Below are 57,671 nucleotides of genomic sequence, written 5' to 3'. Positions count from 1 at the left end.
TTGGGCAGCATGAAAAGTCTCAATGTTCTGTTTTGCAATGCGAATAGCCGCTTTCAATTCTTCTGGCACCAAACCTACCGCGGCATCGATCTCAGCCGAAGACACTTCGAAATTGGTGATTTCCACTCCGTCAAACTTCTTGGTGAAGTCAATTAGAGCCTGGTCTCCATCGGCTTTTACCGCTTCCATTACTGGCTTCACAATGGCCTCTATGGTCTCCAATTCCATCGTAGGTCGCTTCAATAAAGCTTCCCACTCTTCTCTTTTTGGGTTAATCGCGACAATCATAGAATCATTTTTTCAATTGGCACTACTAAAATTCCTTGCGCACCCGCATTCCGAAGCTCTTCAATTATCTCCCAAAAATCATCCTCCTGTATTACCGAGTGAACAGAGCTCCAGCCTTCAGTCGCCAAAGGCAAAACTGTTGGACTTTTCATTCCAGGAAGGATACTGATGATGTTATCCAAAGCATCGTTTGGTGCGTTTAATAAAATGTATTTATTGTTTTTTGCTGCCTGTACAGAATCAATTCTAAAAATAAGTTGATCGAGTATTTCCTTTTTCTCCGCTGAAAGATTCTTATTGGCCAGCATAACAGCTTCCGACTTGAAAATTACTTCTACCTCTTTTAGGCCATTACTCATTAAGGTTGAACCAGAACTAACGATGTCGCAGATTCCATACGCCAAACCAATGCTCGGGGCAATCTCTACTGAACCACTAATTTCATGAATGTCGGCATTGATGTTATTCGCTTTTAGGTAATCCCCTAAAATTTTCGGGTACGAAGTGGCCAAACTCTTGCCTTCAAAGTCTTGAATTCCATTGTAAGTTTCTGCTTTATCGATGGCCAAAGAAAGACGGCATTTTGAAAAGCCGAGTTTCTTTACCCAATCTACTTGCTTATCCTTTTCTTCAGCTTCGTTAGCGCCAACAATTCCTATATCAGCAATTCCATCTTGGACATAGCCCGGAATATCGTCATCTCTTAAGAATAAAAACTCCATAGGAAAATTTGAAGCTTCGGCCTTGAGTTTACCCATGCCGTTATTCACTTTAATGCCACATTCTTTGATTAATGCGAGCGAGTCATCACTCAATCTGCCACTTTTCTGTACTGCTATGCGCAAGGTATTTTTCATCTGTAAGTTATTGTAGAGTTCAGGTAAACCTAAGTTTAAGGCATACCTAACCCTAAATGTTTAGAAATTGATTTGAGTTTTTCAGAAAAGAGAACATGGGTATGAACTGCTAAACTGAAATGGGTAATTAATTGAATCGAATGTGCCGACAGAACCTGCCGGGTAGGGTGTTATATATATCTCTCTTACGAGAGATGGTGGAAATGATGCACGTGATGTGCAGTAGTAGAAGCGATATGTATGTTTTTCAACATCGAGGGCAAAGGTAACTAAGCAAATGGTTTAGGCAAAAGTTATTTTAAAAAAGATGATATTGATGTTGATGGTAAACCCAAGACCAATCAACAATTGAGTTCTATCTTAATTTTATTTAATCCTTAGAATGAATTACCATAACAAGATTGTATTAAATTGCTCTCATCAATCCTTTTAAAAACCTAAATTCAATTAATCTTAACATGAAGCCACTTTTTTCATTACTGTTTACTTTTTTTATTCTTAGTACTACTGCTCAAGAAGTTACGATTTATAAAAACCAAGAAGGAGAAAGCCATTTGGCAGGGAAATTTCCAGTTGAGTATTTACAACAGGACAGTACCTATCGACAATGGTTTAATAAAAACTATGCTGAATTCACAGTAGAAAAGGGCAATGACAAATGGAAGAAAGCTTTAAAAAATACCCAGGTCGATATATACTTAGGCACATGGTGTGGCGACAGTCAAAAATGGGTACCGAGTTTCTTGAAGTTATGGGATGAACTTGGTTTAGACCGAAAACAGCTCAGCTTCACTGCTCTTTACGATGGTGAAGAGAAATACAAACAAGGACCAAATGAAGAAGAAAAAGGAAAGAAAATACACAGAGTGCCAACTTTCATTTTCAATAATAATGGAGAAGAATATGCCAGAATTGTAGAAACTCCACGCAATGATTTAAAAACCGACTTGGCCCAAATTGCCTTGGGTTACCCTTCAGAACCTAATTACAGAGCAGCTACTTATTTACTCGATTTATTCGAAGAAAACTCCATGACAGACATATATAAAGATGCGAATACTCATCTTAACGAAGTCTACCATTTGGTTGGAAAAAGCGGTGAATTACACACTTTAGGACGGGTTTTAATGAGTTCTAACAGGGTTGATCAAGGGTTGCTGGTATTACAATTCAACACGATCATTAATCCATATACTCCTAGTGTGCTCAATCGTTATGGAAATGCTTTGGCTGAAAAGGGTCAAAAAGAAACGGCCATTTCAACTTTTGAAAAGGTACTTCAAATAGAGCCAGAGGATGAAAATGCTTTGGCACAACTAAAGAAATTAAAAGAAAACTAAAGTGCGGACTATGGCTTAATCCATCTTCAAAAATTCTTCTTTGACCTTCTTTGGTAAGCTCTCCACTACGAGGTTGTAAGAAAGGTCGATCAGTTCTTTCATTAGGTTTTCAGAAACTGTACCATCCGTTTTTACTGAATTCCAATGTGTTTTGTTCATGTGCCAACCGGGGGTAATTCCAGGCTCTCTTTCCCTGAGTTCGGCAGCATACTCAGGGTCGCATTTCAGATTGATGAATTCGTAAACATCGAGGCCTGTAAGTGCAAACATTTTGCCCATTACTTTTAACACCAAGGTATCTGGACCAAATGGAGTGTCTTCCGTTACCCCCTTTTTGGCGATACAATATTCTCTGAATTCATCAATGTACATAGTTTAAAAAGTTAAAGTGAGGCTATACTTACATCCGTCCAATCATTCTGCTAATGATTACGATCACCGCGATTAAAAACATAATGATCGAAATTTTATTAATAGTGTGCATGGCCTTGATATTGAAATTGGTAGGCCGAGAAGGATCCTTCTTTCTGAAAAAATACCCCAAAACAGGACCGAAACTAAAGGCTTCTTTGGCTGTTAGCTTTGAATCCTTCTGCTCTTCATTTTTAACTTCTTCGCTCATCACATCTCAATTTTAAAATTCAGCATTTGCCAACTCAGGTTCTAACCATCTGCCGTCTTCGCGTATGATATCAATCAATTCGTCCACAGCTTTTTCAGAAGCTACTCCCCTTTTCATTACTTCCTGACCTTTGTACAGGGTAATCTTTCCTTTGCCCGAACCCACATAACCGTAGTCCGCATCAGCCATTTCTCCTGGGCCGTTTACGATACAACCCATGATTCCAATTTTCACTCCTTTCAAGTGATCGGTGCGCTTTCGGATCATGGCCGTGGTTTCTTGTAGGTCGAACAGTGTTCTTCCACAAGACGGACAAGAAATATATTCGGTTTTGGTCATTCGCGTACGAGCCGCTTGTAAAATCCCAAAGCCTGTCTCGTTCTTCAACTTTAAATCAGCCAGTTGAGTTTCTTTATCAACCTGATTATCTACTTGAAGCATTAGGCCATCGCCAAATCCGTCAACCAACAAACCACCAAAATCAGTAGAAGCATGAATCAAAAACTCCTCGGCATCAGTAACGGTGTAGTTTCTAGACACGATGACCGGAACCGATAATTTCCTTTTCACTAGTTCGAAAAAGAAGCGCCTCAAAGCAGGCATGGCATGTTCATTCCCAGTTTCGAGGATTATAACCAAGTTAGAAGCCTCTAGCACCAACATTACATCTTCCGACAATTCATCGGCTTTTAGCTTTATGAAATTGAGTTGATCATCAGCATTTTCTGCTTCGGCCAATTGATCGAAAGTAAAAACGGGGTAACGATTCGCTTTATCTTCCAAAGCATTCCATTGCGGGTAATCGACCAGCTCTTTCAAGCCATTCGGCAGCATAAAATCGATCGCCTTATTGCCTGAATAAACGTAGTCTGCACCTTGGTCATTCATTCGCCATTTATCGGGTTCTGGCAAATAGAAATGTCCAACGTTCTTTAAGTCTTTGATGGTAATTTCTTCAAACCGACTCAAGTCGGCAATGACGCGTGGCACATTGGAAGCACCAATATTCACCACTTCTCTCGACTGACGTTTATGATACAAGAACGGATCAATCGGGTTTTCGTCAATCTCAGCTATCGTTTTGTGCTCATGTCGGTTATGATAACGATCGACAAGTTTTTGCGCCACAGGAGCTTCAAACTCTGGTTCCTCTGTCAAAGAAACACGCACAGTATCTCCTAATCCATCCTCCAGCAAAGTACCTATCCCCACTGCGGATTTGATTCGGCCGTCTTCGGCTTCACCTGCTTCGGTCACACCTAAATGCAATGGATAAGGCTTTAAACCTTCTTCATCTAATTTCTGTACCAACAAACGATAAGCCTCTACCATCACTTGCGTGTTGCTGGACTTCATGGACAGCACGATATTATAGTACTCCAAGTCTTCGCAAATGCGTAAAAACTCCAATGCTGACTCCACCATCCCCAAAGCGGTATCGCCATAGCGGCTCATGATTCTATCTGAAAGCGAACCGTGATTCGTACCAATTCTCATGGCAGTTCCATGCGCTTTACAAATCTCTACTAAAGGCGTAAAGCGTTCACGAATTCTGTCCAACTCCGCCTGATAAGTTTCGTCAGTGTATTCTATATTTTCGAATTTCTTTTTATCGGCATAGTTGCCTGGGTTTACCCTTACCTTTTCTACAATTTTGGCCGCCAGTTCTGCAGCGTTTGGGGTAAAATGAATGTCGGCTACAAGCGGAACATTACAACCGCGCTTTTTCAGTTCTTCCTTAATAGCGCGAAGGTTTTCGGCCTCTTTTAAGCTTGGGGCTGTAATACGCACCAGTTCGCAACCTGAAGCCACCATGCGCAAAGTTTGCTCCACCGACCCCATGGTGTCCATGGTATCAATCGTGGTCATCGACTGCACCACAATGGGGTGATTGCCTCCAATGGTTACACTGCCCACCTGAACGGGAATGGTTTTTCTGCGACTGTATTTTACTAGGCTATTGCAGTATTTCTTTACTGCGCTTACTGCTGAATCCATGCGTTTTATGCTTGCTCCAAAGTTAACTTGAAATGAATTAAAATGTTAGACGAAATAGGGAAAGGTTGGGTGATACCCAAACAGTATTGGCTTTATGGCAACAAACGTTTACTTCGCTTCATAGACTTGCCACTATTAAAACAAATGCTCCGCCCCTACAGGGCTTAAAAAATTAGACAGTGTTAAAGGGATGGGCGATGCCCATCCTTATGATATCTTGCCCTTTCAGGGCAAAAATGGGTGAATAGGATGTGAAAACGTGACTCTAAGATCCTTTCAAACACAGAGAATGATTTCGTAATACTCACAATTAATGCCCTATAAGGGCTATATAACCCAACGGAGGACGAAGTCCTTCGATACTATGATACACCACATAGGCCCCTCAGCCCTGAAGGGGCGAAACATCAATCCCAAACATACCTTTCATCAAAATCTACTCTGTACTTAATAAGAAATGCTCTGTACTCCCCTTGAAAAGTCTTCCTTCTATGATGTTCATGCTGGTTCTGAATATATGTAATCACCCTATCAACTTCAGAAGGATTTACTGAAAAAGCTCCGTAACGATTCTGCCAATAAAAGCTACTTAAGGTTTCATGCCTCGTTTTCATCCATTTGGAAGAGTTCATTTTGAGTTCCTTTACTAAAAGGAATAAGGCAATATTCTTAGAAAGTTTACATAACACATGAACATGATCAGTATAACCACCAACCCTTAGAGCTGGACAATCGAGTTCTTTACAAATGCCTGCTAAATATTGATGTAGCTCTTCTTCATAAGGCGGGTGTATAAGATGCTGACGATATTTCGTGCTGAATACAATGTGTATGTAGTTCTGAACTAATGATTGATCCATTATTAATTTACTCTAATATTCATAATTAGAATAATTTAAAGAAAATTTAAATAGAATACATAATTAGTTAAACTTAAAGTATTGCGCCCCTACAGGGCTTAAAAGATTTGGCTGTATTAAGGATGGGCGATGCCCATCCTTATGGTATCTCGCCCTTTCAGGGCTTGATATCCGCAGACCCCAACAGCATTAAAGTTAATGCCCTAAAAGGGCTAAATAACAGAGGACGAAATCCTGCATAAATAACTAAGCTTAAAACAGCTTTAACCCAGAAGGAGCAAAATAAAATCATCTAACAATTAAGTCTCTCAGAGAAACCACAGCAAATAAGAGCTCTATAAAGAATGAGGTATTCCAATAATGCCAAGAAGCAAAGTCCTGAAAGGACGACATAACATAACGTAGGACTAAGTCCTTCGAAAATAGATAACCTTATTAAAACGACTTAGCCCTGAAGGGGCTAGAAAAGGCTAACGAACGCATAATTCCTCTATAAGAACCCACAGTAAATCCTTCATGAAAAGAGAATAATCTTAATAAATTCAGAAGATAAGTCCTGAAAGGACGGCATAACATAACGTAGGACGAAGTCCTTCGGGAATAGTAACTGTATGAAGACTTTAGCCCTGAAGGGGCGAGATACTCATCGTCTTCAACCTCATAAAACCTCCTTCAGCTTTTCCCAAGCTAGGTTGGCGCAGGTTAGGCGTTCTGGGAATTCGCGGGCGGAAGCGAAGGCCAAAAGTTCTTCGTCAGAAGTTATCGATTCGGGTGATTCATTGTTTTCAGGATCAATAACCTTCAAAAACAGCTCAATCAATGCTTTTGCTTCGCTTTTGGTTTTCCCTAACAAGTGTTTTGTCAATACGGAAGTTGAGGCCTTTGAAATAGCACACCCATAGCCTTTGAAGGAAGTATTCTGAATAATATCGTCTTCGAACTTTAAGTACAGGTCAAATTGATCGCCACACACTGGATTATAGGCTTGTAATTTATGCGTGAAATCCTCCAAAACGCCTTCATTAAAAGGACTTTTGGCATGGACCAGTATTTGAGTTTTGTAAAGTGCTTTTAGACGGTCGTTCATAAAAAGAAGCTTTTGATTTCGTCTAGGGTATTTTTGAGCAAATCCACTTCTTCTGTAGAATTATAAATATTGAATGAAACCCTGACAGTTCCGCCAATATCAAGTTTGTGCATTAAAGGGTGTGTGCAATGGTGGCCTGCACGAACTGCAATGCCTTTTTCGGCTAAAAATGCTGCAATGTCATGCGGATGAATGCCTTTCATGGTAAAAGAAAGTATGGCAGTACTTTTAGCGTCTTTTGCGAAGAGTGTTAAGCCTTCTATTTCTGATAGACGCTTCACCGCGTATTTTCTTAACTCAGCACTGTGCCTACCGATTTCCTCCACTCCGACTGAATTGATAAAGTTAATTGCAGCTGCTAGTCCAATTGCTCCAGCAATATTGGGTGTTCCTGCTTCGTGTTTAGATGGCAAATCGGCCATGATCGTTTTATCGATATTCACTTTCTGCACCATTCCTCCACCATAAGCCAAGGGAGATATGTTTTGCAGTAAGGCCTGCTTTCCATACAATACACCTATTCCTGTTGGTCCAAAAACCTTGTGCCCAGAAAAAGCCAGAAAGTCACAGTTCATGTTCTGCACATCAATCTTTTCTGAGAGCGGCAATTGTGCAGCATCTACAAAAACCTTGATATTATGCTGATGGGCTAAATTGATGATGCTCTTTAAATCATTCTTTACTCCTAGCGTATTGGAAATTGCCGTAACGGCCAACACTTTCACCTTGTCCGTTAGCATTGAGGTGAGCTTACTAAGATCTAAATTAAGCTCAGCATCTAGCGGAATCACTTTCAGTTGCGCGCCCTTCAATTCACAAGCTTGCTGCCAAGGAACAAAATTACTGTGGTGCTCCATTTCTGAAACCAACACTTCATCGCCCTCCTCTAACTGTGGCAACAGAAATGAGTTGACTACTTTATTAACAGCATCCGTGGTTCCAGAAGTAAAAATTACCTCTTTTTTAGACGAAGCACCGATGAATGATCTCACCTTTTCACGTGCATGATCATAACTAGAAGAAGCCGCGGTAGCTGGCCAGTATAATCCTCGGCCTACATTTGCATAATAACCAGCATAGAATCCAGAAATGGCATCAATTACGCATTGAGGCTTTTGAGTGGTTGAAGCATTGTCTAAAAAAATGAGTGGTCTACCCTCTTTTCTTGCGGTCTCAAAAATCGGAAATTCAGACTTTCTCGATGGCATAGTTAAAGGATAGAAGATTTACCTAAATGGTTAATTGGAAGAGGTAGTAACAGTAGTCACAACAATTGCCGACATCATTGCGACCATTATGGCTGCCTGAATTTCGCGAATACTCTTATTTACGCTCTGGCTAATTTTTATGTCTTGGGTCACTTCTTTGATTTTCTTTTTTACCACTTTGTACTCTTCTTTATTGCGAAAAGCTTCTTTGGTAAGATCAGACACATCAATTAAGCTAAGGAGCATTATATCTCGTGTTTCTGACTTTGCTCCACGTAGCATTACATCGCTCAAGTGCTGTCTCACTTTATTCTCAGGTGTAATATCGTTGGTAGGGTATTTATTGTTCGGAATAATCCAGAGAATTTTATGCTCTTCCTTCCGTAGAATACCTTTATTCTGAAGTCCTAAAAGTGTGTCCTCTTTAAGTTCTTTGGCTTGTTTTGACAAAACTTCAATCCACTTTTTTAGCTTAAGTGGTTTTGAACTTTTGATCTGATCAATCACTTTATTAATCACCATCTCCACTTCATATTCATCGTGAATAAGCTTGAGCTTGTCTCCTGACACATCGATCTTTTCGCGAAGTGCCATTTCCAACAGAATGGCTCCTGCAAAACCAAAGTACAAATGAGTAGAATCGATAACGAATTGACCTTTTTCGTCATCAAGAGCGATTAGTAAAAATTCTTCAATGAGATTGAGTTGCATGTTGTTTGTTTTGCCTTATTCTTGAAATTTCGGTTTAGACCGTTTTTAAAGATCGTATTTTTTTGTTCTGGTTCAAAGCTTAAATCGTCTACTTCAACTTTGCCAACTCTGCATTAATATCTATCAGTAAGCTATTACACTTTTCGGAAGTTAAGCGGTAAATCACCTCTCTTTCTTTGAGTAGGTTGGTATAACTTCCTATCATGTTTCTTACCTTATTATTCTTTAATGGTTTGTCATCTAGTATTTCATTCTGGCCAAATTGCACACTCCCAAATTGAATGTTTTCTATCATATAAGGATAGATTTGCCCATTGACCAAATCATGAATAAAGTCATCTGCTTTAGAGATTTCGTCATAATAAAAATTGTATAAATCTGTAATGGATGCCCTTAGCTCATAGTTACTAATCATATCTAAGGAGCCAGAATTGACGAGGGAATGATATGTTCCATCTTTTGCATTAAAATAGGGTGCTGAATAAGTACTGGTTATATGACGGTACTTTAAATCCTTTAATGGTGCATTCGCAAAAACATAGCGCATCAAGAAGTCTATATTGCCATTCAATACATTGGAGGAGTCTAAAATATGGTTCAACTCAGTATTATCATTGGTAATATCATCTCTTAATGAAGTTAAGTAGTTGACCTGGGTTTCTCTGTCGCGCCTTTTCTCGGCCCAATTTTCCATTCCAAAGGCAATCGTTATGCCGATTACCACCACTAAGAGTTCTATAAAATGATTTCTCCAGTTGATTTTACTTTTAGCCATACTCACCTATTTATAACTGAAAGTAGCTAAAAACAAAAGAACCACAAAGCGCTGGCCTTGTGGCTCTTCAATCAGAATATCTTTGATTCTTATTCTATTACTGAGCCCATGTCAGAGAACTTCTCAATACGGGAATCGATGCGCTCGTTGACATCCATAGCGCTTAACGCTTTCAGTTCATCTAGAATATTCTTTTTAAGTTCGTTACACATCCATGGAATATTTCTGTGTGCTCCTCCAAGCGGTTCTTTGATTATTCCGTCTATTAGACCAAAGCCCTTCATATCTTGAGCTGTAAGTTTCAACGCTTCGGCAGCTTGCTCCTTATAATCCCAACTTCTCCATAAAATGGAAGAACATGATTCAGGAGAAATAACAGAGTACCAAGTGTTCTCCAACATCAAAACTCTATCGCCAATTGCAATACCCAAAGCTCCACCTGAGGCGCCTTCACCAATAATGATACAGATTACAGGTACTTTAAGCATAAACATATCACGAATATTTCTGGCAATGGCTTCGCCTTGACCTCTCTCCTCTGCTTCGAAGCCCGGATATGCTCCTGGAGTATCTATCAAAGTAACAATGGGAATGTTAAATTTCTCGGCCATCTTCATTAAACGAAGTGCCTTTCTATAACCTTCTGGGTTGGCCATACCGAAATTTCGCATTTGGCGCTGCTTGGTATTTCTCCCTTTTTGTTGGCCAATAAACATTACTGTTTGGCCATCAAGGGTACCCAAACCACCTACCATTGCTTTATCATCTTTCACCGTTCGGTCTCCAAACAGTTCGATAAAATCATCGGTAATGCTATATATATAATCCAGTGTATAAGGTCTATCTGGATGACGTGAAAGTTGTACTCTCTGCCATCTGGTTAGGTTCTTATAGGTTTCCTCCTTGAGGGTTTGGATTTTCTTTTCTAGAGATTTTATGTCCTCGCTAACATTCACTTTGCTGTTTTCAGCAAGCTCCTTCATTTCAGCAAGTTTCTCTTCAAGTCTGACAATTGGTTGTTCGAATTCCAAAAGCATTAATTTAGTTGATTCAATTTACAAATTTAATATATAAACCCATGCCCTTCCTTATATGGGAATGAAAATTTCGAGGAAGGAGGGGCAATTCTTCATTTTTCCGTACTTTTCGATAAATCCCAACATATGCTTCCTGATAACAATATTGTAACGATCAAAAACATACTGCTACTCTTTATGGGCATTGTGATAGTGCTCGTAATCAAAGAATTATCTGCACTCTTAATTCCATTGACTTTTGCCATTTTCATCGGTATTCTGTTGCAACCAGTGATTGCATACCTAGACAGAAAAGGGTGGCCTTATATGCTCAGTATTACGGTAATCACGGTGCTTACTTTAGGTTTTGTGTTTCTGGTCGGCTTAATCGTGTTCGATACAGGGCTTCAAATTGTAGATCAAAAGGACAAACTTTTAACGCAGATTGGGAATAAGTTAAACAGTTTAGTGATTCAGTTTGAAAGTATTCCGGGCTTTTCTGCCCTGAAGGAACGTGATTTTACCGAAACACTATACCAAATTCTTTCTCCTGAAATGATGCTAAACACCTCTGGCATGGTGGCTTCTGAAGTGGGTAACTTTGTCTTCAACCTTGTACTTTCTGCCATTTACTTGGTGGCTGTTTTAGGCAGTATTGTAAAGTATGAAAAGTACATTAGTTATTTGGAAGGGGACGATGACATTGGGAAACAACGTTTATTAAAGGCTTTTATAGAAATTAAAGATGCCGTTGCGAGTTATATGAAAGTAAAATTTTTCACCAGTTTGAGCACAGGTGCTTTCTTTGGACTTATTTGTTGGGGCTTTGGGGTAGATTTTGCGCTATTCTGGGGTTTCTTAGCTTTTATGCTAAACTTCATTCCTACGGTTGGGTCAATTATGGCCACCATCCCTCCTGTTCTATTAGGCCTTATTCAGATTGACAATGGTTCCAGCTATCTGTTTTTCATTTTGCTTCTGATTGCCACGCAGTTTGTTTGGGGTAATGTAGTGGAACCACTTATGATGGGCTCAAAGGTGGCATTAAATACGGTAGCCGTTATTTTAGGGCTTGTAATCTGGGGGTATATTTGGGGAATTGCAGGAATGCTCCTGTCTGTGCCTTTAATTGTATTGGCCAGAGTAATATTGGCTCAGATTCCAGATGCCGACCTTATTGTAAAACTGATGGGGCGAAGTCAGCTCGATGCTGACGAGACGGATTAATTTTTTTCAGCTTACAATTAATGTCAACCTATATAAAAATAGATTAGAATTCATTTATCTGGAATACTAAGTTCAAAACAATAATTATGAAAAGTCATTTACTCATTCTTACTGTAGTTTCAGTTCTTTTTCCTTCCTGCAATCAAGAAGGCACAATACGCAAAATTGATTTCACAACGGAATATAAATTTAACTCAGAAATCGAAAATGAGCTAAATGCAAGTTCTGAGCCTTGGAAGTATCAAGTTTCGGCATCAGACTATGCAACTAAGGGAGATTATAAAAATGCTCTGAAGCAATGGGATTTGGCAATGGGAGCCAGAGAAAGAAACTTTTCTCAAAACCAAATAGACTCCATAAATGCTAAGTATAGGAAGGTAAATGCGATAGACTTCATCGTTCAACAATCAAAACAAACCCAAGTAGTAATAATCAACGAAGCCCATCATAATTCTCACCATAGGGTTTTCACAAAGTCCCTACTGAGGAAGTTATTTGATCAAGGCTATTCAAATCTAGGGCTTGAAGCATTGTCTTATAAAGACAACCTAGATTCATTACATCATATTAGAAAATACCCAATCCAAAAAACTGGCTACTATATAAAAGACCCGCAATTTGGCAACCTGATAAGAGAAGCGATTGAAATTGGTTTTACAGTTTTCCCTTATGAGACCATAAATAGTGAAGCAGATGGTAAACCTCGGGAAATTGATCAAGCAAGGAATATTCAAGAAGTAATAAATTTAAAACCCAATGAAAAGTTTCTGATTCATTGTGGGTTTGATCATGCACTAGAAGGAACTCATAATTCTTGGGAAAAAGCCATGGCTGCTCGTCTATCAGAGTATACAGGAATCAACCCATTAACTATTAATCAAGTTGCATACTCAGAAAAAGGTGTTCCGGAATATAATGACCCGTTTTTAAAAGCTCTAGCTGTAAAGGAATCTTCTGTAATTCTTGACCAAAACGATAAACCTTACAAATATGAGCGTAGGGAGGCATATACAGACATAGCTGTTTTTCACCCGAACACTCAGTACATCAATAATAGACCAAGTTGGTTGTTTGAAAATGAGAATCAAAATGTAACAATAGTACTAAAGGATCTTGAAATGAAGTTCCCTGTAATGGTTTTGGCATTTAAAAATGGGGAAGATATTAATAACGCAGTACCAATTGATATAACTGAAATCGAAAGCAAAACTGATACTTGTACATTAGGACTCAAAAAAGGAGATTATTCGATAGTGATTACAAATGGCACAGAGTCTATTCAAATTGAAAAACAAGTGAATTAAACTTTAAAGGAACAGTCCTTCTAAATCAGAATCAACAAATGAAAAAGAAATCACCTATACTCATTGTAGCAGGCATCTTAGTTATTGTGGCTAGTCAAATGATAAAGCAGTTCGCTACTACATCAGACTTTCTGGGTGGAGCTATTTTAGGAATTGGCATTGGCCTACTAATTATGGCAGTAGCTATAAACCGACCTAAATCGGCCAATTAAAAAAAGAGGTCACATTCTCAGTGACCTCCAAAACCAACCATTCTGGTCTTCTTATTTTTTGGCTTTCAGATCCACGCCTTTATAAAGCCTGTAAATCAACACGGCTGCTCTTTTAGATTGCTTTGGCAGAGCGCGTAAATCTCCAGTTTCATTGATAGTATGATCATCAGCGCCTGACATTCCCATGGCATCTATTCCCATTTCTATATGACCTGCAGTAAAGGAAATATCGGCTGCACCAGCATCGGCAGGATTAACTGCTGTCACTTCCCCAAAACCCAAATCTTGACTCACTTTGCTGAACAAGTTCATGAGTTGATAATTTCCTTCGGTTGGTGCAAAAGGCGGATAACCTTCAGCAAAAGTGATCGTAGCATTAGTGCCCGGAAGATGATTAGCAACAATCCGCTTCATCGTTTCTTGGGTTCTGGCGATCTGCTCTGGGGTTAAGGCACGAATATCGCCTGTTACCGTTACATCCTTCGACACTACATTGTTCTTCCCGAAAGCCGTTCCAGTATTTTCTGACTTGTTATGATTCACTTCGGTTCCGCCTGCAATCATTCCAGGGTTGAAGGTTAAATATTCTTCTCCTGCTAACTCATCGTAAAACTGATAGAGAATTCTAGAAGCTTCGTATATGGCGCCTGCCCCTACTTTTGGCTTGAAGATTTGAGAGGAATGTGAAGCATTACCCGTTACAGTTAATGTCCAACCAGAAGAGCTTCTTCTGGCTACGTTTACAGTAGCAGGATTTCCGTCTCCGTTTTCAAAACCCAAAGCAACATCAGCCCATTTAGCGGCTTCGATCAATGCCTTTTTAGATTCAGAAAGCGGACTTCCTGAAAGTTCTTCATCACCTGTCATCACTACGGTAATGTTCATCTCCTTCAACAAGCCAGCGCTATGCAAAGCTGCCAACGATTGAAGTATAATTACATCGCCACCTTTCATGTCGGCAATACCGGGGCCTTTGATGGTGTTTTCATCTACTTGAGACCACTTTTGGTTCGGGCTATCGGGTTCGAAAACGGTATCTAAATGACCGATCATTAAAATTTTCTTTCCCTTTCCACCTTCAATACGCGCTACTAAATGGCCAGCGCGATTGAATGACGATCCATCTACCCATTCTACTTCCATGCCTAAGGCCTTAAACTTCTCCATCAGCACATCACCAACCTGACGCACACCTTCAAAATTCATCGTACCGCTATTGATGTTTATCAACTCTTTCAGCAAACTCAAATATTCATCATTATGAGTATCAACATATTGAATCAATTTCTTTTCAACTTTATCAGTTTGTGCCATTAATGGCGAAGCGATGATAAACGCAACTAAGGCAAACAGAATAGATGTTTTTCGCATTGTATATTTTTTACGATCGTTATTTAAAAGGAACCGACTATCAATTTAAAAGACGAATAGACAATTCCTTCATCTTCAAAAATTGAAATTAAGAAAGATTAAGTGATGAGGCACTAAAAAACCCCAGCTTTTCAACTGGGGTTTAGTTTTAATATTTAATAAAGCATTCTCTTTACTTTTTGATACCTGGCAAGTTTATTGGTTTGGAAGTATGCCAATTGAATGGCCCCGCTTTCTTCTTTCTAGGGTACACCTCATCTAAAGTATCTCCATCATACAGCCTTCCATTTTTCATTACTTGAATAATGGTGTTTGTATTTCGAATGTTCTCTAAAGGGTTTTTATCTAAAATCACCAAATCGGCAAGTTTACCTGCTTCTATTGACCCTAAATCACCTTCTAAACCAAGCGCTGTGGCTCCAAGAATAGTAGCTGTTTTTAGGGCATCAATATTTCTCATTCCGCCAGAAGCAACCGACCATAATTCCCAGTGATAACCCAAACCTTGCAACTGACCGTGACTACCCACACCAGCCAAACCGTCATTTTCAACTACATCTTTCACTCCCACGGCATGCTTTTTAAATACATGCTCTTCATCCATAAACCATCCTGGTCTTCTTCTGGATTTAGCCGCCAATTCATTGTATGGTGTGAAAAAACTCAATTTAGGATCGTTATAAGGATTCTCTCTAGAGTAATAATAGTTTTCGGCCCAAGGCCCACCGTATGACACCAGTAAAGTAGATGTATAAGCCATTTTGGACTGAGCCACCGACTGAATTACATCTTTGTACAATGGTGCAATTGGAAACGAGTGCTCGTGGCCAGGGTAACCGTCAAGCATTTGGGTCATGTTCAGTTTGAAATCCAATCCACCTTCGGTAGTTGGCATCAGTTCTTGTTCTTTCGCGGCCTGAATCACCCATTGACGCTGTTTTCTATTCCCTACCAAATACATCTTAATCGTTTTGGTATTGTAGTACTCTGAATACTGCCTCAATACTTTTTTAGTTTGTTCAAGGCTCTTCAGGTTATACGCCCAGTAACCAACCCCAGGACCTGTAGAGTATACTCTTGGGCCAGGAATCTGACCCGTTTCAACCATGTCTGAATAGGTCAACACATCGGTAGTGGCTGTTTGAGGGTCACGCGTGGCCGTAACGCCATAGACCAAATTAGCTGCGTAAATCCAAACCTCATTTTTCTCTAAACCCCATGCTGGCCACATGTGGGCGTGTGTATCAATAAAACCGGGAACGATCGTTTTACCTGACATATCAATGGTTTCTGTTCCTCTTGGTACCGAAAGTGTACCTGAAGCACCCACTGCTTTGATTCTGGCATTTTCAATTAGAATATCTCCATTCTCGATTACCTGATCACCATTCATGGTAATGATTCGAGCACCTTTTAAAAGCGCAGTCCCTTTCGGAATGTCTTTCTTTACGTTTACTTCTACCTTAAACTCTGTTGGCTTAAAGCTAGCTTCCTCTTTCTTTTCCTCTTTTTTCTCTTCGGCCTCTGCTTTCTTTTCTTCGTCAGTTTTCTCTTTATCCGCTTTTTCTTTTGCTTTTTTGACTGCTGCTACCGAATCGGCATAGGCTTCTCCTTTTTCTAAATCATAAATAAAATGAGAGCTACCCAAACTCCAATGCACCTTCTTAGCATCGGCAGACCACTTGGCAAATTCACCTCCTATTTCGGTGAGTTTTGTAGCTGGAAATTGAGCCGATTCAGGATTGGCTACTGAAATGGTTGGTGTTTGACCTAGCTTCGGAACAGTCACAATGTAAATATCATTGTTAATTACAGCCATGGCCTTATCTCCTTCTGGTGCCATATAGATTTCACTTGCTCGTGCTGGAGGATTGTTTTCGCGCCAGTTGTCAGATTCACTTAACATGGTGTTCTCGGTAGACATTCCCAAGTGGTCATCTACTGGGTTAGAGCCGTAAGTTGTTATACCTGTAATTGCCACAAGGTTCTTTTCATCGGTTCCATCCCATCTTACAGAACTTAAACCTCTTCCGCTGCTCAAGTAAATTCTGTCATCGTTTTTAACGAAATGCGGATTCCCTCGTCCATTGGTTTTCATGATAAAGTTAACCTCACCTCCATTTTCACTGATCCAAGCCAAATCTTCGGTAGCTCTTGGTGCCGAAGGCCCTTCAGCATCTTTCATATTTTGAGCACTCCCCTTGGTAAAAACAATTTTTCCATTCTTGTTCCAAGCGGGTGCAGTATAAATCGCTGACTCTTTGGTTAGTTTCACTGGTTTGGCTCTTCCATCCATCAACAGTTTATAAATGCTTCCACCCTCAGTTTCAGACCAAGTAACAAAAGCAATAGATTTACCATCTGGCGACCATGTAGGCATGGCTTCTGTCATTTCAAGATTCGTGATTCGTTTTGGGCTTCCTGAAGGAATGTCCATTACATACAGTCTGTTCATGGCCGTGAACACCATCGTCTTTCCATCAGGAGAAGGCACGACATCTCGAATTTGAGTGACCAACATGTTTTCATCATCAGAAATTGGGTAGTTAAATTTTAATCTAGGCCCCATTTCTAGTTCAACGTCTACGTTGAATGGAATTTCTGTGGCACCACCACCAGCAACAGGAATTCTCCAGATTTTGCCTCCGTAAGAGGCCAATAACTCTTTGCTATTCGGGGTAAATGTCATGGCTGGCAAAACGCCCAAAGGAGCAATAGACTCTTGATCATCGCGCTGAACTGGGTAAGCCAACCAACGCTCATCACCAGATTTAAGGTCTCGCAAAACCAAACCTGTTTGTTCTTCATAGCGAGAACCATACACCAAATACTTTCCATCTGGCGATAAAGTTGGTGTAAATGCAGAGCCATAACGCGAGGTAATTGTTGATCTTTCTCCGTTGTCTCTATCATACATTCCTACCTGATATTGAGGCAATTGAGCATTGTAATTCCAAGCGCCATTGCGTTGCGAATAGTAGATATATCGGCCATCGGCACTAAAAGCAGGCTCAACAAGCTTTAAACCCGCAGGTTCTTTAATCAACTCAAATCCCCCACCACCATTTTTGTGGTACATGTACAACTTCAAGTTTCTTCTTCCTCTGGCTGTAACTATGTAATCTCCGTCAGGCGACCATTCGGCAGACTGGAAGTTCTCGTTTTCACTTTTAGTGATTTGCTTGGTTTCTTTCGATTCCAATTCCATTGTCCAGATATTATCATTGCCACTTCTATCGGAAGTGAATACAATGCTTTTTCCATCGGGACTAAACTTAGGGTGCGTATCATAAGCCATTCCATCTGTGAGTCGAGTGGCTTTACCTCCTTTAAAAGGCATGGTATAAATATCACCCAGCATGTCAAAAATAATGGTTTGGCCATCGGGGCTAATATCTAGCGAAAGCCAAGTACCTTCAGTAGTATTAAATTCCAAAGTCCGTTCAGCTTTTAGCGGCAATCCTTTAAAAGTGGTTTGACCTGTGGTATCTTGCTCAGCATCTTGCCATATACTATTGGCTTGTAAGGCAAAACTTGAAGACATTAAAACGAGGCATAAAAAGCACCAAGAAAGGTGTTTTAGCCACTTTGTTTGCGGTTTAGTTATAACTTCTTTCATGTATTGTGGTTAATTTGTTTCATAAACAGAAAAGTAATTTAGTGAATTAAAAAAAGTCCGCTCAAGAAAAATATCTTTATCATTGCGGAAAATCAGAATAGGGCATGGCAAAACGGAAGGCAGCAGTTTCAAGTCGGGGTACAACGAAAAGAAAAACCACTTCAGGAAAGAAAGGACAAAAAGGAGGTTTTAGCCTCTGGAGGTTCTCTTTGGCGCTAATTATCCTTGTCGGTTTGGGCTATGGTTATCTGGCAATTAAAGAAGAAAAGCTAATCCCTTCATTCTTTGATGAAGAAGTAAACCCTGTTTTGGCGCCAGAAAAAGTTGACCCTACAGAGGAAGTTCCAAAATCGGGAAAAGAAACCCCACCCAAACAAGAAGAAAGCAAAGTAGATTTTGATACTTACGACCTTTATTTCACTAAAGCGTTCGACTTTGCTTGGCCAGCATATGAAGCATCTCAGGCCATTGTAGAAAGGCCTTATTATACTTTGCGCTATAGCGAAGAGCACGAGCAAGCTTTATGGGTAGCTTACATTTTATATGCCGACAGTTTAAAGCAAACTACTTTTGAGAGGAAGGATGACTTTAGAGAAGACAGTAGAATTAAAACGGGGTCTGCCTCTTTAAGCGACTATAAAGGGAGTGGTTATGACCGTGGACACATAGCTCCTGCGGCAGATTTCTCTTACAGCGAATTTGCCTTGAGCCAATCCTTCTTCATGAGCAACATGAGCCCACAAGATCCTTCTTTTAATCGTGGAGTTTGGAAGAAGCTAGAAGACCAAGTAAGAGCTTGGGCAATGAAAAATGATCAGGTTTATGTAGTTACTGGCCCAGTATTAAACAAAACATACAAAACCATTGGCTCGAATAAAGTATCGGTTCCTGAATACTATTACAAGATTATTCTGGACATGAGAAAACCTGAAATCAAAGCTATTGCCTTTCTAATGAAGAATGAAAAGAGTTCTGCCCCGCTTTCATCATTTGTTGTTACAATCGACAGTGTAGAACAATTAACAGGGTTAGACTTTTTCCCTGGCATTTCAGACGAACTAGAAGATGCCCTAGAAGGAAGTTTAATGACTTCGAAATGGTTTTAACGACAATGCTTTGCTAGCGCCTCAGAGGCCTCAGAAGAACCCAAAGCATTCGATCTAGTAAAATCCTGACAAGCAGATTTAATTTGATTTAAAGCTACTTTAAGCGCTCCTCTGTAAAGAAATGCTTCCGCATTGTCATTGTCAAAGTTGATAGATTGATTGTAGTTCTCCATCGCTTTGTCGAATTCACCTTTTTGATGATAACTTCTTCCTCTAAGCATATAGGCATCAGAACGTACGCCATCCAATTCAATCACCTTGTCAAAAAATATAATGGCCTTGTTGAATTCCCTTTGATTGTACCAGTACTTACCCATACTCAAATTGGCACTGAGGTTATTTCCATCAATATCCAAAACGGCTAAAAAATCAGATTTAGCTTGGTTCAATTGCTTCATCTCTTCATAGGCCCTTCCTCGGTTATAAAGTGATTTAATGTCTTTAGGATTGGTTTTAAGATACTCAGAATAAGCATCTACCGCTTCTTTATAATTTCCCTCATTATAAAGCTGATCTCCTTTTCTGGTAACATCATCGTTACAAGAAAACAAGAAAGTCATGAAGACTAAAACTAAAAGAGATAAGCGATTTTTCATTGATTATGTATAAATGGGTTTAAGAAAGAATCAGTACAAATAGTTTTTAAGATTGATTCAGCCATAAATGGTTTAAAGGCTGCAAAAGTATTTGATTAAACGGAATACAACAATCTTTTTAACAGAAGAAGGGCCCGAAGGCCCTTCCTTAGGTAGCGTGAAAGCACTCTACCCAACCACAATAATGGTCAACTCAAAACAACAACTACAGTATTGCAAAGGTGATACCAAAAAAGAAACCACTGAATATCAGTGGTTTACATATAAAATATCATACTTATCTTCTCAATTTGAGAGATACCTTCTCATTATTAAACAGCTACATTATTTTCACGCAATGCTTCGTTCAATGAAGTTTTTTTATCGGTACTCTCTTTTCTTTTACCAATAATGAGTGCCGCAGGAACATTATAAGAACCCGCTGGGAATTGTTTTACATAAGAACCTGGAATCACAACCGACCTTTCTGGCACATAACCTTTGTACTCAATTGGTGTCTCACCCGTTACATCTATAATTTTAGAACTTCCAGTTAAGGTAACATTTGCACCCAAAACAGCTTCTTTTCCAACCCTTACTCCTTCAACCACGATGCAACGAGAGCCAATAAAGGCACCATCTTCAATAATTACTGGAGCTGCTTGTACGGGTTCTAGCACTCCACCGATTCCAACCCCCCCGCTAAGATGAACATCCTTTCCTATTTGTGCACAGCTACCTACAGTCGCCCATGTATCTACCATAGTACCGGCATCTACATAAGCACCGATGTTCACGTAAGAGGGCATCATTACCACCCCGCTACTAATGTAAGCACCATAACGAGCTATTGCGTGCGGAACAACGCGTATACCTTTGCTGGCATAGCCAGTTTTTAATCGAATTTTATCATGAAACTCAAATGGGCCTACTTCTATAGTTTGCATTTTCTGCAAAGGGAAATACAGAATTACAGCTTTCTTAATCCACTCGTTTACTTGCCATCCGTCTGTAGTAGGTTCTGCTACACGAATATTACCGCAATCAAGGTCTTCGATTACTGTTTTCACAGCCAAAACCGTTTGTTTTTCTTTCAATAATTCTCGGTTGTCCCAAGCCGCCTCAATGATCTTCTTTAATGCCTCCATTAGTAATTAGAAATTTTCAATAAATTCGAATGTTTATGACGAAAACCAAACTCCTTATTACTTCTACCCTGAAGCCCATTGACGATTCTCGCATGTATGAGAAGTTTGGCGTTTCGTTGGCGAAAACAAACGAATATGAGGTTAATATCATAGGCTTTGCCTCAAAAAATACCTTAACCCACAATTCAATTCAGTTTTATCCTCATGGGCCTTTCGGAAGAATGTCCATTGACCGAATCGCAAGCCCACTCAAAATACTTAAAACCTATATTAAAGTAAAGCCTAAAATAATCATATGCAACACACATGAATTACTGATAGTTACATCCTTATACAAAATAATATTTGGCGGCAAAATTATCTACGATATTAGAGAAAACTATGCAAAGAACATTCGGAATACAAATGTATTCAGCCCCCTACTCAGGCCTTTACTAGCCGCATATGTACGTATGAAAGAAATACTCTCAAAACCGTTTTTTGATGGTTTTATTCTAGCAGAAAGAGTTTATTCCAAACAACTATCTTTTGTACCAACACGGAAATTCATCGTGATTGAAAACAAGTTTATGCCTGTTGAAGCAACTGAAAATGCCCCGAGATTGAGTTCAGAAAACACTGTTTTACTGTACTCAGGTACTATTTCAGCCTCAAACGGAGTATTCGATGCCATTGAAGTCACTGATCAGCTTCATCGGGTTGACCCAAGTATAAAGCTGCGTATTATTGGCTACTGTGCGCTTAAAAAGGACCTTAGAGAGCTTCAGGAAGCAATAAAAGAGAAAGACTATATAGAATTGATTGGAGGCGATTTTCTAGTTCCACACCAAGAAATCATCAATGACATCAAAAAAGCAGACTTTGGCTTTGTGCTCAAAAAACCAAACAATGGTATAAATGATGACAAAATACTGACACGCCTATTTGAATACTCCGCCAATAAGCTCCCTATGCTCCTTTTAAACAACCCCACTTGGATCAAATTCTGCAATGAATTCAACGCTGCCATACCAATAAACCCTAAGCATTTCGACCCTAACGAGACACTCACTTTAATGAAGAACACTAGCTTCTATACCCAGGGAGACACCAAGTCTAGTCTATGGGAAAGTGAAGAGTCTAAGCTACTCGATTTCATGGCTCAATTTCGTGATTAAAATATTTAGACTAATCGAAATAATAATTTCAACACAACCAACTCACTGTAAACAAGCGCAAAAAACAAGTTTCAACAAAATTTAGTTTATATATAATATTTTATTAGATGAACCTAAATATTATATTTGCGCTGTAATCAATCATTACCTTTAGCCCGATACACTCCTATGTTAAGCTTTGTTGAAGAGAATTATTTAAAGGCCATTTACCATCTTTCAGAAGCTGGGAAACGTTCCGTGAACACCAACACTTTGGCAGAAGAAATGAAAACCGCCCCTGCTTCGGTAAGTGATATGATCAAGCGACTGTCCGAAAAAAAGATGGTGGACTACCAAAAGTATAGAGGTGTAAATGTTTCGGAAAAAGGTAAAATTCAGGCCCTTCACGTAATTCGACAACATAGAGTATGGAAGGTTTTTCTAGTAGAAAAACTCAACTTTCAATGGGATCAATTAGACGAAGTAGCCGAACAGTTAGAGCACATCAAATCTCCCCTACTCTTTCAGCGACTAGATGAGTTTTTGGGCTTCCCTAAATTCGATCCGCACGGAGACCCGATTCCTGATGAAAATGGTCAACTAACAGAAAAACGAAAAGACCCAATTGCACAACTTCCAGTAGGGACAGCTGGTATCGTGGTAGGAGTCAATGGCTCCAGTGCTTCGTTTTTAAAGTATCTGGACAAAGTAGGCATTTCCATCGGTACAAGACTACAGATTATGGACAGAATGGAATTTGATGGCTCGGTAGATGTAACTATTGACGGTAAGAAAACGATCACAATCTCCCCCACCGTGGCAGAGAACATCTTACTTTCTGAAGCCTAATTAGTCTTTGATTTTTGTGCATTCTATTTTCCAAGTGGGAAAAACTATGGATTCGGTTTTATCAACCCATTCCCCAATCCATTTATAACCTTCAGCAGTCATATCATAGAAGGTCAATCGGAAAAAACCCTCTGCTCCATTAGGCGCCTTTTGCTCTCTGTACAATACCAGCTTATCCTTCTCTACAGCAAGATTTCCTTCCCAAGCAGGTAAAGTAGCCACAGCGGCATTGGAGGTATAATAATGGACGTACCACTTAAGACTATCACTGTTGAACTGTCGAATGCTGCCTGAATGAACTCCATTAGCCTTAAGCGTTTCGTCCTGAACCGCCATCCCATTCATAATGTATTTAAAGCGCCAAGTCATTGCTTCGGATTCAGCCCAAGTTTGGTCTGCATTTCTGCCTTGAGAAACGCAATTACATAAACCAATCATAGGAGCGAAATCTTTGATAGCGGGATTGGCCTCAGGGTTTGGCAAACCAAATGGGTTTTCGGCAGAAGGCTCAAAGGGGAACGACAATTTTTGTGCGTGTAGAGAAAGCCCTATGAGCAACAAAACACTGAACAGAATAGAGATTGATAATTTTTGCATGACCTTTTTTCCTTAATAATGGCCTCAAAACCCAACTGAACAAAGGTTTTTGCAGTGAAGCCTAATACAAATGCAGTAAAGTCAAGGCTTTCCTTAGTTCATTGCCGCCTTTACGGACTTAATCCGCGACTGCGCCAAAGGCAACTCCGGCCCATTCTGCATAGTAACCGAGGCCGAAGCACCCCATTCTATCCGCTCTACAAACTTTAGATTGACGATTGATCTGCGGTGAATCCTTTGAAAGTAATCTGAAGGAAGTTTTTCTTCCAAGCTTTTAAGAGAGTTCCGAAGTGTATAAGCCTTTCCTTTCTGGTCATGAATTTTAACACAATAATCATCCGCTTCAATCCAAACAATATGTTCAAGCGGCACAATCTGCGATCTATTCCCCACCCTCACCTGAATTACCTTGGCAGTATCCATGACATTACTCTCCGTAGATTTTATCTGCTTATACAGCTTAGAATTAGTGTTTTCCAGGTCACCCAGTTCTTGAATGTACACTTCAATTTCGGATTTATACTGAAAAAAATGAACTAGGAGAATGACTACCACTAGAAAAACGAAAACAATGGGTGCCTTATGAAAGAAGTAAAACTGAAACAATTCGGTGAAGACAGACCAGCTCTTTTCATCGGCTCGCATATTGACCAAAGCCGCCAAAGCGATATCCACCAGTAAAATCAAAAGCAGCAGCCCCCCATAAGCCAAAAGCTTCCGAATCAGCTCATACCCCGACCTTATTGGCGATTTACTAACATAGTACACCAAACCCACCGAAGTAGCCAACCAGAGTCCCCAGCGCAGCATGCCGCCTTTGAGCACCTCCGAAAATGTAACATCCATAGGTACTCCATTATTGAAGTTTTCAGCATAAAACAATTGCTGAAACGCCTCAAAAACCACAAAGGCTATAAAACAGCCCAGCGCAATCAAGAGACTCTTGTAATGGGTTTGTATCCAGTTCATTTCTAAATATACTGAAGCTGATCGAATAGAGCTTATTAGAAATGAAGATGCCTAATTATCAAATTCCAACTACCTTTGCCCTATGCGCGCATTAGCTCAAAACGAAGACACCATTATTGCATTGGCTACACCACAAGGCGTGGGGGCCATTGGCGTAATCCGTTTATCTGGAAAAGAAGCCATAAGCATCACCAATGCGGTTTTTAAGGGAAAAGACCTTACGAAACAGGAATCGCATACGATTCATTTTGGTACAATCCGCGATGGTGACAAAATTCTAGACGAAGTGCTTATCTCACTTTTCATTGCACCAAAATCCTTCACCAAAGAGAACGTAATTGAGATTTCATGCCACGGATCGAGTTATATCATACGTCAGATTATTCAGTTGTTAATCCGTAAAGGGGCACGACCAGCCAAACCAGGTGAGTTTACCAAGCGCGCCTTTATGCACGGTCAATTCGATTTGGCACAAGCCGAAGCCGTAGCCGACCTCATCAATGCCGACTCAGAAGCAGCCCACCAAACTGCGCTTAGTCAAATGCGTGGTGGTTTTTCTGATGAAATTAAAAGGTTGCGCGAAGAGCTGATTCACTTTGCTTCCATGATTGAGCTTGAACTCGATTTTGGTGAAGAAGATGTAGAATTCGCCAGCCGCGAGGATTTAAAGAATTTGGTCAACCGACTTTTGAAAGTGATCAATGCACTGATCCAAAGTTTTGATTTGGGCAATGTGATCAAAAACGGTGTACCTACCGTAATTGCAGGCAAACCCAACGCAGGCAAGTCTACCCTACTGAATGCTTTACTGAATGAGGAAAAAGCCATTGTTTCTGACATTGCTGGTACTACCCGCGACTTTATCGAAGACGAAATCATTATTGGCGGCATTGCTTTTCGCTTTATCGATACGGCTGGTTTGAGAGAGACAACCGATGTGATTGAAGCGATGGGCGTACAACGCACCCAAGCCAAAATGAAAACCGCCTCGCTGATTATTTACCTTTTTGATTTGGCAGACACTTCCATCGTTGAAGTGAACAAAGAAATTAACCTTCTTGAAAACGCTGGCGTGCCCTTCTTAAAGCTCGCCAACAAGCTCGACAAAGCTGATCCTGCTTTTATCGAAACACTCCAAGGGCAGCACCCTGATATGCTGTTTCTTTCGGCCAAAGATCCAGAGCAAGTAGAAAAACTGAAAGAACGTATCCTCGAACTCGTCAACCTCGATAAGTTCAAGAAAGGTGATACCGTTGTGACCAACATCCGTCATTACGACTCTCTGCTTCAAACCAAAAACGCTTTAACTGCTGTTATCGAAGGCATAGACAATCAAGTAACTAATGACTTTGTCGCTATGGACATACGCCAAAGCCTCCACTACCTTGGTGAGATCACAGGAGAAATCACAACGGATGATTTATTGGCGAATATTTTTAGTAAGTTTTGTATTGGAAAGTAATTACTTTTCATATAGTACGCTAAACCCTTCTTTTACTTACTTTTAGGCTGTTTTTACTTCCTTTACTTGTTGCTAATTTTCCTATTTTTTCCTATCTTTCGTTTCTAATTTGTTGCTTAACAATCAATATTTGTTGTTAGCAACAGATTTTTAAGATAGAGGCGAGATAATGTTACATACAGATACATCCTGATACAAAGGGGTACACTCTGATACAGAAACAAGCCCAAAAAGGAAACACCATGAGCAGCAACATTCGAGTTCCCAAAATCTGTCAGCATTGCGGTACTGAGTTTATCGCCAAGACTACTGTGACAAAATTTTGTGGTGATAACTGTGCCAAGCGTGCCTACAAGAAACGCAAGAGAGATCAGAAGGTGCAGGAGATTGCCCCTACTGCGGTACAGAAACAAGAATACAATCAGGAGCAAGTCAAAGACAAAGACTTTCTAAGTATTGCCGAAACCTGCAAACTACTTGGAGCAAGTAGAATGACCCTGTACCGTCAAATCAAAAACGGGAAAATACAAGCTGCAAAAATTGGGAGCCGTACCATCATCAAGAGAGAAGAAATCGAAAAACTGTTTCAGGCATGAAAGTAACACTAAGAAAACGCAATCAAGGTGGAAAGACCAGTCTATACCTCGACTACTACCACAAGGGGAAAAGGAAAACCGAATACCTCAAATTATACCTTTCGCCCAATGCAAAGACCAAAGAGGAAAAGGAAGTCAACAAAAAGACCCTTCAATTAGCTGAGACTATTAGAGCACAGCGACAAATCGAAATCCAAAACGGTGTTTATGGATTCCGAGACAATGAGAAATTGAAAGGCAGCTTCCTTGCATACATTGAGCTACTGGCTAACCAGAGACAAGACAGCCCAGGCAATTATGGCAACTGGACAAGTATGCTAAAACACCTAAAGGCTTTCTGTTCCTATGAGGTTTCCTTCTCAGATATTGACCGTCAGTTTATTCAGGATTTCAAATACTACCTTGATAAAAAGGCTATTGCACATGGTGACCAGAAACTATCTCAAAATTCTAAATACTCCTACTTTAACAAGTTGCGAGCAGCTTTAAAGCAAGCAGTGAAAGACGGTATTCTACCCACCAACCCAAGTGAAGGAGTTGACGCCTTTAAACAAGGTGAACCTGAAAGAGAATTTCTGACCTTGGAGGAACTGCAAGCAGCAGCCAATACGGAATGTGAAATACCTCAGATGAAAACGGCATTCATATTTTCATGCCTTACAGGTCTCAGGTGGTCAGACATTAATAAGCTACTCTGGTCAGAGGTGCAGCACTCAAATGATAACGGGTATTACATCCGATTCAGACAAAAGAAAACCAAGGGAGCAGAAACCCTCCCTATTTCAGAACAAGCCTTTGGCTTGCTCGGTGAAAGGCAAGCTCCAGAAGAGCGAGTATTCAAAGGATTAAAATACTCTGCATGGCATAACCTGAAATTGCAACAATGGATGATGAAAGCTGGTATCTCCAAAACCATCACTTTCCATTGTGCCCGTCATACCTATGCCACTTTGCAGCTTACGGCAGGAACTGATATTTACACAGTCTCAAAGCTCTTAGGCCATAAGGAATTGAAGACCACCCAAGTCTATGCGAAAATCATAGATGAGAAGAAACAGGAAGCAGCCAACAAAATCAAACTTGACCTATGAGCAATCAAACCAAATTACTTGACGACATCCTGTACCAAGAGCTTCGCCCTTGGTTAGGGAAAAACAGCCTTGATCAAAAGTATGCTTCCAAACTCAGCAGCGTAAAAGAAGCCTCCACAGATTTTCAATTCAAATATGAAATCAATTTTCACAGGCCATTCGATCACAAAACAAAGTACTATTCCAAACTGATATTGAATAATGTCAAAGCGGAATGTGTCAGGCTTGTGGAGCTGATCAAGGAGGACAACAACGAAAACTTAATCAAGTATTGGCTTGAAGACACACTTAACAAGCGGATTAAAACACGTTTAAAAGACCTTGGAAAGCTCATTAAAGAAAAGGACTATGCACTGACGTACATAGATCCTAAAAAAACATCCTTTGAATTAGACCAAACTCACAAGGCAAACACATTCATCTTACAGCTTCTAAAGCTTGCATACATGCAGCTTTACTTAGAAATCCAAAATGCTTTCAGCACTTGGATAGAAGATCAATTCATACTGGAGGACTTTTACAGCCAACTACTTTTAGAACCTGTCCCGGACAAACATTTCTTGAAACCAGTTCAAGTAATTGAAGTTGAATCCAAACCATTACCAGCAGCCAAAACGGAAACCGCAGCAACGGCAAATTCATTTCATTCATTTACCTACAAGCAGCTAAACACCAACCCAGATAAATTGACCGATTTATGGGATAGTCTAAAGCTGAATCATTTCATTAGCAAATCCACAACCCTACTCAACTTCAAAAAGGTATTCTCAGGAGGTGAAATCAAAACGCCTATAGAATGGACAGGAAATATCAGCGAGCTATTCTATTTCATTAAGCTGATATACTCTGAGCATAAGTTGGTGGAGGATCTAAAGCAAAAGCAATGGGAAGTGACTTGCCTATGCTTCGTTGATACTGATGGGAATTCCTTTGACAGGTCAAAGTTCAGGTCTTTAAAAAGACCGAACCTATCAGGAGATAAAATAGAAAAGGCAGTTTCGCACCTGATATAGTCCACTCTGCACTATACTCCTTTTATCTTTTTTCTGTTTTTGTTTAGTCCTCTTTTACCTTAAAAGTGGGCTATCAATTTTTACAGCCCACTCTGCACTCTGCACTCTACACTGCACCATGCTTTAGAGCCTCATAACGCCCCTTTTAGCCTCCTACTTTAGCATCGTATTCGACAATCGGATATGACTTTTGGCCAAGAGTCCATTCATTAATTCTTAATACGATTTAAGATGGACGAAATAATTGAACGTCTTGAAAATCTCCAACGCCTAATTGAGAGCCAGGGGATTTATACGAAAGAAGTTTTAAACTTCAATGAGGCTTGCCAGTACTTGGAACTTTCACAGTCACACTTGTACAAGTTGACAAGTGCAGGGAATATTCCACACTACAAGCCCAATGGAAAGAAGCTCTATTTCAAAAGAAGCGAGTTGGAAAGCTGGTTGCTTCGCAACCGCAATTCCACTCAGGAAGAAATAGACCAACGGGCAGCGGATTACCTAATCAAGAAAGGGAGGGTGAAGCTATGAACGAGCTAATGGATATGATCTTGACCCTCGCTCAAGACATTAAAACAGTCAAAGCCTATCTCCTCAATTTCCATAAATCACGTTTGGAGCAGTTCAGCGAAGAATGGATTGATGGACAGGTAGTGATGCAAACGCTTCACATCAGTAAAAGAACCCTCCAATCCCTTCGGGATAGTGGGGTTCTTCCTTACAGCCGAATCAATGGTAAATTCTACTACAAGGTTTCCGATATAGAAGCCTTGCTGGAATCCAATTACTCACCTTCAAAATCAAAGCACTATGGAGGTAAGTAGAAAAGCCATTCTCGACAAAACGCACTACGGCCTGAATATCTATGCCCATGTGTTGCGACAGTACTATCCGGGTGAAACAGTCCTTTCCCTTTCGGGAAGGGACTGTAAACCTGCGAAAAACCCTTTCAATGCGGACAAGCCTACATTGTTGGTAAAAGTGGTTGACGGTTGCGCTACGCACACCGATTCCGAAGAAGTCATTGCACAAGGCAATGTCTTTGATTTTGCAGCATTGCATTTCAGCCTCGAAGGGCAAGCCCTTCTCGACAAGCTGAATGAGGAACTGCATTTGCGTATCGGTAAGCAGCAAGGTTTTTACAGACAGGCAGAATCGCAACCTGCGGTTGCTCTTCCTGAAATAATCAAACCGGCTCCGCCAGTTTTCAGCTATTTCACCAAGCCTGTTACCAACGTAACACCAAGTCGGAAAGCCTCCTTAGTTGAGGTGTACCGCCTTATCAAAGGGAATGAATTTGCTTCGTGTACAAGTACACTACGCAACATTCCCGACCCGAAGGAAGCCCGAAAGTACAAGGCTCAAAATTTTGATTATGTGACCTTCTCAGGCACGTTCTCCAAACGCAATGACGCAAACCTTCAAAAACATTCAGGTTTGCTCACAATCGATTTTGACCACATTGAAGACATTCCTTCACTCAAGGCGGCATTGCTCAACGACCATTACTTTGAAACAGAGCTACTGTTTATATCCCCTTCAGGTGATGGCCTCAAATGGGTAATTCCAATCCACTTGACGCAAGCAAAACACCAGGACTATTTCAAGGCAGTGGCAAACTACGTTTCCCACACCTATCAACTCGAAATAGACCAATCCGGAAAGGACATTTCAAGGGCATGTTTCCTTCCGCATGATTCAGAAATATTCATCAATCCTAAATACTTGTAGGACATGGAAAGAAAGACATTCAATCCGCAGGATTGGCTTAATCAGCCAACCCCGCAACCAAAAGTTACTGAGCAACCAACTTTCAATTCAGATTCTCAAATAGACGAAGTAGAACGCATCATCCAGAGCATTGAAGCTAACCGGGTTGATATTACCTCCACTTACAGCGATTGGGTTAATATCGGCTTCACCTTTGCGGATGAATTTGGAGAGAATGGCCGGCCGCTATTTCATAGAGTTAGCCAGTTCTACCCCGACTATTCCGCTCCGGAGTGCGACAAGCAATTTGACAATTGCTTGAAATCAAAAGGTCATGGCGTTTCACTAAAAACCTTTTTCTTCCTGACCAAAGATGCAGGAATTGATATTACGCCTCCACGGGCAGAACGGCAGGATCAGCGTACTTTCAAGAGGGAGAAACTGACCGGCAGTCAAGAGCATCCACAGCAGAGGGAAAATCAGGAACCGGAAGAAATGCCGACATTTTCCGATTCTATGTTTCCTGAACTTCCTGAATTTCTTCAAAAGGTTGTGGAGATTGCCACTTCCAAAGAGGAAAGGGATATTCTACTCCTCGGTTCCCTCGGAGCTATCAGTGCATGTTTACCCAAAGTATCGGGCATTTATGATGGCAAACGGGTTTTCCCCAATCTGTTCCTATTCATTACAGCCCAAGCATCCGCAGGAAAAGGCCGCTTGGTGCATTGCCGCCAGTTGGTGAATCCGGTTCACAAAGAATTGAGAGAACAGGCTAAACTCCATAAGCAACACTATGAATTGGAAATGGCCGAATACAATGCCAAAAAAGGAAAGGAAGAAGGTATCGAGAAGCCAGCCAAACCACCGGAGAAGATGCTGTTCATTCCTGCAAACAACAGTTCAACGGGAGCTTACCAGCTTTTGGGTGATAGTGATGGCAGAGGGCTGATTTTCGAGACCGAAGGTGATACCTTAGCACATGCCTTCAAGAGTGATTACGGAAACTACAGTGACGGCTTTAGAAAAGCTTTTCACCATGAAACCATTTCCTACTATCGCAGAACCGACCGTGAGTTTGTAGACATTGAAAGCCCTTGTCTTTCTACTGTCCTTTCAGGAACGCCAAAACAAGTTTCGGCATTGATACCCAACGCTGAAAACGGCCTATTCAGCCGTTTCATCTTCTATTTCATGAATGTGCGGCCGGTATGGAAAAATGTATTTGCCAGCCAAACAGACAACGGACTGGACGATTACTTTGAAGCCCTGGGCAATGAGTTCTATGAACTCTACAAAGTCATTATGCAGGATGAGCCCCGGCAGTTCTACCTCACGGCAGACCAGCAAGAACAGTTCAATCAGTTTTTCGGACAGATTCAGGAAAAGTACATGAACCTTCAGGGCTTGGACTACATGGCCACTATTAGGAGATTGGGTTTAATTGCCTACCGCATCTGCATGATATGCTCCGCTTTGCGGATCATGGAAACGGGCGATACTTCTCGAAAGCTAATTTGTGAGGAAAGGGATTTTCAAGCTGCGCTTTCAATGGTGAAGGTATTGGTCAAGCATTCAAGCAAAGTGTTTGTAGAGCTTCCGCAGGAAGAACCCAAGCCCACACGAATGAATAAGAAAGAGAAGTTCCTGTATGCCCTACCCCGCAACTTCAATCGCCAGAAATACCTTGAAGTAGCCAACACAATGAGTATTCCGGCAAAGACAGCAGAAGGCTACATTGCCCACTTTGTGAAATCAGGTCTTATTCACCGTGAGGCACACGACAATTATATAAACACCTCACTTGAGGAATCTCAGGATTCTAAGGAAATCAAGGAAGGATAAGCCCGTTGGGCTTTCCTTCCGAAGGTTCGACCAGACCATTAAAAATTTACACCACTGGTCAACCTAAGGACAAATAATCCTTAGTTTCCTCTATTTCCTCAAATTCCTGAAATCAGTTTATCACTTCTTTTTGCTTTTACTATCGCTTTCTTTTCTTATATTTGACAAATTCTGACAAGTCAATAATACGGCAATGAATTATCTGGGCAATAAGATCAGGGAGCTTCGGGAAACAAAGGGTTTACTGCTCCGGCAAGTGGCGGCCCATATCGAAGTGGATACCGCACTGGTGAGTAAGTTGGAGCGTGGAGAGAGAAAAGCCCAAAGGGACCAAATTTCCAGGATTGCCGACTTTTTGAAAGTAAAGGAAGATGAACTGCTTTTCTTATGGCTGGCGGACAAGATCATGGACGATATCCAAGACGAACCACAGGCATTAGAAGCATTGAAATTTGTAGAACGCCAACTCCATTCAAATCTATGAATGATAATTTGTAAATGATGAATAAAACAGACCTACAAAAAAGGACAAAAACATTTGCGCTCTATATTATTAAAATAGTGCAATTGCTTCCCGAAAACCGGGTATGTTGGACTTTTTGTGATCAAACCATAACCCCTATTCCCCTGGATAAAGACAAGAAAGGACTTGCTCCGCAAGCCCCTCGATATACTTCAATTGACAAAGTGTTGAAGGCTAAAAAATTATCTCAGGTGTTTTAACCTATCGAAGAGCTATGGATCAGGACTTATTCTTCAATGTACTCACATTCGACTGGCCAAAGGAGCCCGTAACACTCTATTTTTCAAACGAAAGTAATGACAGGTGCCAGGATCTCTATTTCAGCCTTTTCCCTAATGAAGCCGAGTCATTGTTCCCCGGATTAGTCCGCAATAGCACAAATACGCTCCATACCACCTTTGGTTATCCAGCAGAAGGATTTCAACCTTTATCCATTGATCTCAAAAATGAGAATCAGGATTTTGTTAAGAGATACTACAACCATCAGATCAATTACTATTTCCGAAAGATTGCCAAGAAAATTGTTAGGACGGGATTTGTGAATGAAAACCAGGTATGGTTAAAAACAAGTGTAGGAGGAACAGACTTGTATGATGTATATGAGAAATTCTCTTTAAAGGTTCAAATTTCATTGATTAGTGACTATCCGGAGTTGGTGTTATCCTATGATGGTCAATCCAAAATCTCAAAACAGAGTGTAGCTGAATTGATTCAGACAATCAGCCCAAAATGCTTCAACAGAGTCCTACACGGTAAGAGTTTATACAAATGGGAAAAGTGTCAGGAAAATGAATTTATTGATCCGGAGAACTGCTATCCGGTTATTAACAAAGACCTTGAAGCAGCATTGGGCATTCCGTTCGGGCTCCCTCTCAGAGACAACCGGTATCCGGTATATCTAAGCTATATCAAGGGATTCTATTGCAAATATCTGAACCAGCCCAAATTCAAAAAGCTCATTCCATTACATAAATCAGGTTTTCTTTCCGTTGTTCCTTCAAGAATTGACTCCACGTCAGAAGAGAGCAACCAGTTGCTTTTCGGCAACAATCAGCCAGATACCACACCAAAATATGCGCTCAAAAGATTAAAACCATTTAAGAAAAGTCCCTATCCCAATATTCATTTATTCTTTATAGTCCACGCTGATGATGCGGAGCACACCTTCACAATTAAAGAGCACTTTGAGAAGGGATTCGATTCATTCAATGGCATGCAGAGCTATGTAGGGTTGTATTTTCACACTGCAGAAGGATTTAGTGTTGTCTTTAAAGACAAGGAAGATCCAATCTCTGAGATTGAAAAGGCTCTGAACACAAGAAATTTTGACCCGGAAATCAAGTACATCGCAATCTATGTCACTCCTTATGGCAAATTCGAAAAAGAAAAGCCTAAACGAGAAATATACTATCAGTTAAAGGAAGTACTTCTAAAAAGAAGAATCACTTCTCAAGCCATTGATCCTCAAAAAATGGTTGAACAGGGTATCAATTGGAGATACAGCCTACCCAACATTGCTGTAGCTATGTTGGCTAAATTAGATGGTATTCCCTGGCGTCTAAATACACCGGTAAAGAATGAATTAGTCGTTGGCGTTGGAGCATTCAAGCAAGTAGATATAGGTGTTCAATATATTGGAAGTGCCTTTAGTTTTACCAATAATGGGCGTTTCAATCGCTTTGAGTATTTTTTAAAAGATGAAATCGACATCCTCGCAGGATCAATTGGAGCTGCGGTTAAGCAATATGCCACTGTCAATGCTGCCCCGGATAAATTGGTTATTCACTTCTACAAAACCATGAATGAAGATGAAATGCAACCCATCCTGCAACAATTGGAGGATCTGGGACTATCAATTCCGGTTTTCATTATCACCATCAACAAAACGGAATCGGAAGACATTGTTGCTTTTGATAGAAAGTGGAAAGGTTTGATGCCAAATAGTGGCACCTTCATTGGAATAGGCAAGGATAGATACCTGCTATTCAACAATACCAGATACAATGGAAGTCCGGTGGGTAAGTCAGATGGCTTTCCCTTCCCCATTAAGCTAAAAATCCAATGCTCCATTCCCGAACTTACCAAAGACATGAAAACAGTCAATGAGTTGATAGATCAGGTGTATCAGTTCAGTAGAATGTATTGGAAGTCTATAAGGCAACAAAATCTTCCGGTCACTATAAAATATCCTGAAATGGTAGCTCAAATAGCTCCTCACTTTAAGGGAGATGATATTCCACCTTATGGAAAAGACAACCTTTGGTTTTTATGAATGCAATACATAAAAGACCGGGATTTTGAATGAGGTATTGGCTTTCATGGTATTGTCGATCCTAGAGGAAATATCGTGGATGATTACTGTAAGCATTATGCGACCCTCCAATGCCGCATTTCCATAATTTGTCAAGGATATAGTTAAGCCAACGTTTCTACAGAATTAACCCCGTATTTTGTATTTATGAAATTACTCATCGTAGAAGACGAGCCGCAATTGCTGAAAAGCCTTGAGGAATTTGCTGATGATGAAGGTTTTCTTTACGATACCGCAAGCAATTTCCGGGAAGGTATGGAACGCATCGGTCTCTATAATTATGACTGCATCGTCCTGGACATTAATCTTCCTGATGGCAGCGGATTTGACCTTTTGGAAAGACTTTATAAAGAAGGCAAAACTGACGGGGTGATCATTCTTTCAGCACGCAATTCGCTGGATGACAAATTAAAGGGCCTGGGACTTGGGGCTGATGACTACCTCACCAAGCCGTTTTACTTTTCCGAACTCAATGCCCGGATAAAAGCCATCATCCGCAGAAAACAATTTAAAACCAACAAACTTGTCCGCTTTGCTAACCTGGTTATTGAACCTGACCAGTACCTGGTCGGGGTAAACGACCTTGAAAATCTTATTTCATTTACAAAAAAAGAGTATGCTATTCTTACACACCTGATAAATAACCATAAGCGGGTGATCTCCAAAGTATCGCTGGCGGAATATATTTGGGGCGATTATGTGGATGAGGCCCAAAGTTTTGATTTTCTGTTTTCTCAGATCAGGAACCTCAAAAGAAAGCTGAAAGATGCCGGGGCGCAGGTAGAAATCAACAACATCTATGGGGTAGGTTATCAAATCCAGGCATTATGAAGCTGCTTACCTACACCTCCCGCATTCAATCGCTTTATTTCCTGATCCTGTTTGGGATTTTTTCCATATTGTTTTACCTGGTGCTAAGCTGGAACGTACTTCAAAATGTAGATGAAGTGTTGTACAACCGCAAAGCCAACCTGCTGGCTTACCTTGAACAAAACCCTGAAGCACCGTATAAAGAGGACAACCCGCTGGACGATTTCACCTTTTATCTTGTTGAAGAAGCTGCTTTTCAGGAAAGATACGAAAGTTATACCGATACCCTCATTTATGAGCCTGTTGATGACGAGTTCGATGAATACCGCATGCTAAACACTTTTGTGAAGCTACATGGCAAACATTACCGGCTGGAAATCATAAAACCTCACCTGGAAGCGGCTGAAATGATCGGAACCATTGCTATCACGCTGGGATCTTTGTTCCTGGGCCTGTTGCTTTCTTTTTATGTATCCCAGCGCGTTATCTCCCGGAAAATATGGGGCCCGTTTTTCGAAATACTCGAAAAACTCCGGCTCTTTCGATTTGATAAACAAGAATTTCCTGCACTGCCACCTACACATATTGATGAGTTCCGGATGCTGAATGAAGCTGTGAATGAGCTGACCCGAAAAAACAAGGAAGTATTTGAAAGCCAGAAGCAATTTATCGAAAATGCTTCCCATGAAATGCAAACACCCCTGTCTGTTATCCAGTCAAGGTTGGAAGGGCTTATCGGACAGGCAGAACTCACACAAGAGCAGGCGGAAATTGTGGAAGGCATTATCGGCTCCACACAGCGCTTAAAAAAATTGAACAAAACCCTGCTGCTCTTATCTAAAATTGAAAACCGGCAGTTTCTCCTTTCAGAACAGGTTGATATAAACACAATAATCAGCCGATCAATGGAATATTATGAAGAACAGAAAGCTGCCCTGAATATATCGGTGAAAACGGAACCACAAGATAACTTGATTGTGCAAGGTAATACGATGCTTGCCGAGATACTGGTACAGAACCTGCTTAAAAATGCATTTCTGCATAACAGGGAAAATGGCACGGTGAACATTCAAACAAAAGAGAGAAAGCTCGTGATTGCCAACACAGGGGATGAAAAGCAAGGAAAAGGGAGAGTATTAGAGAAAGACAAATTATTCAGCCGTTTCTACAAGCAATCCGGTAATCCCGATACCTGGGGACTAGGGTTGGCCATTGCCCGGAAGATTGCCGAAACAAGCGGCTGGGAGCTTCATTACCGTGAAGAAAAAGGGTTGCACATTTTTGAGGTGGATTTCGGGTAACCAGACGATCTTCCCAAATTTCTACAGATTTGATGATTTACTTTACCTTTATAAATACGTGTATTATCTAAAATAAAATGACTTCAATGATGAACAGAAAGGATTTTCTCAGGAATTCGGCAATATTGGGTGGAGCGAGCATCCTTCCCATCAACAACGTTTTTTCACAGAATGTAACAGAAAATGGCATGGATAAACTGGTGGACAGCAATGGTAATTTCATCCAAAAATCGCTTCCATATAACAAGACATTCTTAGAACCACACATGGATGAAGAAACCCTGCACCTGCATTATGAATTTCATCATGGAGGAGCAGTAAAAGGGGCGAATAAAGACTTGGAAAACATCAAAAAACACCTTCAATCAGGCGAGATGGATCAAGTAGATATGTGGACTCGTAAGCTGGCCTATCATTTTTCAAGTCATGTCCTGCATTCCATATTCTGGTCTAACCTGACCAATAAAAAAACACAGCCCAAAGCGGAATTACTGAAACAGATAGAGAAAGACTTTGGCTCTTTTGATAACCTGAAAGCATACATCTCCAAAATTTCCAAATCTGTAGAAGGGAGTGGCTGGGGAATATTGGGCTATCAGCCCTACTCACAATCCCTCACTTTACTGCAATGCGAAAACCACCAGAAGCTCACGCAGTGGGGTGTGGTTCCCCTGTTGGTCATTGATGTATGGGAACATGCTTATTACCTGAAATACAAAAACAAGAGGGCAGAATTTGTCGACACTGTATTGGAAATTATCAATTGGGACAATGTGGCAGAACGGTTTGTAACAGCTAAAAAATTACACGGATAACTTTTGTTGGAATATAGAACTAAGACCACATGACCTCTCCTCTGTTACCACCAGTATATTCAGCATATATAGATAATATATGATCGATAAACAGGTCTCCTATAAAGAAGCCCTAAAAGTGTGGGTTAAAGTTGCCATCTACAGTTTTGGAGGCCCGGCCGGTCAAATTGCCGTGATGCACAAAATATTGGTAGAAGAAAAAAAATGGATCAGCGAGAACCGTTTCTTACATGCATTGAATTATTGCATGTTGTTGCCGGGCCCTGAAGCACAACAACTGGCCACTTACATCGGTTGGCTATTGCACAAGACCAAAGGAGGATTGGTTGCCGGAGTACTGTTTATCCTGCCGGGATTCATCTCCATTCTGATCCTGAGTATTCTTTATGCAGCCTACAGGGACGTAGGAATCGTTGAAGCCATATTTTTTGGTATAAAGCCAGCAGTGCTGGCCATCGTTATTGGTGCGGTCATCAAAATAGGTAAAAGGGCGCTAAAAAATGAAGTGATGATAATAATGGCTGCACTGGCATTTGTGGCCATATTTTTCTTCGAGGTGGATTTTCCTTACATCATTATTGTGGCAGGGCTGACCGGTTTTATTGGTGGCAGAATTTGGGAAGAAAAATTTCATGTAATAAAAGGACATGAGGCCAAATCGGATCAGGATAATAATTATTTCATTGACAGTTATATTCAGCCCGTTAAGCCTTCAATAAAGAAAACAGTCAAAACAGTTTTGCTGTTCATAACCTTATGGGCACTGCCGTTAGTACTGATCGCCCTGTGGATAGGAACAGAAAATATTTTCTTTTCGGAAGGCCTGTTTTTCAGCAAAACGGCTGTGGTCACCTTTGGTGGTGCCTATGCAGTGTTGGCTTATATAGCCCAGAAAGCTGTGGAGGATTACGGCTGGCTCAAAAGTGGGGAAATGCTTGACGGATTGGGCATGGCAGAATCCACCCCCGGGCCGCTCATTCAGGTTGTGCAATTTGTCGGGTTTATGGGAGCTTATCGTTTATCTGGTACGATGGATCCACTTCTGGCCGGAATCTTAGCTTCCTTACTGGTAACCTGGACTACTTTTGTGCCTTGCTTCCTGTTTATATTTACCGGAGCTCCCTATATTGAGTATTTAAGAGGCAATAAAAACGTCACTACTGCCTTGTCCGGAATTACGGCTGCTGTTGTAGGAGTCGTGCTCAACCTTGGCGTGTGGTTCGCTATCCATACACTTTTTGGAGAAGTAAACGAAAGCCATTCCCTGGGGATTAGGTGGATGATACCTGAGTGGGCTACAATTAACATTCCTTCATTGGTGATTGGACTTATTGCTGCATTTGTTTATTTCATCCTGAAATGGGACATGCTGAAAACAATCCTGGTCAGTATAATATGCGGCATCCTGTATTATTTCACCTTTTCATAATATAAGTCCCTCCCCACTTCCTTCTCCCCATTTCCCCGCTTCCAACTCCATTCCCATATTTCTACAGAATCGCATTATAGGTTTGTGATAATTAATGACAAAATTGAAAAATGGTTCGAATATTCAAGATCCCCCTGCTAGTAGCCATCATTACCTTTGCCTGGACGAATGTACATTCCCAGACCCAGGTTCCTATAAAACAGCTACTGGAAACAGCCACAAAAAACTACCCCGCAATTCTTGCCGCAGAGGCACAAAAGGAGGCATCCGGAGAAAGGGTCAAATCCACCAGGCGTACAATTATACCCGATATTAATGCTTCTGCCCAGGCCAACTATTCGACTTATAACAACCTCACCGGGATGTTCTATCCTGAATACATTTTACCGGTGAGCGGTCCCCCATCTACTGAGAATCTCAACAATATGGTCTGGGGTTCGGCTGCCGGTTTGCTCATGAAATGGGAGCCTTACACCTTCGGACGCAGAGGCAATGAGATAAAAGCAGCCGAAAGCACCTATGAGGCCGGGGTGGCCATGAAAAGCCTTACGCTATTGGAACATAACGTGCAATTATCTAGCACCTACCTGGATTACCTCCTCGCCCTTCAAATCCTGGATGTACTGGAAAGCGATCGGAAAAGAGCCGAAGCAAATTACGAACAAGCCGTAAGCCTGGCTACTTCCGGATTGGTTTCGGGGGTGGATACGGCACGTTTTCATACCGAACTATCCAAGACGAAAATTAAGATCCTGCAACAACAAAATATCCTTCATGAATATAAAGCAACACTGTCGGAATTGGTTGCGGCTGATTTACCTGAAAACCTGGTGGATTCGACCTTTTTTAGAATATTGCCACAGTTATTAGGAGATACAGAAATGATCCATCCGAGAGAACAGTTGGCTATAGCCGAGTGGAAAACATCACAATTCCAATATAAAGCGGAGAAACTAAGCTGGCTGCCCACCCTAAGTGTATTGGGTACTGCTTATGGTCGTGGTTCCGGTGTGCAGCTCAGCAACAACGGCACCACCTTTGTCGATAACCCGTCTGACGGATTTAATATCAACCGGTTCAATTATGGCATTGGTGTACAACTTGCCATACCGCTGACCCAGATCAGCCGCTATCAAACCCAGTGGAAAGCAAAGGAACTGGAAGCTGAAGCCGATAAACAGAAACTGGAAGAAGTTCGCCTGGCCCTCAACAAGCAAAAGTCCGTTGCTGATAACACATTAATCACTGCACTGGCCATTGCCGGGGAAACACCTGTACAATTCCAGGATGCCCGTTATGCGTATGAAGCCATACAATCCCAGTACCAGGCAGGGCTGATAACCTTTACGGAGCTGATTGAAGCCCGGAATGAGCTGGTAACAGCAGAAATCGAACTTCGAAGATCCTATTGGGAAGCCTGGAAAGCACTACTGTATGTAGCCGCTATAAATGGTAATCTGGAAATCTTTTTAAACCAATTATAGAGATGATCAAACTAATAATATCTGCTTTAAGGAAACCTTTAACAGTTATGGTAGCCCTTTTGGCTATCGTGTTTTTTGCTGTGTTGGCTATCCGGAACATGTCGGTCGATATATTCCCGAAGCTGGGTACGCCAACTATATATGTGGCTCAAACGTATGGAGGTTTGGCTCCCAACCAAATAGAGGGTTTTATGACCTCCTACTACGAATATCATTTCCTGTACATTAATGGTATAAAAGAAGTAGAAAGCAAAACGATCCAGGGCGTTTCCTTAATGAAGCTCACCTTTCATGAAGGAACCGATATGTCTCAGGCTCTGGCGGAAGTAGTGGCCCAGGTCAACCGGTCCAGGGCATTTATGCCTCCGGGTACCGTACCCCCTTTTATTACCCGGTTTGACGGAGGAGGCGCACCGGTAGGCCAATTGGTTTTTAGCAGTGAAACCCGGTCCTTGGGTGAAATACAAGATCTGGCGCTTTTTAAAGTACGCCCCAAATTTGCTTCTATCCCGGGCGTGTCAGCTCCTCCTCCCTTTGGCGGAAACCAGCGTACGGTGCTCATCAAGGCAGACCCTTCCAAGCTGCGTAGTTACAACATCAGCCCGGATGAACTGGTTATGGCCATTGCCAAAGGCAACACCATATCTCCCTCCGGCAACATCCGGACAGCGGACAAACTCTTGATCGCAAATCAGAATACGGTGGTAAGTGATATTCAGGAGCTGGCCAATATCCCCTTAAAGAAAGGTTCCGGACCCGCTGTATACGTAAGGGATGTAGCCGAGGTGCAAAACGGATCCGATGTGGCTTCAGGCTATGCCCTGATCAATGGAAGCCGCTCCATATATATTCCGGTAACCAAACGGGCGAGCGCTTCCACTTGGGATGTCGTCAAGCGCATAAAGGCAAGCCTGCCGGAAATGCAGGCGGCTGTGCCGGATGACATCAAAGTAAGTTATGAATTTGATCAGTCGGGTTACGTGATCAACTCCCTGAAAACCCTGTCCTTTGAAGGGGTATTGGGAGCAGTGCTTACCGGCTTAATGGTATTGCTGTTCCTGGGTGACAGGCGCAGTGCACTCATTGTGGTTCTCACCATACCGCTTGCCATATTATCGGCAGTAGTGTGCCTCTATCTGACCGGACAGACAATCAATATCATGACGTTAGGCGGACTGGCACTGGCGATAGGTATTCTCGTAGATGAATCGACTGTGACGATTGAAAATATCCACCGGCATCAGGAAATGGGCAAGACGAAGGCCCGGGCCATTCTGGATGCCTGCAAAGAAATTGCCTTGCCCAAACTCCTCATCCTGATCAGCATCCTTGCCGTATTTGTCCCGTCCTTTTTTATGAGCGGCACGCCCAGGGCCATGTTCTTACCGCTTACGCTGGCGGTAGGTTTTGCCATGATCGCCTCTTTTCTGCTTTCTCAAACAATGGTACCCATTCTTTCCAATTGGTTTTTGAAAGATCATGTTCCTAAAAACGAAGATGGAAAGTTTCAACGGTTTAGAAACCGGGTAACAGGATATACAAAAGGTATCACAAACATGGGCGGATGGGCCATCGGTATTTACCTGGTAGTCATTATTGCTATGCTTGCGTCCGTTTGGCAGTCTACCGGCACAGAGATATTTCCAAAAGTAAACTCCGGACAGTTGCAAGTCCGGTTAAGGATGCCCGATGGCACCCGTATCGAAAACACTGAAGAGAAAACAAAAAAATTCCTGGAGGTAGTAGACGAGGTGGTGGGTAGAGAAAATGTAGAGATCACTTCAGCATTTGTCGGCATCCAGCCTCCGAGCTACCCGGTCAATACTATTTTTCTATGGACAAGTGGTCCGCATGAGGCAGTTGTCAAGATCAAGCTGAAAGAAACAGGACAAGACTTGGACGTCCTCAAAGAAACCCTCAGGAAAAGCATAGCGGAAACCATACCTGAAATGCGCCTCTCTTTCGAACCTGCTGACCTGGTAGACCAGGTGATGAGCCAGGGGGCCAATACATCGGTGGAAATTGCCGTGCAGGGTAAAAACCTTGTTGAATCACGAAAATTTGCTGAAGAAATAAAGAACAGAATAGAAGGGTTATCTTTTATGCGGGATGTACAGTTTGGCATTCCGTTGAACTATCCTTCCATTGACCTGGAGTACGACCGTGTACGTGCCGGCCAGTTGGGCCTTACCATTGAAGACATCAGCCGGTCGGTAACGGCCTCCACTTCTTCCAGCCGTTTCACCCAGCCCAATTACTGGCTGGATGCCGGATCGGGTAATGCTTATCAAGTACAGGTAGAGTTTCCACAATATATGGTAGATCAACCCGGTGATATCGAAAAGGTGCCGCTTAAATCGGAAAATGGAAAAACCGTCTATGTGGGTGACGTGAGCAAATGGAAACCGGCTACCGTGATTGGGGAATACGACCGCCTTAACCAGCAACGGTTCATCACCATCACAGGAAACCTGCATAACAAAGACCTGGGAAGCGCCATTAAAACCCTACGTAATGAGGTGAATGCAATGGGTGAACCACCTGCCGGGATGAGTGTTAAATTCAGAGGACTCGCAGAACCTCTCACCCAAACCTTTGATGAACTGAGCACCGGCCTTTTGCTGGCAGTAGCTGTAATATTTCTGCTACTGGCAGCCAGCTTTCAGTCGTTCCGGCTTTCCTTCGCAGTGCTATCTACTGTTCCTGCCGTCATAGCCGGATCCTTCCTTCTTATCTGGATAAGTGGGAACACGCTCAATATTCAATCTTTCATGGGCAGTATCATGGCCATAGGGGTGGCGGTGGCCAATGCCATTTTATTTGTCACCATAGCCGAGCAATATCGGAAAGATCAAAGACAAAACCCACACCTGGAAGGAATAAAGGATCGGTTGAGACCCATACTCATGACCAGCATTGCCATGATAGCTGGTATGACTCCTATGGCGCTTGGACTGGGCGAGGGAGGCGAGCAAACCGCCCCACTGGGGATAGCCGTGATTGGCGGGTTGCTGTTTTCCGTGTTTGCCACCGTGTTCATCCTGCCTTCCGTTTACTGGCAACTTACGGGAAGAAAACACTATAAGAGCATATCACTCGATCCGGACGATGAGCAGAGCGCCTATTTTGGACAGTAGTAAAATTTACATGAAACCAGAAAAAACAGTAAAGTTTAAACATAATGAGAAAATACATCCTACCAATTTTATATATGGCCATTGTTTCTGGCTGTTCGAATAAAGCTGAAAACAGCAACATGGAAAGCAAAGGTGGGCCGGCAAAAAAAGCGGAAATAATAACAGTGAGTTACGAAAATGCCCCACAGGCCCTGACACTCCCGGCAGAGTTGCATGCTTTTGAAAAGGCCGGGCTGAATGCCAGGGTGCAGGGATATGTAAGCGAGGTGCTGGTGGATATTGGTGATAAAGTAAAAAAAGGAGCAGTCCTGATAAAAATAGAAGCACCGGAAGTAAAGGCAGCTTATGCTGAAGCCCGTAGCGAGGTAGAGTCTGCCAGAGCAGATTATTTGAGCAGCAAAGATGTCTTTGAGCGGTTGGTGAAAGCCTCCGGAAAGCCTGGTACGGTTTCAGAATCCGACCTGATCAAAGCAAAGAACAAAGCTATGGCTGACAGCACCCGGCTGGTGGCAGCAGATTATACCGCCAGGGCAAAGCAACAATTGCTGGATTATCTTACCATCCGGGCACCTTTCAACGGAGTGATCACCCAAAGGAATACCGATCCGGGAAATCTTGTCGGAGGAAATAATGGTGTCCCTTTGTTGGTGATCGAAAACAATCAAAAATTGCGGTTAAAGGTACCGGTGCCGGAAGCCTTGACCGGAAGTTCTGTGGCGGAGAACGCTGTGACATTTAAAGTAGAGCCATTTCCCGCGACATTGTTCAATGCAGATTTTTACCGGAGAGCCAGAAGCATCGATCCGGACACCCGCACAGAGATGTGGGAATTTATCGTGCACAATCAAAAAGGTGAGTTGAATGCAGGGCTTTTTGCAGAAATACAATTACATATTCAGCGAACTGGTGGAAGTATGTGGGTACCTCAAAGTGCTGTATTGACCACCCTCCGTAGAAAAGCTGTGGGAAAGGTGGTAGAGGGTAAGCTGAAATGGGTAGAAGTAAAAACAGGCATGAAAAACGAAAGTACGGTTGAGGTGTTTGGCGCGCTTGATGCCGGGGATCACATCCTCTTGCAGCCCAATGAAGAAATGACAGAGGGAATGCCTATCAACTAACTTCCGTTTGTATGGGCCGTTTCTTTATCACGTTTCTGGTTTGGGCCATTTGCTATGCTACTTGCAAAGCCCAAACAAGTAAACCGGATACGATTTACGCAGAGTACGTTCAGGAAGAAATTCAGCTTGATGGCAAGCCGGATGAAGCAGTATGGAAGCGAGCCGTACATATCAAAAATTTCACACAGCGGGAATTGAACATTGGTGAACCGGCTACCGAAAGAACAGAAGTTGCGATTCTATATACTGCCAAAACCCTGTACATCGGGTTTTGGGGATATGACAGGAATCCTCAAAAGATAATAGCCCGCGAGATGAAAAGAGACTTTGACTGGGGAGGAGAAGACAATTTTGAGGTGATCATTGATACCTACAATGACGACCGCAACGGATTCCTGTTTGCTATCAATCCCAATGCGGCAAGAGCGGATGCGCAGGTTCTCAATAACGGTGAATCTTTTAATAAATTCTGGAATGGCGTTTGGGATGCCAAAACCACTATTACCGATGAAGGCTGGTTTGCAGAAATAGCCATCCCTTTTTCCACTTTAAAATTCCCCAGTGATGCACAGGAGCAGATATGGGGCATCAACTTTGAGCGGAATATTCGCAGAAAGCGTGAGCAACTGCTTTGGCAGGGCTGGTCACGGGATTCCGAACTGGAACTGTTGAACAGGGCAGGTACCCTGGCTGGCCTGGATAGTATCGTCAGCAAGGATTTTATTGAGATAAAACCTTATACCATTGGCGGGGGTGAATTTACACCGGGTCAGGAAGAAGGGCAATGGAATGCCGGAGGCGATATTAACTACCTCATTACACCCACCCTCCGAATGAACCTTACCCTAAACACTGACTTTGCGCAGGTGGAAGCCGACCGGCAACAGATCAACCTGACTCGATTTCCCCTGTTCTTCCCGGAGCGCAGGGAGTTTTTCCTGGAAGGACAGGACTATTTTGATATGGGAATGGGAAATAGCACTATCCCATTTTATAGCAGGAAGATTGGGTTGGCCGAAGACCGTTCCACCGTACCCATTATTGCCGGGGCAAGGATTCTGGGTAAAGTAAAAAATTCCACCCTGGGAGCATTGTCTATGCAGACAGCAAGCCGGGACAGCATTCCGTCCACCAACTACTCAGTGGTAAGCTGGCGTCAGGATGTGATGAAACAATCCTCCATAGGCATTCTGTCTGCCAATAAATACGAAAATGGACGCTGGCACAGCACTACCGGTGGCTACGGGCTTTACAGTACATCCAAGCTATTCGGTGATAAAAATTTGAATATTGGAGCTTCTTTTACTCAAAATATTAATTCTGATAATTATGATTCTAAAGCCAATGCTCACCGCATCTATCTGAGCTATCCCAACGACAAAGTGGAATTTGATATGGCCTGGCAACGAAGCGCTCCCGCTTTCAACCCGGAGGTGGGTTTCCTGCGCAGGGACAATTTCCAGGAGTTTTATGCAGAACTCGAATGGAAGCCCCGGCCTAAAAACTTTCTGAAATGGATACGGCAGTTCAGCTTTAAGGGGCTTGATATGAACTACTTTGTCTTTGATGATACAGGGGAACTGCAATCGTTCTCTTATGAAATCCGGCCATTAGGCTTTGAAACACGCAGCGGGGAATTTTTTGAGTTTAACCTGCAAAGGAAGGCAGAAGGTTTGCGTGAACCTTTTGAGATCAAAGAAGGCATTACCATACCTGAAGGCGATTACTGGTACAACCGGATGGAAATACAAGCCGCTACATTCAGTGGTCGCACTTGGTCGGTGTATTCCAGAATAAACTGGGGAGATTTCTTTACAGGCAAAAGTACCGAAAGTACATACGAACTTTCCTGGCGAGCCAGCCGCTATCTTAAAATAGGCGCTAACTATGAGAAAAACTGGATTGACTTACCGGAAGGAAGCTTTGATACCGACCTGATCGGAAGCCGGATGGAATATGCAGTCAACCCGAATTTGTTTGGATCATTGTTTTCACAGTGGAACAGCGAAGATGAGGAGGCCATCCTCAATTTTCGTTTGCAATGGATACCGATTATCGGGGCTGATTTCTTTTTCATTGTCAACCAGGCCTATGATACATCAGGGAATGATTGGAAACTTGAAAGGACAACCATCCTGGGGAAATTGATTTGGAGATTTGTAATTTAAAAAGAAAAGCTATGAGACACCTGTTTAATTCGATCATACTATTCATGCTAATGCTTACCGCATGTAGCCCACCCAGTAATGAAGTAACCGTTTACTGTACCGTTGACCAGGTCTTTTCGGAACCGGTGTTGAAGGATTTTGAACGAGAAACCGGCATTAAAGTAAAAGCGGTGTACGATACCGAAGAAACCAAATCCACCGGAGTGATGAACCGGCTAATAGCCGAAAGGGACAATCCCCGGTGCGATGTATTTTGGAGCGGTGACCCGGTACGTAATGGAGTGTTGCAGTCAAGAGGCATAACTGAACCTTATCAATCGGAGCAAACCCGGCTCATCCCTACCCAGTTCAAAGAAAAGGATAACCATTGGATTGGTTTTTCTGCCAGGGCCAGGGTGCTGATCTACAACAAGACGCTTATCTCTCCTGATTCATTACCCCGGTCTGTTCTCGACTTCACAAAACCCCGCTTCAAAGGCCAGTTTGCCATTGCCAACCCCTTGTTCGGCACCACCACTTTCCACATGGCTGCTCTGTTTGTGAAATTGGGCGATGAAAAAGCCAAACAGTGGATGAATGATCTGAAAGCCAATGGAGTGGTGATAGCTGCCAGCAATGGGGACGTTAAAAAGCGAGTAATGAACGGGGAACTCGCCTTTGGCCTTACCGATACGGATGATGCTTTTGAAGCCAAAAAAGAAAGTGATAAGGTAGATTACATTTTTCTGGATCAACAGGAAAATGGCATAGGGACACTCATCATGCCCAATGCCCTTAGTCTTATTAAAGGTTCGCCTCAAAATGAAAACGGGAAAAAGCTGATTAACTACCTGCTGACACGGGAAACAGAAACGAAACTGGCCAAATCCTGTGCACAGATGCCGCTGATCAAAGGAACGGAAGTGCCGCAAAATGTTCCTTCATTGGATAACATTCAACCGATGAAAATCGATTACAAAGAGACTTCTGATAAACTGGAAGCAATACAATCTTGGCTAAAAGCATGGACAGAGCAATAGTCAGGCATATTATACGGATGGTTCCTTCACTGCTGCTGTTTCTGCTGCTGGGGTTGCCACTGGTATTACTGCTTCTGCAATGGCTTAGTGGTGAAGATAAGTCAGCGCTTTTGTCTTCCATTAGCAGGGAGACATTGGTTCTTGTTGGCAAAAGCCTGCTGATATCTGGTATAGTGGCTTTGCTTGCCACCTTCACAGGAACGGTCTGTGGATTTATTCTCTACAAACTGCGGTTTGCTTTCATCGGCATTTACAAGGTGGCGCTGCTACTGCCTTTACTCATTTCCCCTTATATTTTTGCGGTGGCCTGGAAAGATGGTTTTTTCTGGCTATTTGGAAATAATGCTGCCATCTATTCAGATGCAGGTGTGATCCTGGTACATACCATAGTCTTTTTCCCCTTGGCGATGCTCATTACCGGTAGCGCACTATCCCAAGTTGATGCCGGTTATGAAGAAGCCGGATTAATGCTGATGCCTTTCAGGAAAATGGTGGTGAAAATTGTCCTCCCCTTGATCCGTCCTGCCTTAACAATCTCGTTCCTGCTCATCCTGATATTCAGTCTCAGTGACTTTTCAGTTCCTGCTTTCTTTGGCGTGCGCACCTTTACCACTGAGATATTTACCCAGTTTTCTGCCCTGTATAATTTCCCCTTGGCTATCGGGCAATCTGTTTTATTGCTGTTTATATGCCTGTTGCTTATGCTGGCAGAAGCCCGCTACCTTTCAGATGCTCCATTCTTTTCCGTGTCGGTAAAGGGAGGCGTGTCCAAAAAATACAATATCCAGAAGCGGCAAGCCTTGTTTCACGCTTTGCTTTGGTTATTGTTGATAATGGTTTTGCTGATGCCTGTCTTTATGCTGGGAATCCAGTCTTTGAGCGGAAGAACCTTATTCTTCAGGGAAGCATGGATACTGATGCGTCCGGCTGCCCTGCAATCGGTAAAACTTGCCCTGTCGGGCACCTTATTGCTGACATCTGTTGGCCTCTGGACGGCCTACGCTAAAGACCGTATGGGAAACCGGCTGCCCAATGTATTGCTTTTACTGACTTTTATTGTTCCTTCTACCGTGCTGGGCATCGCCCTGATAAGGTATTATAATCTGTCTGCCATGAATTTTATATATGGCACTACCGCAATTCTGCTGCTTGCCTATCTCGGCAAGTTTGGTTTTATCGCTTCCCGGATCATCGGCAATGGTATCAGGCAAATACCGGTTTCTTTGGAGGAATCAGCCCTTGTGATGGGCATACCTTCCTGGAAAATATTTGTGAAGATCAATCTGCCTTTATTGGTACCATCATTATTTGCCGCATTTGTTCTATCCTTCATTTTAAGCCTGGGAGAGCTGGGGGTTACCATGCTGGTTTATCCTCCCGGTATGGAGCTGATGCCGGTCAAAACATTCACCATCAGCGCCAATGCACCGGAAGCCCTTACCAGCAGCATGACCCTGATCAATCTTGGCGTGACCATAGCATTAATCGCGCTGTTTTTTGTGGCTGGAAAATGGTTGTTCAAAAGATATCAATATGCCTGAGATCATCCTGCAACATATCACCCATTGCTATGGAGATAAAGAAGTGTTGAACAATTTCTCCTATTCTTTTGAGCAAGGGGGAACAACCTGTCTGCTGGGTCCTTCCGGTTGTGGTAAAACCACTGTGCTGCGATTAATTGCCGGTTTGGAGAGGCCTTCCAGCGGGGTGATAAAAATAGACGGAGTTAAAGTAAGCGAAAAGGGTGTCATCCTTATCCCACCTCATCAACGTCAGGTTGGTTTTGTCTTTCAGGATCTGGCGCTTTGGCCGCATTTTTCGGTGTACAAAAACATTGCTTTTGCCTTGAAGGAAAGCAAAGAAGCAAACATCAAAGAAAAAATATTTGAATGGCTCGAATTATTCGGGATAAGCGATAAAGCCAGGAAATACCCGCATCAGCTTTCGGGTGGACAAAAACAAATGGTGGCCATTGCCCGCTCGCTGGTACTGCAACCCAAGATACTCCTGATGGATGAGCCACTAGCCAATATTGATGCTCATTTAAAAGAGCGCATACTTGGGCATTTGAAAGACATTCAGCGACAGCAACAGTTCACTATGCTGTATGTTACACATGACCAGAAAGAAGCCATGAACACAGGTGATTACATAGTGGTCATGAATGCCGGAAAAATAGCGGCTGCCGGATCAAAGGAAGAAGTCAGCCGTTCGTCATCTGAATTTGTAAAATCATTTCTAAAAACTTGAAGAGAGGAATTATGAAAACAACAGTAAATTATTTAATGCCCATAATCGCATCCGTTTTGATAACGGTTGCATGTGGTAATTCGACATCAAGGCACTCGGAAGAACAAATCCAGGAAATCAATGAACAGGCGCAATTTCCTGATTCCGTAAAACCCACTGAAACAACCCGGTTTGATTTTGAGAATTACACTGCCGGTCACCTGCCGGACGACTGGTCGGAATACTATACCGGATCGGGCGGCACGGAATGGAAAGTGACAGAGGATAATGGAAATAAAGTGCTGGCACAATTTTACAGCGACAATCCCAACAATCATTTTAATGTAGTGGTCAATAACCGGATTACGGCAAAAGACATGGTACTTACCGTCCGGCTGAAAGGCGTTACCGGCAACCATGATCAGGGAGGCGGTTTTGTCTGGCGGTTTACGGATAAGAACAACTATTATGTAGTGCGGGCCAATCCGCTCGAAGATAATGTGGTATTATACAAGGTGGAAAACGGTAAACGCACAGACTTGCAGCTGGTGGGCAAAGGAAGAACGTATGGAGTTGATGTTCCGCCAATGGGAAACCGGTGGCATACGCTCAAATTAATTGTAAAAGACGATGTGTTCACGGTACTTCTTGAGGATAAAGAACTTTTCAAAGTGCAGGACAAAACCTTCACAAAAGCCGGTAAAGTGGGTTTCTGGACAAAAGCAGATGCCGTGACCTACTTTGATGATTTTGAAATACAGAAATTTAAATAGACTACTAATTTTTAACATTATAAAAAACATAATATTATGATATTGATCACCAAAATTCAAAGAAGCACCCTGGTTGCCATCACAGTTTGCTTATTGCTGTTTTCTTGTGCTCCAAAGCAAGAGCGTGAGAATGACAAGGAAATGCACGCTCCCTCAGCTGCTCGCAATGCTGAGAAAATAGAACTGGAGTCTCTGGATATTCAGGTCATTGAGAACGCCTTGGGAGGTTTGAAAGGCACCGAAAACAATGGCGAATACAAAGTCACCATCCCGCAAAATGATCTTAAGATCATTGTAGATGGCTTTCAGATCATCCCTCCTATGGGACTGGGAAGCTGGGCGGCCTTTGCCCCGGCAGCACAGGGGGCCATGCTGATGGGTGATGTTGTGGTTACGGAAACTGACCTCTGGCCCGTTCAGCAGGAGGTGATCCGGCAGGGCCTCACTATTACCGCTATTCACAACCATTTTGTCAGAAACCGTCCCAATGTGATGTATATGCACATCGGAGGTATGGGTGATGAAGCAGATTTGGCTGCCAGTGTAAAAGCGGTATTTGATAAGGTGCAGGAAGTGCGCGGAAACAACCCGGCTGATGGTCCCAAGACGGATGTGGAGAATACCCTGGACACTGCAATGATTGCAGATATATTAGGCTATAATGGAAGCATGAACAGGGGTGTGTACAAGGTAGTGATCGGCCGACCGGATGTCAATTTGACCGAGCATGGCGCTCCGGTGAGTACATTCATGGGCTTCAATACCTGGGCAAGCTGGCAGGGAACTCCTGAAAAAGCAGCTGTGGCAGGGGATTTCACGATGCTTGCCGATGAAGTAGCCCCTGTTATCAAAGCTTTGGTAGAAAACGGCATTGAAGTAGTTGCGGTTCACAACCACATGGTGCATGAGGAACCACGAATCTTCTTCTTGCACTATTGGGGTACAGGCCAGGTGGAAAAACTTGCGAGAGGGCTCAGAGCTGCACTTGACCATACACAAAAAAGGAAATGATCTTAATTTGATAAGAAGCAGCCGGGATTTTCCAATCCCGGCAATTAGGTACACTAAAATGGAGATTTTTAATCAACCAACAATAGAAAATAATCTTATAAGGGTAGTTTAGTTTAGTTCCAGTTGGGCCATCTCTTCCCCCATGTGCCTCCAGTAGGTTCATTCCGTTCGTTCGTACCTCACTCTCTTCATTCGCCCACTTCCAGCACCGCATAGCAAGAGTAGCCCGTTATTCCATTCCGCTACGCTACATTCCATACCGTGCCACACTTGCTTTTCCAACGCACTCCCCAACGCAGGTAAAGCGGTGTTCGTCAGTCGTTCCGTTTTGTTCCGCAAAAACATATCTGCAAGGGTAAAATGAACTCCCTTCGGTCGCCCTTGCATATACCGTTCACTTGCCAGGTGTCTTGCGCTCCAGTGGGTGCTCGCCACCTGCCGTTCACTTGTTTTGCTTCACACACTCTCTCCTTCCTCACTCGCAGCTACTTCATCCCCCCAAACCCCATCTAAGGTGTTCGCTACACTCACAATATTTTTTATTGGGGGTCTGTCGCTGCTTATTGTTTTTGCTCGCCTGCGGGTCGCTGCGGGCTGATCGGGCTGTCATGTTTTTTGCAATTTCCCCTGTGCCTACAGTCGCTTCGTTTCAGTCATTCGTTCCTCACTCCTTCAACTCAGCCACTTTCAGCACCGCACACAAGAGTAGCTCCTTCTCTTCACTCCACGAACCAACCCACCGTCATTCCGCAATCTGCCTGCAATCCTTCCTCAATGTATTTGTTGTGCGATAAAAGATAACAAATACAGCCAACACCATTGCAGTCAGTTATTGCTCCATTCCTTCCCCTAAATCGTTTCGTTCCGTTCAGTCGCTACCCTTGCCTTTGCCGACCCGAAAGCAAAAAAACACGCCAGCCCTGCCGTAAACGGTAGGCGTCTGCCGCCCTCATTCTTCGGGCTTTTGCAGCCACCACCCTTGCTCCGCTCGCAGGCGGCTCGCAGAAATGGCTTCGCCTTGGTTTACCTGCGTTTCCACTCCACCCCATACAAACTGAGTCTCTTGGTTTAATTATTAAGTATTTGCTTAAATAAGAAAACTATTTGTATCTTTGCTACGTTATTAAATCCTAAATAGGAAGTTTATGGAAAACAATCAATCGTGTATCAGAGTGTTTGCCGACAAGGTTCAAATAGACAATTGTAGAGTAATACTTCAAACCAACGACAAGGCATTCAGCCAACTGAGTGGACTTTTAGCATTGGCAGGAAACGAAGTAAGGTTGAAAATCTTATTTCTCTTAGAAGAAGAAAACGAACTCTGCCCTTGCGACCTTTCAGACATTCTCGGAATGAGCATTCCTGCCGTTTCGCAACACCTCAGAAAACTAAAAGACGGAAACGTCATTGAAGGGAGAAGAGAAGGACAAACCATTTTCTACTCTTTGAAACAAGAGCAACTGACTTTACTTCGTCCATTTTTTAAACACATCATAAACAATTCAAAAAAGGAAACAGTATGAACAAGAAAAACAACAGACTTGTCGGAGCGGGAGTGCTTTCGGCAGTAGCAGCATCACTTTGCTGCATTACACCAGTATTGGCACTTATTTCAGGAGCATCGGGAGTGGCATCTACATTTTCGTGGATGGAACCAGCAAGACCTTATCTTATAGGCATCACCGTTTTGGTGTTGGGCTTTGCTTGGTATCAGAAACTTAAACCACGAACAGCTGAAGAAATCCAATGCGATTGCGAAGAAGACGAAAAGAAACCCTTTATGCAGACCAAAACATTCTTGGGAATTGTAACCGTGTTTGCAGCCTTAATGCTCGCTTTTCCAAACTATGCACACATTTTCTATCCTTCAAACGACAACAAGGAAGTTGTAATCGTCAATGCTTCTGACATCCAAACGGTAACTTTTGATGTAAAAGGAATGACTTGCAATGGTTGTGCTTCACACGTAGAAAATGATGTGAACAAATTACCAGGCATTGTTAAGGTAGATGCGATTTATGAAGAAGCGACTGCCAAAGTAGAATTTGACCAAACCAAAGTGAGTCTTGCTCAAATTGAAGAAGCCATCAACGGTACAGGTTACAAAGTGGTTGGCAAGAAATAGTATTTTTTTGCCCCTCGTATTTAAGAACTTAATTAAATAATTATACTATGAAAAAGAATTTAATTCTATTGAGTGCTTTGTTCCTAATTGGAATTGCTCAGCTTAATGCTCAATGTTGCAAACCGAATGACAGTAAAGCACAAACAGCAAATACAAACCAGCAAGAAGGTAAAACCCTGAAATTGAAAATAACGGGAATGACTTGTGCAGGTTGCTCCAACCATATTTCAAATGCCCTCAAAGAAGTGGACGGCATTATTGAACACAAAGTGAAATATCCGGGTGATTTGGCAACTATCCATCACGACCCAAAGAAAACGAATCCTGATGCTATCATCGAAGTTATTGAGCAGACAGGTTATAAAGCCGAAATCCTCAAGGAAAATCAAAAAGAGAAATCATTATGAACAAAGAAACCATAAAACTTGACATCACAGGTATGACCTGCGACCATTGTGCCACAGGCATTGAAAAACTACTTTCCAAAAACGAAGGTGTAAAAGAAGCAAATGTGAGCTATCCAAAAGCTACTTGTGAATGTTCTTTTGACCCTACCAAAACAAGTAAAGAAGAAATCATCAATACCATTAACGGCACAAAAAACTATCGTGTAAAAAGTGAAATTTCTGAAAATGGAAATAGTAGGAATAATCAATTTGATTTAATCATTATCGGTGGCGGTTCGGCTGCATTTTCGGCAGCTATAAAAGCCGAAAGTTTAGGTTTAACGACCTTAATGGTAAACGGTGGTTTGGACTTTGGTGGTACTTGTGTCAACGTGGGTTGTGTGCCTTCTAAAAATCTTATTCGTGCAGGCGAGTCGGCTTATCACGCTACACATTCCAACTTTGAAGGCATCCGACCAAAAGGCGTTGATATTGATTTTGCTCAAATCATCAAAGACAAGAAAAAATTAGTAGCCACACTTCAAGAGAAAAAATATATGGATGTGGTAAGCGATTTTGAAAACCTGACTATGCTAAAAGGTTGGGCAAAATTCAAAGACAACAAAACCATTTTGGTTGACGGCAAGGAATACAAAGCCCTCAAATTTTTAATTGCTGCGGGAGCTACGACCAACATTCCGACTATTGAAGGATTGGACAAAATTGACTACTTGACCAACGTTTCCCTTTTCGACTTGGAAGAAAAACCCGAAAGCTTGACCATTATGGGAGCAGGTTACATAGGTTTGGAAATTGCAATGGCGTACAATCGTTTAGGCGTTAAAGTCCGAATCATTGAATTTACCGACCGTGTTCTACGGACACAAACCCCAGACATCAGTGAAGCATTGGAAACCCAAATGCGAAAAGAAGGCATTGAAATCTTACCTAATTTCAGAGCCGTGAAATTCGAGAAACAAGGGAATGAAACCATCATTCACTGTAAATGTCCTGACGGTTCATTTACGCAAATTATAGAAAAAGGCAAGGTAGTAATTGCCACAGGCACAAAAGCCAATACAAGCCAATTAGGGTTAGATAACATTGGTTTGGAACTCACCAAAAGCGGACATATCGCTGTAAATGAAAAAATGGAAACCAATCTACCTAACATTTACGCAGCAGGTGACGTAACCAACACCCCTGCATTTGTTTATACAGCCGCTTTTGAAGGTAAAATTGCCGTTGAAAATGCGTTCTCAGGAACAGATAATAAAGCCGATTATTCTTCTTTACCTTGGGTGGTGTTTACTGACCCACAAATTGCAGGGGCAGGTTTAGATGAAGCACAGGCAGAATCAAAAGGCATTCCGTTTGAAGTGTCAAAATTGGAATTGAAAGACGTACCGAGAGCCATAGCAGCCAACGACACAAGGGGTTTCATCAAACTCATTCGTAACTCGGAAACTGACAAACTTATAGGCGCAAGAGTAGTCGCACCCGAAGGTGGAGAACTCATCCAACAATTAAGTATGGCAATCAAATACAGAATAACAGTGAAAGACTTAGCAGACAGTTTCTACCCTTATTTGACTCTGGGAGAAGGCATAAAATTAGCAGCAATAACTTTCGGAAAAGACGTATCGAAATTGAGTTGCTGTGCAAGCTGAATTAAAATCCTTCAATTCTCTTTTTCTGATTCCTATTGATGTATTGACTTATAAGTCGAATATTATTGGTGCAAAGTATTGGCATTTAACAGCCATAAATAGTCAATAATCACTCAAACATAAAGCAAAGTTACAGGCGTGCGGATGCGAGAGCTGCAAGGGTTCGCTTCGCCTGTTAGGGAAAAAAATCTCCACCCTACGGGTAGTATTTTTTTCCCACAGCCCTTGCTGCAATCGCACCGTCCTGTAGAGCGAGGGCATTATGTTTAAGTTATTATTCAGAGTCCGTTTCGGCAGCCGGTGGTTGTTGGCGGGCGTTCGCACCTCAGGTCTTCCGTTTCATGCAGGCATTCAGCGTTGTGGCATCACAGATTATACGCTGCGTGTCTTTTGGTTCGAGTTGTGCCTTTCAGAGCTTCCTTTTTAGGGGGCTCTTTTTTTTACTCGTTAAGGGAAAATTTTAAAAAGAGAAAAGCAAAGATAGGCGGGTTCGCACATGCCCACCGCACTTTCGGACAGTCAAGGTCAAGCCCTACGGGTTTTGAAAAAAATCTCCACCCTTCGGGTAGTATTTTTTCCAAAAACCTTGACAGCCGAGCCTCACCCGCCTGAAAGACAGCTTTCTCTTTTCTTTTTTTCCCTTTTTTCTTTTCTCTTTGGAAAAAATCTATGCGAAGCGCAGCGAGCTAAACTTTAATGGCTCACTGTATGAAATCGTTTCGTATCAAAACACACCGACTGGAAACCAGCTACCAACAACCGCACTTCTTTAT

General features: G+C 42.1%; 53 protein-coding genes (2 of these 53 cut by a window edge). 35 read left to right on the top strand and 18 right to left on the bottom strand.

Annotated features, from left to right (window positions below; genetic code table 11):
* Together hisD and hisG are read right to left on the bottom strand one after the other, a co-directional pair.
* Nucleotides 1-288 carry the beginning of a histidinol dehydrogenase gene (gene hisD / locus AAC026_RS10595; protein ID WP_339697681.1) on the bottom strand. It extends 1,002 nt beyond the left edge of the window, so 288 of the gene's 1,290 nt are visible here — the first part of the coding sequence; the start codon lies at nucleotides 286-288; its stop codon lies beyond the left edge, outside the window.
* The gene (hisG, locus tag AAC026_RS10590; protein WP_339697679.1) at nucleotides 285-1,145 is read right to left on the bottom strand and encodes an ATP phosphoribosyltransferase; all 861 of its coding nucleotides are present in this window, start codon (nucleotides 1,143-1,145) and stop codon (nucleotides 285-287) included. Before hisG ends, hisD begins: the two co-directional genes overlap by 4 nt.
* 458 nt (nucleotides 1,146-1,603) lie before the next feature.
* Here hisG and AAC026_RS10585 point away from each other — a divergent pair, with 458 nt between their 5' ends.
* Complete coding sequence (locus tag AAC026_RS10585; protein WP_339697677.1) at nucleotides 1,604-2,485, top strand: thioredoxin family protein; 882 nt, start codon at nucleotides 1,604-1,606, stop codon at nucleotides 2,483-2,485.
* A gap of 15 nt (nucleotides 2,486-2,500) precedes the next feature.
* Here the strand turns inward: AAC026_RS10585 and AAC026_RS10580 are convergent, their stop codons facing one another.
* The 9 genes from AAC026_RS10580 to AAC026_RS10540 form a co-directional block, all read right to left on the bottom strand.
* The gene (locus AAC026_RS10580) at nucleotides 2,501-2,857 is read right to left on the bottom strand and encodes an MmcQ/YjbR family DNA-binding protein (protein WP_339608868.1); all 357 of its coding nucleotides are present in this window, start codon (nucleotides 2,855-2,857) and stop codon (nucleotides 2,501-2,503) included.
* Between the two features lie 28 nt (nucleotides 2,858-2,885).
* A complete protein-coding gene (locus tag AAC026_RS10575) occupies nucleotides 2,886-3,107 on the bottom strand; it encodes a DUF6728 family protein (protein ID WP_339697675.1) in 222 nt (73 codons plus the stop codon).
* Nucleotides 3,108-3,119: 12 nt separating this feature from the next.
* Nucleotides 3,120-5,105: a (E)-4-hydroxy-3-methylbut-2-enyl-diphosphate synthase gene (gene ispG, locus AAC026_RS10570; RefSeq protein ID WP_339697673.1), complete on the bottom strand. Its 1,986-nt coding sequence runs from the start codon at nucleotides 5,103-5,105 to the stop codon at nucleotides 3,120-3,122.
* A 407-nt stretch (nucleotides 5,106-5,512) separates the two neighbouring features.
* Nucleotides 5,513-5,965, bottom strand: coding sequence for an IS200/IS605 family transposase (tnpA, locus tag AAC026_RS10565; protein ID WP_339697671.1), 453 nt, complete (start codon nucleotides 5,963-5,965; stop codon nucleotides 5,513-5,515).
* 658 nt (nucleotides 5,966-6,623) lie between these two features.
* Nucleotides 6,624-7,052 (bottom strand): Fe-S cluster assembly sulfur transfer protein SufU, encoded by a 429-nt coding sequence (gene sufU / locus AAC026_RS10560; RefSeq protein ID WP_339697669.1) that lies wholly within the window; start codon nucleotides 7,050-7,052, stop codon nucleotides 6,624-6,626.
* Entirely contained in the window at nucleotides 7,049-8,260 is a 1,212-nt protein-coding gene (locus AAC026_RS10555; RefSeq protein WP_339697667.1) for a cysteine desulfurase, read from the bottom strand. Before AAC026_RS10555 ends, sufU begins: the two co-directional genes overlap by 4 nt.
* A 30-nt stretch (nucleotides 8,261-8,290) precedes the next feature.
* Entirely contained in the window at nucleotides 8,291-8,971 is a 681-nt protein-coding gene (locus AAC026_RS10550; RefSeq protein ID WP_339697665.1) for a GPP34 family phosphoprotein, read from the bottom strand.
* A gap of 88 nt (nucleotides 8,972-9,059) precedes the next feature.
* The gene (locus AAC026_RS10545) at nucleotides 9,060-9,746 is read right to left on the bottom strand and encodes a DUF6090 family protein (RefSeq protein WP_339697663.1); all 687 of its coding nucleotides are present in this window, start codon (nucleotides 9,744-9,746) and stop codon (nucleotides 9,060-9,062) included.
* 89 nt (nucleotides 9,747-9,835) lie between these two features.
* On the bottom strand, nucleotides 9,836-10,783 hold the full coding sequence (locus AAC026_RS10540) for an acetyl-CoA carboxylase carboxyltransferase subunit alpha (RefSeq protein WP_339697661.1): 948 nt from the start codon (nucleotides 10,781-10,783) through the stop codon (nucleotides 9,836-9,838).
* Between the two features lie 126 nt (nucleotides 10,784-10,909).
* Here AAC026_RS10540 and AAC026_RS10535 point away from each other — a divergent pair, with 126 nt between their 5' ends.
* The 3 genes from AAC026_RS10535 (at nucleotide 10,910) to AAC026_RS10525 (ending at nucleotide 13,505) form a co-directional block, all read left to right on the top strand.
* A complete protein-coding gene (locus AAC026_RS10535) occupies nucleotides 10,910-11,989 on the top strand; it encodes an AI-2E family transporter (RefSeq protein WP_339697659.1) in 1,080 nt (359 codons plus the stop codon).
* Between the two features lie 86 nt (nucleotides 11,990-12,075).
* Entirely contained in the window at nucleotides 12,076-13,293 is a 1,218-nt protein-coding gene (locus AAC026_RS10530; RefSeq protein WP_339697657.1) for a hypothetical protein, read from the top strand.
* A 38-nt stretch (nucleotides 13,294-13,331) separates the two neighbouring features.
* Nucleotides 13,332-13,505 carry a hypothetical protein gene (locus tag AAC026_RS10525; RefSeq protein ID WP_339606773.1) on the top strand — a complete coding sequence of 58 codons (174 nt, stop codon included), beginning with the start codon at nucleotides 13,332-13,334 and terminating at the stop codon, nucleotides 13,503-13,505.
* A gap of 51 nt (nucleotides 13,506-13,556) precedes the next feature.
* Here AAC026_RS10525 and AAC026_RS10520 read toward each other — a convergent pair whose 3' ends face one another.
* The gene (locus AAC026_RS10520; protein ID WP_339697655.1) at nucleotides 13,557-14,876 is read right to left on the bottom strand and encodes a M20/M25/M40 family metallo-hydrolase; all 1,320 of its coding nucleotides are present in this window, start codon (nucleotides 14,874-14,876) and stop codon (nucleotides 13,557-13,559) included.
* Nucleotides 14,877-15,048: 172 nt separating this feature from the next.
* Nucleotides 15,049-18,495, bottom strand: a complete 3,447-nt coding sequence (locus AAC026_RS10515; RefSeq protein ID WP_339697653.1) for an amidohydrolase family protein — start codon at nucleotides 18,493-18,495, stop codon at nucleotides 15,049-15,051.
* A 104-nt stretch (nucleotides 18,496-18,599) separates the two neighbouring features.
* Between AAC026_RS10515 and AAC026_RS10510 the strand changes: the two genes are divergently transcribed.
* On the top strand, nucleotides 18,600-19,601 hold the full coding sequence (locus tag AAC026_RS10510; RefSeq protein WP_339697651.1) for a DNA/RNA non-specific endonuclease: 1,002 nt from the start codon (nucleotides 18,600-18,602) through the stop codon (nucleotides 19,599-19,601).
* On the opposite strand, the gene AAC026_RS10505 is transcribed toward AAC026_RS10510, so the two are convergent.
* Both AAC026_RS10505 and AAC026_RS10500 read right to left on the bottom strand, forming a co-directional pair.
* A complete protein-coding gene (locus AAC026_RS10505; RefSeq protein ID WP_339697649.1) occupies nucleotides 19,598-20,197 on the bottom strand; it encodes a tetratricopeptide repeat protein in 600 nt (199 codons plus the stop codon). The genes AAC026_RS10510 and AAC026_RS10505 overlap by 4 nt on opposite strands.
* 311 nt (nucleotides 20,198-20,508) lie before the next feature.
* Nucleotides 20,509-21,324: a 2,3,4,5-tetrahydropyridine-2,6-dicarboxylate N-succinyltransferase gene (locus tag AAC026_RS10500; RefSeq protein ID WP_339697647.1), complete on the bottom strand. Its 816-nt coding sequence runs from the start codon at nucleotides 21,322-21,324 to the stop codon at nucleotides 20,509-20,511.
* A gap of 35 nt (nucleotides 21,325-21,359) precedes the next feature.
* Between AAC026_RS10500 and AAC026_RS10495 the strand changes: the two genes are divergently transcribed.
* Nucleotides 21,360-22,481, top strand: a complete 1,122-nt coding sequence (locus AAC026_RS10495; RefSeq protein WP_339697645.1) for a glycosyltransferase — start codon at nucleotides 21,360-21,362, stop codon at nucleotides 22,479-22,481.
* Nucleotides 22,482-22,649: 168 nt separating this feature from the next.
* A complete protein-coding gene (locus AAC026_RS10490) occupies nucleotides 22,650-23,309 on the top strand; it encodes a metal-dependent transcriptional regulator (protein WP_339697643.1) in 660 nt (219 codons plus the stop codon).
* On the opposite strand, the gene AAC026_RS10485 is transcribed toward AAC026_RS10490, so the two are convergent.
* Nucleotides 23,310-23,906 carry a hypothetical protein gene (locus AAC026_RS10485; RefSeq protein WP_339697641.1) on the bottom strand — a complete coding sequence of 199 codons (597 nt, stop codon included), beginning with the start codon at nucleotides 23,904-23,906 and terminating at the stop codon, nucleotides 23,310-23,312.
* Nucleotides 23,907-23,999: 93 nt separating this feature from the next.
* Nucleotides 24,000-24,875: a LytTR family DNA-binding domain-containing protein gene (locus AAC026_RS10480; protein ID WP_339697639.1), complete on the bottom strand. Its 876-nt coding sequence runs from the start codon at nucleotides 24,873-24,875 to the stop codon at nucleotides 24,000-24,002.
* Between the two features lie 82 nt (nucleotides 24,876-24,957).
* On the opposite strand from AAC026_RS10480, the gene mnmE reads away from it, so the two are divergent.
* The 23 genes from mnmE (at nucleotide 24,958) to AAC026_RS10365 (ending at nucleotide 52,717) form a co-directional block, all read left to right on the top strand.
* Entirely contained in the window at nucleotides 24,958-26,337 is a 1,380-nt protein-coding gene (gene mnmE, locus AAC026_RS10475; RefSeq protein WP_339697637.1) for a tRNA uridine-5-carboxymethylaminomethyl(34) synthesis GTPase MnmE, read from the top strand.
* Between the two features lie 242 nt (nucleotides 26,338-26,579).
* Nucleotides 26,580-26,933 carry a helix-turn-helix domain-containing protein gene (locus AAC026_RS10470; protein ID WP_115869583.1) on the top strand — a complete coding sequence of 118 codons (354 nt, stop codon included), beginning with the start codon at nucleotides 26,580-26,582 and terminating at the stop codon, nucleotides 26,931-26,933.
* The gene (locus AAC026_RS10465) at nucleotides 26,930-28,024 is read left to right on the top strand and encodes a site-specific integrase (protein ID WP_014022280.1); all 1,095 of its coding nucleotides are present in this window, start codon (nucleotides 26,930-26,932) and stop codon (nucleotides 28,022-28,024) included. Before AAC026_RS10470 ends, AAC026_RS10465 begins: the two co-directional genes overlap by 4 nt.
* A complete protein-coding gene (locus AAC026_RS10460; RefSeq protein WP_339697630.1) occupies nucleotides 28,021-29,037 on the top strand; it encodes a hypothetical protein in 1,017 nt (338 codons plus the stop codon). The genes AAC026_RS10465 and AAC026_RS10460 overlap by 4 nt, the downstream gene beginning before the upstream one ends.
* 231 nt (nucleotides 29,038-29,268) lie before the next feature.
* The gene (locus AAC026_RS10455) at nucleotides 29,269-29,568 is read left to right on the top strand and encodes a helix-turn-helix domain-containing protein (RefSeq protein WP_339697628.1); all 300 of its coding nucleotides are present in this window, start codon (nucleotides 29,269-29,271) and stop codon (nucleotides 29,566-29,568) included.
* Nucleotides 29,565-29,861, top strand: coding sequence for a helix-turn-helix domain-containing protein (locus tag AAC026_RS10450; RefSeq protein WP_149393303.1), 297 nt, complete (start codon nucleotides 29,565-29,567; stop codon nucleotides 29,859-29,861). Before AAC026_RS10455 ends, AAC026_RS10450 begins: the two co-directional genes overlap by 4 nt.
* Complete coding sequence (locus tag AAC026_RS10445; protein ID WP_149393304.1) at nucleotides 29,848-30,768, top strand: BT4734/BF3469 family protein; 921 nt, start codon at nucleotides 29,848-29,850, stop codon at nucleotides 30,766-30,768. The genes AAC026_RS10450 and AAC026_RS10445 overlap by 14 nt, the downstream gene beginning before the upstream one ends.
* Before the next feature lie 3 nt (nucleotides 30,769-30,771).
* Nucleotides 30,772-32,589: a DUF3987 domain-containing protein gene (locus tag AAC026_RS10440; protein ID WP_149393305.1), complete on the top strand. Its 1,818-nt coding sequence runs from the start codon at nucleotides 30,772-30,774 to the stop codon at nucleotides 32,587-32,589.
* Nucleotides 32,590-32,782: 193 nt separating this feature from the next.
* Nucleotides 32,783-33,073, top strand: a complete 291-nt coding sequence (locus tag AAC026_RS10435; protein WP_149393306.1) for a helix-turn-helix transcriptional regulator — start codon at nucleotides 32,783-32,785, stop codon at nucleotides 33,071-33,073.
* A gap of 253 nt (nucleotides 33,074-33,326) precedes the next feature.
* On the top strand, nucleotides 33,327-35,384 hold the full coding sequence (locus AAC026_RS10430) for a Piwi domain-containing protein (RefSeq protein ID WP_149393308.1): 2,058 nt from the start codon (nucleotides 33,327-33,329) through the stop codon (nucleotides 35,382-35,384).
* Nucleotides 35,385-35,570: 186 nt separating this feature from the next.
* Nucleotides 35,571-36,254 (top strand): response regulator transcription factor, encoded by a 684-nt coding sequence (locus tag AAC026_RS10425; protein WP_149393309.1) that lies wholly within the window; start codon nucleotides 35,571-35,573, stop codon nucleotides 36,252-36,254.
* On the top strand, nucleotides 36,251-37,534 hold the full coding sequence (locus AAC026_RS10420) for a HAMP domain-containing sensor histidine kinase (protein ID WP_339697624.1): 1,284 nt from the start codon (nucleotides 36,251-36,253) through the stop codon (nucleotides 37,532-37,534). The genes AAC026_RS10425 and AAC026_RS10420 overlap by 4 nt, the downstream gene beginning before the upstream one ends.
* Before the next feature lie 86 nt (nucleotides 37,535-37,620).
* The gene (locus AAC026_RS10415) at nucleotides 37,621-38,349 is read left to right on the top strand and encodes a superoxide dismutase (RefSeq protein ID WP_226334942.1); all 729 of its coding nucleotides are present in this window, start codon (nucleotides 37,621-37,623) and stop codon (nucleotides 38,347-38,349) included.
* 79 nt (nucleotides 38,350-38,428) lie between these two features.
* Nucleotides 38,429-39,778, top strand: a complete 1,350-nt coding sequence (gene chrA / locus AAC026_RS10410) for a chromate efflux transporter (RefSeq protein WP_272987528.1) — start codon at nucleotides 38,429-38,431, stop codon at nucleotides 39,776-39,778.
* Between the two features lie 110 nt (nucleotides 39,779-39,888).
* Nucleotides 39,889-41,262 (top strand): TolC family protein, encoded by a 1,374-nt coding sequence (locus tag AAC026_RS10405; RefSeq protein ID WP_137402989.1) that lies wholly within the window; start codon nucleotides 39,889-39,891, stop codon nucleotides 41,260-41,262.
* A 2-nt stretch (nucleotides 41,263-41,264) separates the two neighbouring features.
* Nucleotides 41,265-44,399, top strand: coding sequence for an efflux RND transporter permease subunit (locus AAC026_RS10400; RefSeq protein ID WP_149393313.1), 3,135 nt, complete (start codon nucleotides 41,265-41,267; stop codon nucleotides 44,397-44,399).
* 44 nt (nucleotides 44,400-44,443) lie between these two features.
* Nucleotides 44,444-45,517 (top strand): efflux RND transporter periplasmic adaptor subunit, encoded by a 1,074-nt coding sequence (locus AAC026_RS10395; RefSeq protein WP_149393314.1) that lies wholly within the window; start codon nucleotides 44,444-44,446, stop codon nucleotides 45,515-45,517.
* Between the two features lie 11 nt (nucleotides 45,518-45,528).
* Nucleotides 45,529-47,685, top strand: coding sequence for a DUF5916 domain-containing protein (locus AAC026_RS10390; protein WP_339697621.1), 2,157 nt, complete (start codon nucleotides 45,529-45,531; stop codon nucleotides 47,683-47,685).
* Nucleotides 47,686-47,696: 11 nt separating this feature from the next.
* On the top strand, nucleotides 47,697-48,704 hold the full coding sequence (locus tag AAC026_RS10385) for an extracellular solute-binding protein (protein WP_272987520.1): 1,008 nt from the start codon (nucleotides 47,697-47,699) through the stop codon (nucleotides 48,702-48,704).
* The gene (locus AAC026_RS10380; RefSeq protein WP_339697620.1) at nucleotides 48,689-50,245 is read left to right on the top strand and encodes an ABC transporter permease subunit; all 1,557 of its coding nucleotides are present in this window, start codon (nucleotides 48,689-48,691) and stop codon (nucleotides 50,243-50,245) included. The genes AAC026_RS10385 and AAC026_RS10380 overlap by 16 nt, the downstream gene beginning before the upstream one ends.
* Nucleotides 50,238-50,954 carry an ABC transporter ATP-binding protein gene (locus tag AAC026_RS10375; protein ID WP_272987516.1) on the top strand — a complete coding sequence of 239 codons (717 nt, stop codon included), beginning with the start codon at nucleotides 50,238-50,240 and terminating at the stop codon, nucleotides 50,952-50,954. The genes AAC026_RS10380 and AAC026_RS10375 overlap by 8 nt, the downstream gene beginning before the upstream one ends.
* A gap of 11 nt (nucleotides 50,955-50,965) precedes the next feature.
* Nucleotides 50,966-51,706, top strand: a complete 741-nt coding sequence (locus tag AAC026_RS10370) for a hypothetical protein (protein ID WP_272987514.1) — start codon at nucleotides 50,966-50,968, stop codon at nucleotides 51,704-51,706.
* 36 nt (nucleotides 51,707-51,742) lie between these two features.
* Nucleotides 51,743-52,717, top strand: coding sequence for a DUF1259 domain-containing protein (locus tag AAC026_RS10365; RefSeq protein WP_339697619.1), 975 nt, complete (start codon nucleotides 51,743-51,745; stop codon nucleotides 52,715-52,717).
* A gap of 159 nt (nucleotides 52,718-52,876) precedes the next feature.
* On the opposite strand, the gene AAC026_RS10360 is transcribed toward AAC026_RS10365, so the two are convergent.
* Nucleotides 52,877-53,062 carry a hypothetical protein gene (locus AAC026_RS10360; protein WP_339697618.1) on the bottom strand — a complete coding sequence of 62 codons (186 nt, stop codon included), beginning with the start codon at nucleotides 53,060-53,062 and terminating at the stop codon, nucleotides 52,877-52,879.
* An 800-nt stretch (nucleotides 53,063-53,862) separates the two neighbouring features.
* Here AAC026_RS10360 and AAC026_RS10355 point away from each other — a divergent pair.
* The 5 genes from AAC026_RS10355 to AAC026_RS10335 form a co-directional block, all read left to right on the top strand.
* Nucleotides 53,863-54,240 (top strand): metalloregulator ArsR/SmtB family transcription factor, encoded by a 378-nt coding sequence (locus AAC026_RS10355; protein ID WP_002978241.1) that lies wholly within the window; start codon nucleotides 53,863-53,865, stop codon nucleotides 54,238-54,240.
* Nucleotides 54,237-54,842, top strand: coding sequence for a mercuric transport protein MerTP (gene merTP, locus AAC026_RS10350; protein WP_034736775.1), 606 nt, complete (start codon nucleotides 54,237-54,239; stop codon nucleotides 54,840-54,842). Before AAC026_RS10355 ends, merTP begins: the two co-directional genes overlap by 4 nt.
* A 47-nt stretch (nucleotides 54,843-54,889) precedes the next feature.
* On the top strand, nucleotides 54,890-55,249 hold the full coding sequence (locus AAC026_RS10345) for a heavy-metal-associated domain-containing protein (RefSeq protein ID WP_339697613.1): 360 nt from the start codon (nucleotides 54,890-54,892) through the stop codon (nucleotides 55,247-55,249).
* Complete coding sequence (gene merA, locus AAC026_RS10340) at nucleotides 55,246-56,898, top strand: mercury(II) reductase (protein ID WP_103913857.1); 1,653 nt, start codon at nucleotides 55,246-55,248, stop codon at nucleotides 56,896-56,898. Before AAC026_RS10345 ends, merA begins: the two co-directional genes overlap by 4 nt.
* Nucleotides 56,899-57,606: 708 nt before the next feature.
* Nucleotides 57,607-57,671 carry the start of a hypothetical protein gene (locus AAC026_RS10335; protein WP_339608039.1) on the top strand. It continues 370 nt past the right edge of the window, so only the first 65 of its 435 coding nucleotides appear in the window; it begins with the start codon at nucleotides 57,607-57,609; the stop codon falls past the right edge of the window.

The sequence above is a fragment of the uncultured Roseivirga sp. genome, assembly GCF_963973945.1.
Taxonomy (GTDB): domain Bacteria; phylum Bacteroidota; class Bacteroidia; order Cytophagales; family Cyclobacteriaceae; genus Roseivirga.
The sequence above is the reverse complement of the archived record's forward strand: the minus strand, read 5'-3'. Positions and strand labels throughout refer to the sequence as shown.

Bases quoted from the DNA above. Each gene is read 5' to 3' on its own strand.
- hisG (WP_339697679.1), bottom strand. From the start codon at position 1,145: ATGAAAAATACCTTGCGCATAGCAGTACAGAAAAGTGGCAGATTGAGT.
- AAC026_RS10585 (WP_339697677.1), top strand. From the start codon at position 1,604: ATGAAGCCACTTTTTTCATTACTGTTTACTTTTTTTATTCTTAGTACT.
- AAC026_RS10580 (WP_339608868.1), bottom strand. From the start codon at position 2,857: ATGTACATTGATGAATTCAGAGAATATTGTATCGCCAAAAAGGGGGTA.
- AAC026_RS10575 (WP_339697675.1), bottom strand. From the start codon at position 3,107: ATGAGCGAAGAAGTTAAAAATGAAGAGCAGAAGGATTCAAAGCTAACA.
- ispG (WP_339697673.1), bottom strand. From the start codon at position 5,105: ATGGATTCAGCAGTAAGCGCAGTAAAGAAATACTGCAATAGCCTAGTA.
- tnpA (WP_339697671.1), bottom strand. From the start codon at position 5,965: ATGGATCAATCATTAGTTCAGAACTACATACACATTGTATTCAGCACG.
- sufU (WP_339697669.1), bottom strand. From the start codon at position 7,052: ATGAACGACCGTCTAAAAGCACTTTACAAAACTCAAATACTGGTCCAT.
- AAC026_RS10555 (WP_339697667.1), bottom strand. From the start codon at position 8,260: ATGCCATCGAGAAAGTCTGAATTTCCGATTTTTGAGACCGCAAGAAAA.
- AAC026_RS10550 (WP_339697665.1), bottom strand. From the start codon at position 8,971: ATGCAACTCAATCTCATTGAAGAATTTTTACTAATCGCTCTTGATGAC.
- AAC026_RS10545 (WP_339697663.1), bottom strand. From the start codon at position 9,746: ATGGCTAAAAGTAAAATCAACTGGAGAAATCATTTTATAGAACTCTTA.
- AAC026_RS10540 (WP_339697661.1), bottom strand. From the start codon at position 10,783: ATGCTTTTGGAATTCGAACAACCAATTGTCAGACTTGAAGAGAAACTT.
- AAC026_RS10535 (WP_339697659.1), top strand. From the start codon at position 10,910: ATGCTTCCTGATAACAATATTGTAACGATCAAAAACATACTGCTACTC.
- AAC026_RS10530 (WP_339697657.1), top strand. From the start codon at position 12,076: ATGAAAAGTCATTTACTCATTCTTACTGTAGTTTCAGTTCTTTTTCCT.
- AAC026_RS10525 (WP_339606773.1), top strand. From the start codon at position 13,332: ATGAAAAAGAAATCACCTATACTCATTGTAGCAGGCATCTTAGTTATT.
- AAC026_RS10520 (WP_339697655.1), bottom strand. From the start codon at position 14,876: ATGCGAAAAACATCTATTCTGTTTGCCTTAGTTGCGTTTATCATCGCT.
- AAC026_RS10515 (WP_339697653.1), bottom strand. From the start codon at position 18,495: ATGAAAGAAGTTATAACTAAACCGCAAACAAAGTGGCTAAAACACCTT.
- AAC026_RS10510 (WP_339697651.1), top strand. From the start codon at position 18,600: ATGGCAAAACGGAAGGCAGCAGTTTCAAGTCGGGGTACAACGAAAAGA.
- AAC026_RS10505 (WP_339697649.1), bottom strand. From the start codon at position 20,197: ATGAAAAATCGCTTATCTCTTTTAGTTTTAGTCTTCATGACTTTCTTG.
- AAC026_RS10500 (WP_339697647.1), bottom strand. From the start codon at position 21,324: ATGGAGGCATTAAAGAAGATCATTGAGGCGGCTTGGGACAACCGAGAA.
- AAC026_RS10495 (WP_339697645.1), top strand. From the start codon at position 21,360: ATGACGAAAACCAAACTCCTTATTACTTCTACCCTGAAGCCCATTGAC.
- AAC026_RS10490 (WP_339697643.1), top strand. From the start codon at position 22,650: ATGTTAAGCTTTGTTGAAGAGAATTATTTAAAGGCCATTTACCATCTT.
- AAC026_RS10485 (WP_339697641.1), bottom strand. From the start codon at position 23,906: ATGCAAAAATTATCAATCTCTATTCTGTTCAGTGTTTTGTTGCTCATA.
- AAC026_RS10480 (WP_339697639.1), bottom strand. From the start codon at position 24,875: ATGAACTGGATACAAACCCATTACAAGAGTCTCTTGATTGCGCTGGGC.
- mnmE (WP_339697637.1), top strand. From the start codon at position 24,958: ATGCGCGCATTAGCTCAAAACGAAGACACCATTATTGCATTGGCTACA.
- AAC026_RS10470 (WP_115869583.1), top strand. From the start codon at position 26,580: ATGAGCAGCAACATTCGAGTTCCCAAAATCTGTCAGCATTGCGGTACT.
- AAC026_RS10465 (WP_014022280.1), top strand. From the start codon at position 26,930: ATGAAAGTAACACTAAGAAAACGCAATCAAGGTGGAAAGACCAGTCTA.
- AAC026_RS10460 (WP_339697630.1), top strand. From the start codon at position 28,021: ATGAGCAATCAAACCAAATTACTTGACGACATCCTGTACCAAGAGCTT.
- AAC026_RS10455 (WP_339697628.1), top strand. From the start codon at position 29,269: ATGGACGAAATAATTGAACGTCTTGAAAATCTCCAACGCCTAATTGAG.
- AAC026_RS10450 (WP_149393303.1), top strand. From the start codon at position 29,565: ATGAACGAGCTAATGGATATGATCTTGACCCTCGCTCAAGACATTAAA.
- AAC026_RS10445 (WP_149393304.1), top strand. From the start codon at position 29,848: ATGGAGGTAAGTAGAAAAGCCATTCTCGACAAAACGCACTACGGCCTG.
- AAC026_RS10440 (WP_149393305.1), top strand. From the start codon at position 30,772: ATGGAAAGAAAGACATTCAATCCGCAGGATTGGCTTAATCAGCCAACC.
- AAC026_RS10435 (WP_149393306.1), top strand. From the start codon at position 32,783: ATGAATTATCTGGGCAATAAGATCAGGGAGCTTCGGGAAACAAAGGGT.
- AAC026_RS10430 (WP_149393308.1), top strand. From the start codon at position 33,327: ATGGATCAGGACTTATTCTTCAATGTACTCACATTCGACTGGCCAAAG.
- AAC026_RS10425 (WP_149393309.1), top strand. From the start codon at position 35,571: ATGAAATTACTCATCGTAGAAGACGAGCCGCAATTGCTGAAAAGCCTT.
- AAC026_RS10420 (WP_339697624.1), top strand. From the start codon at position 36,251: ATGAAGCTGCTTACCTACACCTCCCGCATTCAATCGCTTTATTTCCTG.
- AAC026_RS10415 (WP_226334942.1), top strand. From the start codon at position 37,621: ATGATGAACAGAAAGGATTTTCTCAGGAATTCGGCAATATTGGGTGGA.
- chrA (WP_272987528.1), top strand. From the start codon at position 38,429: ATGATCGATAAACAGGTCTCCTATAAAGAAGCCCTAAAAGTGTGGGTT.
- AAC026_RS10405 (WP_137402989.1), top strand. From the start codon at position 39,889: ATGGTTCGAATATTCAAGATCCCCCTGCTAGTAGCCATCATTACCTTT.
- AAC026_RS10400 (WP_149393313.1), top strand. From the start codon at position 41,265: ATGATCAAACTAATAATATCTGCTTTAAGGAAACCTTTAACAGTTATG.
- AAC026_RS10395 (WP_149393314.1), top strand. From the start codon at position 44,444: ATGAGAAAATACATCCTACCAATTTTATATATGGCCATTGTTTCTGGC.
- AAC026_RS10390 (WP_339697621.1), top strand. From the start codon at position 45,529: ATGGGCCGTTTCTTTATCACGTTTCTGGTTTGGGCCATTTGCTATGCT.
- AAC026_RS10385 (WP_272987520.1), top strand. From the start codon at position 47,697: ATGAGACACCTGTTTAATTCGATCATACTATTCATGCTAATGCTTACC.
- AAC026_RS10380 (WP_339697620.1), top strand. From the start codon at position 48,689: ATGGACAGAGCAATAGTCAGGCATATTATACGGATGGTTCCTTCACTG.
- AAC026_RS10375 (WP_272987516.1), top strand. From the start codon at position 50,238: ATGCCTGAGATCATCCTGCAACATATCACCCATTGCTATGGAGATAAA.
- AAC026_RS10370 (WP_272987514.1), top strand. From the start codon at position 50,966: ATGAAAACAACAGTAAATTATTTAATGCCCATAATCGCATCCGTTTTG.
- AAC026_RS10365 (WP_339697619.1), top strand. From the start codon at position 51,743: ATGATATTGATCACCAAAATTCAAAGAAGCACCCTGGTTGCCATCACA.
- AAC026_RS10360 (WP_339697618.1), bottom strand. From the start codon at position 53,062: ATGTTTTTGCGGAACAAAACGGAACGACTGACGAACACCGCTTTACCT.
- AAC026_RS10355 (WP_002978241.1), top strand. From the start codon at position 53,863: ATGGAAAACAATCAATCGTGTATCAGAGTGTTTGCCGACAAGGTTCAA.
- merTP (WP_034736775.1), top strand. From the start codon at position 54,237: ATGAACAAGAAAAACAACAGACTTGTCGGAGCGGGAGTGCTTTCGGCA.
- AAC026_RS10345 (WP_339697613.1), top strand. From the start codon at position 54,890: ATGAAAAAGAATTTAATTCTATTGAGTGCTTTGTTCCTAATTGGAATT.
- merA (WP_103913857.1), top strand. From the start codon at position 55,246: ATGAACAAAGAAACCATAAAACTTGACATCACAGGTATGACCTGCGAC.